At 67.8% G+C, this 51,940-nt stretch carries 45 protein-coding genes, 2 rRNA genes and 1 pseudogene (1 of these 48 only partly in view); 18 read left to right on the top strand and 30 right to left on the bottom strand.

The window, feature by feature from the left end; all coding sequences use genetic code 11:
- From K7G19_RS24475 to K7G19_RS24460, 4 genes are all read right to left on the bottom strand, one after another.
- Positions 1 to 1,365 (bottom strand): PAS domain-containing methyl-accepting chemotaxis protein (locus K7G19_RS24475; RefSeq protein ID WP_226109565.1); only part of this gene is annotated, 1,365 nt, incomplete at its 3' end.
- A 37-nt stretch (positions 1,366 to 1,402) separates the two neighbouring features.
- On the bottom strand, positions 1,403 to 1,885 hold the full coding sequence (locus tag K7G19_RS24470; RefSeq protein WP_149320209.1) for a chemotaxis protein CheW: 483 nt from the start codon (positions 1,883 to 1,885) through the stop codon (positions 1,403 to 1,405).
- Positions 1,886 to 2,094: 209 nt separating this feature from the next.
- Entirely contained in the window at positions 2,095 to 2,490 is a 396-nt protein-coding gene (locus K7G19_RS24465) for a response regulator (RefSeq protein WP_149320208.1), read from the bottom strand.
- Between the two features lie 358 nt (positions 2,491 to 2,848).
- Positions 2,849 to 4,792, bottom strand: a complete 1,944-nt coding sequence (locus K7G19_RS24460; protein ID WP_226109564.1) for a bifunctional diguanylate cyclase/phosphodiesterase — start codon at positions 4,790 to 4,792, stop codon at positions 2,849 to 2,851.
- Between the two features lie 796 nt (positions 4,793 to 5,588).
- Between K7G19_RS24460 and K7G19_RS24455 the strand changes: the two genes are divergently transcribed.
- Positions 5,589 to 5,894 carry an H-NS family nucleoid-associated regulatory protein gene (locus K7G19_RS24455; protein ID WP_149320206.1) on the top strand — a complete coding sequence of 102 codons (306 nt, stop codon included), beginning with the start codon at positions 5,589 to 5,591 and terminating at the stop codon, positions 5,892 to 5,894.
- 210 nt (positions 5,895 to 6,104) lie between these two features.
- On the opposite strand, the gene galE is transcribed toward K7G19_RS24455, so the two are convergent.
- Positions 6,105 to 7,124: a UDP-glucose 4-epimerase GalE gene (gene galE / locus K7G19_RS24450; protein ID WP_149320205.1), complete on the bottom strand. Its 1,020-nt coding sequence runs from the start codon at positions 7,122 to 7,124 to the stop codon at positions 6,105 to 6,107.
- A gap of 56 nt (positions 7,125 to 7,180) precedes the next feature.
- Positions 7,181 to 8,203, bottom strand: a complete 1,023-nt coding sequence (locus K7G19_RS24445) for a tyrosine-type recombinase/integrase (RefSeq protein ID WP_226109562.1) — start codon at positions 8,201 to 8,203, stop codon at positions 7,181 to 7,183.
- A gap of 242 nt (positions 8,204 to 8,445) precedes the next feature.
- Here K7G19_RS24445 and K7G19_RS24440 point away from each other — a divergent pair, with 242 nt between their 5' ends.
- Entirely contained in the window at positions 8,446 to 9,435 is a 990-nt protein-coding gene (locus K7G19_RS24440) for a nitronate monooxygenase family protein (RefSeq protein WP_149320204.1), read from the top strand.
- Positions 9,436 to 9,463: 28 nt separating this feature from the next.
- Here K7G19_RS24440 and K7G19_RS24435 read toward each other — a convergent pair whose 3' ends face one another.
- Complete coding sequence (locus K7G19_RS24435; protein ID WP_149320203.1) at positions 9,464 to 10,006, bottom strand: PadR family transcriptional regulator; 543 nt, start codon at positions 10,004 to 10,006, stop codon at positions 9,464 to 9,466.
- A gap of 220 nt (positions 10,007 to 10,226) precedes the next feature.
- Between K7G19_RS24435 and K7G19_RS24430 the strand changes: the two genes are divergently transcribed.
- Positions 10,227 to 10,451, top strand: coding sequence for a hypothetical protein (locus K7G19_RS24430; protein WP_149320202.1), 225 nt, complete (start codon positions 10,227 to 10,229; stop codon positions 10,449 to 10,451).
- Between the two features lie 318 nt (positions 10,452 to 10,769).
- On the opposite strand, the gene K7G19_RS24425 is transcribed toward K7G19_RS24430, so the two are convergent.
- The 7 genes from K7G19_RS24425 to K7G19_RS24395 form a co-directional block, all read right to left on the bottom strand.
- Positions 10,770 to 11,774 (bottom strand): tripartite tricarboxylate transporter substrate binding protein, encoded by a 1,005-nt coding sequence (locus K7G19_RS24425; protein WP_149320201.1) that lies wholly within the window; start codon positions 11,772 to 11,774, stop codon positions 10,770 to 10,772.
- Positions 11,775 to 11,840: 66 nt separating this feature from the next.
- Entirely contained in the window at positions 11,841 to 12,572 is a 732-nt protein-coding gene (locus tag K7G19_RS24420) for an SDR family NAD(P)-dependent oxidoreductase (protein WP_149320200.1), read from the bottom strand.
- Between the two features lie 4 nt (positions 12,573 to 12,576).
- Positions 12,577 to 12,864: a hypothetical protein gene (locus tag K7G19_RS24415; protein ID WP_150083705.1), complete on the bottom strand. Its 288-nt coding sequence runs from the start codon at positions 12,862 to 12,864 to the stop codon at positions 12,577 to 12,579.
- Between the two features lie 67 nt (positions 12,865 to 12,931).
- Entirely contained in the window at positions 12,932 to 14,134 is a 1,203-nt protein-coding gene (gene pcaF / locus K7G19_RS24410; RefSeq protein WP_149320198.1) for a 3-oxoadipyl-CoA thiolase, read from the bottom strand.
- Positions 14,135 to 14,218: 84 nt separating this feature from the next.
- Positions 14,219 to 14,866, bottom strand: coding sequence for a CoA transferase subunit B (locus K7G19_RS24405; protein ID WP_149320197.1), 648 nt, complete (start codon positions 14,864 to 14,866; stop codon positions 14,219 to 14,221).
- A 37-nt stretch (positions 14,867 to 14,903) separates the two neighbouring features.
- Complete coding sequence (locus K7G19_RS24400) at positions 14,904 to 15,602, bottom strand: 3-oxoacid CoA-transferase subunit A (protein ID WP_150083706.1); 699 nt, start codon at positions 15,600 to 15,602, stop codon at positions 14,904 to 14,906.
- Between the two features lie 510 nt (positions 15,603 to 16,112).
- Positions 16,113 to 16,319 carry a dodecin gene (locus tag K7G19_RS24395; RefSeq protein WP_149320195.1) on the bottom strand — a complete coding sequence of 69 codons (207 nt, stop codon included), beginning with the start codon at positions 16,317 to 16,319 and terminating at the stop codon, positions 16,113 to 16,115.
- A 260-nt stretch (positions 16,320 to 16,579) separates the two neighbouring features.
- Here K7G19_RS24395 and K7G19_RS24390 point away from each other — a divergent pair, with 260 nt between their 5' ends.
- The gene (locus tag K7G19_RS24390) at positions 16,580 to 17,188 is read left to right on the top strand and encodes a phospholipase D family protein (protein ID WP_149320194.1); all 609 of its coding nucleotides are present in this window, start codon (positions 16,580 to 16,582) and stop codon (positions 17,186 to 17,188) included.
- 50 nt (positions 17,189 to 17,238) lie between these two features.
- Here K7G19_RS24390 and K7G19_RS24385 read toward each other — a convergent pair whose 3' ends face one another.
- Complete coding sequence (locus K7G19_RS24385; protein ID WP_226109560.1) at positions 17,239 to 17,586, bottom strand: hypothetical protein; 348 nt, start codon at positions 17,584 to 17,586, stop codon at positions 17,239 to 17,241.
- Positions 17,587 to 17,770: 184 nt separating this feature from the next.
- On the opposite strand from K7G19_RS24385, the gene K7G19_RS24380 reads away from it, so the two are divergent.
- Positions 17,771 to 18,220, top strand: coding sequence for a hypothetical protein (locus K7G19_RS24380; protein WP_226109558.1), 450 nt, complete (start codon positions 17,771 to 17,773; stop codon positions 18,218 to 18,220).
- A gap of 404 nt (positions 18,221 to 18,624) precedes the next feature.
- On the top strand, positions 18,625 to 18,837 hold the full coding sequence (locus K7G19_RS24375) for a hypothetical protein (protein ID WP_226109555.1): 213 nt from the start codon (positions 18,625 to 18,627) through the stop codon (positions 18,835 to 18,837).
- A gap of 129 nt (positions 18,838 to 18,966) precedes the next feature.
- Here K7G19_RS24375 and K7G19_RS24370 read toward each other — a convergent pair whose 3' ends face one another.
- Positions 18,967 to 19,359, bottom strand: coding sequence for an endonuclease (locus tag K7G19_RS24370; protein WP_149320190.1), 393 nt, complete (start codon positions 19,357 to 19,359; stop codon positions 18,967 to 18,969).
- A 729-nt stretch (positions 19,360 to 20,088) separates the two neighbouring features.
- Here K7G19_RS24370 and ligD point away from each other — a divergent pair.
- The 4 genes from ligD to K7G19_RS24350 all read left to right on the top strand — a co-directional run bounded on the left by ligD (position 20,089) and on the right by K7G19_RS24350 (position 27,254).
- Positions 20,089 to 23,100: a DNA ligase D gene (gene ligD, locus K7G19_RS24365; protein ID WP_226109554.1), complete on the top strand. Its 3,012-nt coding sequence runs from the start codon at positions 20,089 to 20,091 to the stop codon at positions 23,098 to 23,100.
- A 172-nt stretch (positions 23,101 to 23,272) separates the two neighbouring features.
- On the top strand, positions 23,273 to 23,623 hold the full coding sequence (locus K7G19_RS24360; protein WP_226109552.1) for a hypothetical protein: 351 nt from the start codon (positions 23,273 to 23,275) through the stop codon (positions 23,621 to 23,623).
- A gap of 175 nt (positions 23,624 to 23,798) precedes the next feature.
- A complete protein-coding gene (locus K7G19_RS24355; RefSeq protein ID WP_370639597.1) occupies positions 23,799 to 26,072 on the top strand; it encodes a response regulator in 2,274 nt (757 codons plus the stop codon).
- A gap of 54 nt (positions 26,073 to 26,126) precedes the next feature.
- Positions 26,127 to 27,254: a Ku protein gene (locus K7G19_RS24350; RefSeq protein ID WP_226109549.1), complete on the top strand. Its 1,128-nt coding sequence runs from the start codon at positions 26,127 to 26,129 to the stop codon at positions 27,252 to 27,254.
- A 13-nt stretch (positions 27,255 to 27,267) separates the two neighbouring features.
- Here K7G19_RS24350 and K7G19_RS24345 read toward each other — a convergent pair whose 3' ends face one another.
- The 5 genes from K7G19_RS24345 to K7G19_RS24325 form a co-directional block, all read right to left on the bottom strand.
- On the bottom strand, positions 27,268 to 27,792 hold the full coding sequence (locus tag K7G19_RS24345; RefSeq protein ID WP_226109547.1) for a PRC-barrel domain-containing protein: 525 nt from the start codon (positions 27,790 to 27,792) through the stop codon (positions 27,268 to 27,270).
- Between the two features lie 125 nt (positions 27,793 to 27,917).
- Entirely contained in the window at positions 27,918 to 28,493 is a 576-nt protein-coding gene (locus K7G19_RS24340; RefSeq protein ID WP_226109544.1) for a hypothetical protein, read from the bottom strand.
- A 104-nt stretch (positions 28,494 to 28,597) separates the two neighbouring features.
- A complete protein-coding gene (locus K7G19_RS24335) occupies positions 28,598 to 29,047 on the bottom strand; it encodes a hypothetical protein (RefSeq protein WP_226109542.1) in 450 nt (149 codons plus the stop codon).
- Positions 29,048 to 29,248: 201 nt separating this feature from the next.
- The gene (locus tag K7G19_RS24330) at positions 29,249 to 30,169 is read right to left on the bottom strand and encodes a sensor histidine kinase KdpD (protein ID WP_226109540.1); all 921 of its coding nucleotides are present in this window, start codon (positions 30,167 to 30,169) and stop codon (positions 29,249 to 29,251) included.
- A 109-nt stretch (positions 30,170 to 30,278) separates the two neighbouring features.
- Positions 30,279 to 31,721 (bottom strand): sigma-54 dependent transcriptional regulator, encoded by a 1,443-nt coding sequence (locus K7G19_RS24325; RefSeq protein ID WP_149320184.1) that lies wholly within the window; start codon positions 31,719 to 31,721, stop codon positions 30,279 to 30,281.
- Positions 31,722 to 32,092: 371 nt separating this feature from the next.
- Between K7G19_RS24325 and K7G19_RS24320 the strand changes: the two genes are divergently transcribed.
- The gene (locus tag K7G19_RS24320) at positions 32,093 to 33,139 is read left to right on the top strand and encodes a sigma-54-dependent Fis family transcriptional regulator (RefSeq protein ID WP_149320183.1); all 1,047 of its coding nucleotides are present in this window, start codon (positions 32,093 to 32,095) and stop codon (positions 33,137 to 33,139) included.
- On the opposite strand, the gene K7G19_RS24315 is transcribed toward K7G19_RS24320, so the two are convergent.
- Together K7G19_RS24315 and K7G19_RS24310 are read right to left on the bottom strand one after the other, a co-directional pair.
- The gene (locus tag K7G19_RS24315; RefSeq protein ID WP_150083713.1) at positions 33,124 to 33,993 is read right to left on the bottom strand and encodes an endonuclease/exonuclease/phosphatase family protein; all 870 of its coding nucleotides are present in this window, start codon (positions 33,991 to 33,993) and stop codon (positions 33,124 to 33,126) included. The two genes, K7G19_RS24320 and K7G19_RS24315, sit on opposite strands and share 16 nt — an antisense overlap.
- The gene (locus K7G19_RS24310; protein ID WP_226109538.1) at positions 33,990 to 36,413 is read right to left on the bottom strand and encodes a VTT domain-containing protein; all 2,424 of its coding nucleotides are present in this window, start codon (positions 36,411 to 36,413) and stop codon (positions 33,990 to 33,992) included. Before K7G19_RS24310 ends, K7G19_RS24315 begins: the two co-directional genes overlap by 4 nt.
- A gap of 234 nt (positions 36,414 to 36,647) precedes the next feature.
- Here K7G19_RS24310 and K7G19_RS24305 point away from each other — a divergent pair, with 234 nt between their 5' ends.
- Positions 36,648 to 37,424 carry a dienelactone hydrolase family protein gene (locus K7G19_RS24305; RefSeq protein ID WP_149320180.1) on the top strand — a complete coding sequence of 259 codons (777 nt, stop codon included), beginning with the start codon at positions 36,648 to 36,650 and terminating at the stop codon, positions 37,422 to 37,424.
- Between the two features lie 97 nt (positions 37,425 to 37,521).
- Here K7G19_RS24305 and K7G19_RS24300 read toward each other — a convergent pair whose 3' ends face one another.
- Entirely contained in the window at positions 37,522 to 37,974 is a 453-nt protein-coding gene (locus tag K7G19_RS24300; protein WP_226109537.1) for a MarR family winged helix-turn-helix transcriptional regulator, read from the bottom strand.
- 204 nt (positions 37,975 to 38,178) lie between these two features.
- Here K7G19_RS24300 and K7G19_RS24295 point away from each other — a divergent pair, with 204 nt between their 5' ends.
- From K7G19_RS24295 to K7G19_RS24280, 4 genes are all read left to right on the top strand, one after another.
- On the top strand, positions 38,179 to 38,748 hold the full coding sequence (locus tag K7G19_RS24295; protein WP_149320178.1) for a YggT family protein: 570 nt from the start codon (positions 38,179 to 38,181) through the stop codon (positions 38,746 to 38,748).
- A gap of 250 nt (positions 38,749 to 38,998) precedes the next feature.
- Entirely contained in the window at positions 38,999 to 39,277 is a 279-nt protein-coding gene (locus tag K7G19_RS24290) for a hypothetical protein (RefSeq protein ID WP_149320177.1), read from the top strand.
- A gap of 291 nt (positions 39,278 to 39,568) precedes the next feature.
- Positions 39,569 to 41,146: an MFS transporter gene (locus K7G19_RS24285; protein ID WP_223819435.1), complete on the top strand. Its 1,578-nt coding sequence runs from the start codon at positions 39,569 to 39,571 to the stop codon at positions 41,144 to 41,146.
- Between the two features lie 350 nt (positions 41,147 to 41,496).
- Entirely contained in the window at positions 41,497 to 42,360 is an 864-nt protein-coding gene (locus K7G19_RS24280) for an IclR family transcriptional regulator (protein ID WP_226109536.1), read from the top strand.
- 195 nt (positions 42,361 to 42,555) lie between these two features.
- Here K7G19_RS24280 and K7G19_RS24275 read toward each other — a convergent pair whose 3' ends face one another.
- A complete protein-coding gene (locus K7G19_RS24275) occupies positions 42,556 to 43,407 on the bottom strand; it encodes a phytanoyl-CoA dioxygenase family protein (protein WP_149320175.1) in 852 nt (283 codons plus the stop codon).
- A 271-nt stretch (positions 43,408 to 43,678) separates the two neighbouring features.
- Between K7G19_RS24275 and K7G19_RS24270 the strand changes: the two genes are divergently transcribed.
- Positions 43,679 to 44,167 carry a MarR family winged helix-turn-helix transcriptional regulator gene (locus K7G19_RS24270; RefSeq protein WP_149320174.1) on the top strand — a complete coding sequence of 163 codons (489 nt, stop codon included), beginning with the start codon at positions 43,679 to 43,681 and terminating at the stop codon, positions 44,165 to 44,167.
- Positions 44,168 to 44,379: 212 nt separating this feature from the next.
- Entirely contained in the window at positions 44,380 to 45,870 is a 1,491-nt protein-coding gene (locus K7G19_RS24265; RefSeq protein WP_226109567.1) for an MFS transporter, read from the top strand.
- A 69-nt stretch (positions 45,871 to 45,939) separates the two neighbouring features.
- Here K7G19_RS24265 and K7G19_RS24260 read toward each other — a convergent pair whose 3' ends face one another.
- From K7G19_RS24260 to K7G19_RS24240, 5 genes and pseudogenes are all read right to left on the bottom strand, one after another.
- The gene (locus tag K7G19_RS24260) at positions 45,940 to 46,257 is read right to left on the bottom strand and encodes a hypothetical protein (protein ID WP_149320172.1); all 318 of its coding nucleotides are present in this window, start codon (positions 46,255 to 46,257) and stop codon (positions 45,940 to 45,942) included.
- A 402-nt stretch (positions 46,258 to 46,659) separates the two neighbouring features.
- Entirely contained in the window at positions 46,660 to 48,135 is a 1,476-nt protein-coding gene (locus K7G19_RS24255) for a DegQ family serine endoprotease (RefSeq protein ID WP_226109535.1), read from the bottom strand.
- 206 nt (positions 48,136 to 48,341) lie between these two features.
- Positions 48,342 to 48,671 (bottom strand): annotated as a pseudogene (locus K7G19_RS24250) (GIY-YIG nuclease family protein); the annotation flags it as partial.
- Positions 48,672 to 48,925: 254 nt separating this feature from the next.
- Positions 48,926 to 49,039 (bottom strand): 5S ribosomal RNA (gene rrf / locus K7G19_RS24245).
- A gap of 114 nt (positions 49,040 to 49,153) precedes the next feature.
- Positions 49,154 to 51,940: ribosomal RNA gene (locus tag K7G19_RS24240) — 23S ribosomal RNA — on the bottom strand (it continues 94 nt past the right edge of the window).

The raw sequence follows: 51,940 nt of genomic DNA, 5'->3' as shown, positions 1-51,940 counted from the left end.
CGCCTGCACGATCTCGCCCATCGTCTGCCCGGCCTGGCCCACCAGCGCCGAGCCGTTGTCCACCCGCGCCACCGTATCGCCGATCAGACCCTTGATCTCCTTGGCCGCATTGGCACTGCGCTGCGCCAGGCTGCGCACCTCGCCGGCCACCACCGCGAAGCCGCGGCCCTGCTCGCCGGCTCGCGCCGCTTCCACCGCCGCGTTCAGCGCCAGGATGTTGGTCTGGAACGCGATGCCCTCGATCACGCCGATGATGTCGACGATCTTCTTCGAGGCGCCGTTGATCTCGTCCATGGTCTGCACCACGCGGCCCACCACCTCGCCGCCCTTGACCGCGGTCTCGGAGGCATTGGCCGCCAGCCCGCTGGCCTGGCGTGCGTTGTCGGCGTTCTGGCGCACCGTGCCGGTCAGCTCTTCCATGCTCGACGCCGTCTCTTCCAGCGAGGCCGCCTGCTGCTCGGTGCGCTGCGACAGGTCGTTGTTGCCCGCGGCTACCTGGCGTGTCGCCGTGGCGATCGCGCTCATGCCTTCCTGGATTTCATGAACGACGGACAGCAGGCTGCGCTGCATGGTCTGCATCGCCCTGGCGAGCGCGCCGATCTCGTCGTTGCTGGAGAACTCGTAGCGGGTGGCCAGGTCGCCTGCGCCCAGGCGCAGCGCGAAGTCCAGCATCTCGCGCATCGGCCGATGCACCATGGCCAGCAGCGCCCCGCCGGTGGCCATCGCCGACAGGCCGGCCAGCACGAAGCCGCCCCACAGCCACGGCCGCAGTGCCGCGCACGTCTGCGGTTCGGCCAGCAGTTCGAAGGCGACCAGCGCGGCGAGGAACCATGCCAGGCCCACGCCCTGCGACAGCATGATGCGGCCGCGCAAACCCAGCCGGCGCAGGCCGTCGATCCAGCCCAGCGGCCCGCGGCGGACCACCATGCCCTCGCGGATGCGGATGCCGCCGGCGTTGCCCGAGCGGATGCGCGCATACGCGGCCTGCGCCGCCTCGATCTGCTCGGCGCTCGCCATCGACCGCACCGAGGTATAGCCGACGGTCTGGCCGTCGACGCGGGTCGGCGTCACCGTCGCGCTGACCCAGTAGTAGTCGCCGTTCTTGCGGCGGTTCTTGACCAGCCCGACCCACGAGCGGCCCGCCTGCAGCGTGCGCCACAGATCCTCGAAGGCCTCGGGCGGCATGTCGGGATGGCGCACCAGGTTGTGCGGCGCGCCGAGCAGTTCCTCGGCGGTGAAACCGCTGACCTCGATGAACGCGCGGTTGGCGAAGGTGATGCGGCCCTTCAGGTCGGTGCGCGAGATCAGGTAATCGTTCGGCGCGAGCTTGTATTCGCGCGCGGTGACAGGCTGGTTGTTTCTCATGACGTGGTGCTGCTGGAATTCGTTCGGGGCGCGCGCCTCAGGCCGCCGCGGCGGCTTCGATCGCGGCCAGTTCCTCGGTCGCCAGCAGCTTCTCGATATCGACCAGGATCAGCATGCGGTCCTCGATGGAGCCCAGGCCGCGGATGTATTCGGTGTCGAGGTTGCCGGAGAACTGCGGCGTGGGCTTGATCTGGGCGGGGGTCAGCGTCAGCACGTCGGAGACGCCGTCGACGACGATGCCGGTGGTCCGATGGTTCAGGTCGACGATGATGACGACCGTGTACTGGTCGTAGCTGATCTTCTGCTGCTGGAATTTGATGCGCAGGTCGACGATCGGCACGATGATGCCGCGCAGGTTGATCACGCCCTTCAGATAGGCCGGCGCGTTGGCGATCTGCGTGACCGCCTCGTAGCCGCGGATTTCCTGCACCTTGAGGATGTCGACGCCGTATTCCTCGCGACCCAGCGTAAAGGCGAGAAACTCCTCGCCGCTTCCTTCGGTCTTGCTGCTGAGATTCATCTTGCGCTCCCGCTCCCCGGTTGTGGCCGTCGTTGCACGCTGGCGGAGTGCACCCCAACCGGCCCGACTGCCTTTTTTGGCGACTGCAACTGCATGGCGATGGCGCCGCGATGGCGCGGCCACTGGCCGCGCCCGCGAACGGCGCGCCTCGCCCCTTGCTGGTTATCGGCAGTTCCGATGCGCGGCTGAAGGGTCGGAAGCAGCCGGCATTACCCCTCTTCGGAGGGGGATAGCAGCGCGGCGACCGACTGCATCAGCTGGTCGGGATCGAAGGGCTTGGGCAGGAAGCCGCTGGCGCCGGCCTCGCGGGCCTGGGCGCGGATCTGGCCGTCGGCCTCGGTCGTCAGCATCAGGATCGGCATCGCGGCATAGCGCGGCGTGGCGCGCAGCCGGCGGATCAGCGTCAGGCCGTCCATGCCGGGCATCACCTGGTCGGTGACCAGCATGCCGAACGGCTGCGCCTGCGGTGCGGCCTCGGCCGCCGCGTGCGCCTCGTCGCCGTCGGCTGCCTCGGCGACGTCGTAGCCGCCGGCGCGCAGGCAGGCGGCGATCATGCGACGCAGGGAAGGCGAATCGTCGACGACAAGAATGCGTTGAGCTGGCATGGCGGCTACCTCGAAACGGCGGCGGATCGGCCGGCAGGCGGCGTGGGGCGATCCGTGTTCTGTGCTGGTCGGCGCCGGCCCCTGCCGGCGCATCGCTGCGGCGCGTGCCGCCATATCGGACCGGAATCGGTCCCATACCGCGACGCTGTGCGCCAATCAGGCTTATCGGCGGGCGGGCGTGCTTCCTTTAGCGGGTGTGTTGCGGGGGCGGGGCGATCTTGGCGCGCAGCGTTGAACGGCGCGGCGGGCAATCGACGCGGGCGCTCAGCGGGGCGGAGCGTTGTCGGCGCGGGCTCAGCGGGGCGCAGCGTTGTCGGCGCGGACGTTCAGCGGGGCGGAGGGTTGTCGGCGCTGGCGGTCAGCGGCGGGGGCTGGACAGCAGGTCGGCGAAGCCGCTCGCTTCCATCGGACGGGCCAGCAGATAACCCTGGACTTCGTCGCAGCCCATGCGCGCCAGGATGTCGAGCTGGGCCTGCGATTCGACGCCTTCGGCCACCACGCGCATGCGCAGCTCGTGCGCCAGCGCCACCATCGAACCGACGATGGCGCGGCCCTGCGGGTCCGACTCCAGGCCGCCGATCAGCGTACGGTCGATCTTCAGTGTGCCGACCCGCAGCCGTTTCAGATAGCCCAGGCTGGAATAGCCGCTGCCGAAGTCGTCCAGCGCGACGTGGATGCCGAGCGCCTGCAGTTCGGCCAGCGTCTCCAGCGATTGCGCGATGTCCTTCATCGCCGCCGTCTCGGTGATCTCGAGCGTGACGGCCGACGGCGGAATGTCGTGCTGGTGGATCTGCTCGAGCAGGTACTGCGGGAAATCGCGGCTGGCAAAACGCAGCCCGGACACGTTGATGGCGACCGGCACCACCGGCAGGCCGGCGTCCTGCCACTCGCGCACCTGGCGGCAGACACTGGCGATGACCCAGTCGTCGAGCTTGTCGATCTGCCCGGACTGCTCGGCCACCATGATGAATTCGGCCGGATTGACCGCGCCGAGCGTCGGATGGCGCCAGCGGCAGAGCGCCTCGGCGCCCACCACCGTGCGCGCGTCGACGTCGAACTTGGGCTGGTATTCGAGCGACAGGCCGTCGTCCTGGATCGCCAGCCACAGATCGCGGCGGATCACGCGCATGCGGCGCGCGCGCTCGCCCGCCGCGGAATTGAAGGTGCGCACCTGGTTCGAGCCGGACTCGCGCGCCTCGGACAGGCTGACGCGCGCGGCCTGCATCAGCGCCTCCGAGCTCTGCGCGTCGCGCGGATAGACCGCGATGCCGATATTGACGCCGATCTGCATCTGCAGGCCGCGCGCGGTGACGAACTCGGAGATCGAAGCCAGCACGCGCGAGCCGAGCTCGTGCGCGCGATTGGAGTTCAGCAGCGCCGGTACGCCGACCGCGAACTCGTCGCGGGCCAGCCGGGCCAGGAAGTCGTGCGGTTCGAGCGCGGCCTGGGCCAGCACGCTGGCGTCCTGCGCCAGGATGTCGTCGGCGCGCACCTCGAATACCTCGTCGACCTCGCGGAAGTCGGCAATATGGATCAGCAGCACGGCGCAACTGGTCTCGGCCAGGCGCGCATGCGCGATCGACTGGTCGAGCCAGCGCGCGAACGCGGCGCGATCGGGCACGTCGGTGGCCACGCTGTATTCGCCGACCGTCGCCTGGCCGCGCCCCACCGGGCGGACCGTCAGCCGGCCGGGGATGCGGCCATTGAGCCGGCGCACGATCCGCGCCGGCAATCCCGGCGGCGCGCTGCTGCGCTCGCCGTCGGGCTCGCCGGACTCGTTCAGCAGGACGTCGCGCTCGCGCTGCGGCGCCTGGCGGCGCTCCGACAGCCACAACAGAGCGAATGCCGCCGTGCCGAGCACGGCCAGGCCGAGGCCGAACCACGCCGGATGCAGCAGATTCATCGCCTCGATGCAGGCGGTGCGCGAGCTGGAACCGCCGCACTGGTGACCGAGCCCGATCCCGGCCGCGGCGATCACGCCGGCGCCGGCGAGCGTCGCCAGCATCGCGGCACCGCGCCAATACGCCAGCGCGCGGTGCAGCCATTGCGCCAGCACCGTCGTGGCGATACCGCCGACCAGTGCGGCCAGCGCCTGCGACCACTCCGCCGATCCCCGCACCGAACCGGACAGCAGCACGACCCAGGCCGGCAGGCCGACCGACGCCTGCGACATCAGTCCCGCGGTCAGGGCCATCATGCGGCCGGGCCATCCCGCTCCATCGCGGCCGCGGCCGGTAGCGCGAAGGCCGAGGCCGACGGCGATGCCGAGCAGGATGGCGAGCAGCAGAACGCTAAAACTCATATCGAAGGGGGCGCTGCGGAATGCGTGTGGGTGGTGCCGTCAGGCTCCGGCCGGGAGGCCGGTGACGGAAACCCCGTGGTATTGCGGAACCGCGTGAAGCGCGGCAAATCTTGGTGCGGGACCCGGGCGCACGGCCGGCGCGCCGGCTGCGATCGGCGGTCGGCTCGACACCGCCCGGGACGTTAGCACAGCCGCCGCGCGTAGTGCACGCAGCGTCACCTTATTGCAACGAGAGCCGCCTCGCGGAGTCGCCCGAAGCCCGGCTTCGCCGGCGCTGGCGGCAGGCCGCGCGGAGGCAATCGACGACGAAGACAAGACAAAGCGGCACAAGGACATGGGACGACTCGGATCGATCAGTAGCGGCGGACAGCCCGCCAACACGCCGGGCGACAGCCCATGCTGAGGGGATATCGACCGCTGGCGGGGATTACTTGAATCGGGGAATGGCCGTGGCGGCACCCGCAGGGATGCGGCACGCGACGCGCCAGGGCATGGAAACCCAACCACCACAACATCGCATCCGTTTTACCGCGCCATATTGCTCAAAACGAAAGCGGCAAGCGAAAGACCCGAAGCAAACGCCTCCACCAAGGCGGGCCAGCCACGCGGCAAACATGCGGAAATACGATCAAGACGGCTGGCGGTGACAGAGTGACCTCGAAAAAGTTCACCTTGAAAGGTTTCGTGATCGATTTTGTCAAAAATCGGTTTCAACCTGCGCCGGCATTTGCATCGCTAACGCAGGCCGTTATAATTCATGCCGTTCATCTCGCCCACCGTAATCAGAGGTCTCAAAATGGCAACCTATCAGGAAATCGTTCAGAAAATCAACGAATTGCAGAAGCAAGCCGAAGAGATCAAGGCACGAGAGCAAGCTGCGGTAATCGACGATATCCGCAAGAAAATCGAAGAATATGGCTTGACCGCAGAAGATCTGGGTTTTGGCAGCAAGGCGGTACCCAGCAAGAAAACCGCGCGCAAGGTGCCGGTCCGTTACCGCGACAGCGCCGGCAATACCTGGACCGGCCGCGGCAAGCGCCCGGGCTGGCTGACCCAGGCGCTGGCCTCCGGTAAATCGATCGACGACTTCCTGGTGCGATAAACGCAGCGCCTGCCGGGCGCCTCTCGGCGTCGCCGCGCCAGAGCGGAAGTCCTCACCGGGTTTCCCGGCAGCCGTGCGCAATAAAAAACCGGGCCCCTTCCCTTGGGGCCCGGTTTTTTTATGGTCACGACAATCCGCCAATCGCGGCGCGCCGGGCGAACGTCGGTGTCCGTGGCCACCGTCGCCGCCATCGACCATCGCGATCGTGAATCAGGACGCAAACCCCAACGGATTCATCGACTGCCAGCGCCACGAATCCGCGCACATCCGGTCCAGGTCATGGCGTGCCTGCCAGCCGAGCAGGCGCTGCGCCAATGCCGGATCCGCGTAGCACGAGGCAATATCGCCGGGGCGGCGCGCGACGATTTCATAGGGAATCGGTTTGCCGCTCGCGCGCCGATACGCCTCCACCACCTCCAGCACGCTATAACCGCGGCCGGTTCCCAGATTGACCGTCATCCCCTCGCCGCGCTCGTTCAAATAACGCAGCGCCGCCAGATGGCCGTCGGCCAGGTCGCAGACGTGAATGTAGTCGCGCACGCCGGTGCCATCCGCGGTCGGATAGTCGCCGCCGAACACCATCAGGCGCTCCCGGCGGCCGGCCGCCACCTGAGCCACATAGGGCATCAGATTGTTCGGCACGCCGCCCGGATCCTCGCCGATCAGGCCGCTTTCGTGTGCGCCGACCGGATTGAAATAGCGCAGATAGGCAATTCGCCAGTGCGGATCGGCGCGCTCGAGGTCGCGCAGGATCTGCTCGCCCATCAGCTTGGTCTGCCCGTAGGGATTGGTCGCCGACAGCGGAAATTCCTCGCGGATCGGCACCGTATGCGGATTGCCGTAGACAGTGGCCGAGGAACTGAATACCAGCGTCTTGACGTCGGCCGCCTGCATCGCCGCGCACAGCGTCAGCAGGCCATTCAGGTTGTTGTCGTAGTAGGCGAGCGGCTGCGCCACCGATTCGCCGACCGCCTTGAGCGCGGCGAAATGGATCGCGCCGCCGATCTTGCGCTCGGCGAACAGCCGGTCCAGCAGCGCGCGATCGCGCACGTCGCCCTCGACGAACTCCGGCGTCTTGCCGGAAATGGTGGCGATCCGTTCGACCACCGCGCGATTGCTGTTCGACAGGTTGTCCAGGCCGACCACGTCGTAGCCGGCCGCGAGCAGTGCAACCCAGGTATGCGAAGCGATATAGCCGGTGGCACCGGTCAGCAGCAGAGTGTCTGGCATCGTGAACTTGATCGATTGAGAAGGCGGACGGCGCCGGGCCGCCACGGTCAGGGGCGTTATGGTAACCCGGCCGGCGATTCGGCCCCGGCAGCGGCGGCGAGCTGGCCGCTGCGGGCCTGCCAGGCGGTGTAGGCGGCGTGCAGCCGCCAGCCGGACTCCAGATCGCGCATGCCCAGATACTGGGCGACTGCCGCCGGCTCGGCGCCGGCCTCGAAATGCAGCGCGCCATAGGTATTGCGCAGCGTCTGCGGCGAGGCGCGCTCGGTGCGCCCGGCCAGCACGCCGGCCTCGTCCAGCAGCTGCTCGACCCGGCGATATAACGAGGCCGCGTGCAACGGCCGCCCGGCCGGCAGTGCGGGGAACACCAGCGTGCCCAGCGTGCCGGCCAACGCGCGTACCGCGAGCCAGGCCAGCAGCGGCCGGCGGGCGAAGTCGAACACGGGGGCGCGATAGGTACGGCCGTTGTCGGTCCGGGTCAGGCGCAGTTCGCTGGCGTCGGCCGCGATGCTGTCGAGCCGCAGCGCGCGCACCTCACCGACCTTGAGGCCGGCGCCCAGCATCGCGGCGACCACGGCGATGTCGCGCGCGCGTTTCCAGGCGGTCGGGCTTGGCGTGGCATCGCGGTCCGGCAGCGTGACCGGTTCCAGTACCCGCGCCACCAGGGCATCGCATTCGGCGGGCAGCAGGAAGGGCGTCGGATCGTTGTCGCCGTCGGCCAGATGGGCGCGCACCGCCTGGCTGCCGGGGTTATGCAGGCCCGCCTGCTGCAGCGACAGGTAATGAAAGACGCGCTCGATCAGCCGCGTATAGCGATAGCGATGGCGCTTGTGCAGCCCTTCCGCATCGAGAAAGGCGCCGATCTGCCCCGCCGACCACGACAGCGGCGCGACGCCATGCTCGCGCGACCAGCGCAGCAGCTTGCCCCACATCGCGCGATAGACCACCGCGGTGCCATGGCCGAAGCCATGGACCGCCAGCCAGCCGTCGAAGGCGCGCTCGGGATCGGCATGCCAGTCCGCCAGATTGCCTTCGAACAGATCGCGGCCCGTTCCGGCGGCCGGTCGAGGATCGTCGCTCACCTGCACTCCTGCTGATTCATTGGGCACATTGTAGACAAGGCGCCACCGCGCCCCCATCGCGCGGATGCGGGGCACCGTACGGTAATCGCCCGGCGGAAGCGTCACAGCGTGAGGTCGGAACCGGAACTGCTATTGAAAGCGCGCGAAGGCCATGCTAACTTTCGGCTCACTATGCAACTGGTTGCATAAACACCCGCATATCCATCCGCCGTTTCAACCCACTCATTCGAACCGAGGCCGCCATGTCCCTTCCTCCGCTCCTGCAACGCCTGCGCCTGCCGGTGGTGTGCTCGCCGCTGTTCATCATCTCCAACCCCGATCTGGTGATCGCACAGTGCAAGGCCGGCGTGGTCGGCTCCTTCCCGGCGCTGAACGCGCGGCCGGCCTCGCTGCTGGAGGAATGGCTGGACCGCATCACCACGGAGCTGGCCGAGCACGACGCGAAGCATCCGGACCGCCCGTCGGCGCCGTTCGCCGTCAACCAGATCGTCCACAAGTCGAACGACCGGCTCGAGCACGACCTGGAACTGTGCGTGCGCTACAAGGTGCCGATCGTGATCACCTCGCTGGGCGCGCGCGTCGAGGTCAACCAGGCGGTGCACTCGTACGGCGGCATCGTGCTGCACGACATCATCAACAACACGTTTGCCCACAAGGCGATCGACAAGGGCGCCGACGGACTGATCGCCGTGGCAGCGGGCGCCGGCGGCCATGCCGGCACGCAGTCGCCGTTCGCCCTGCTGCATGAGATCCGGGAGTGGTTCGACGGCCCGCTGCTGCTGTCGGGCGCGATCGCCAGCGGCAACGGCATCCTGGCGGCCCAGGCCGCCGGCGCCGACCTGGCATATATCGGCTCGGCGTTTATCGCGACCGAGGAAGCCAACGCGCAGCCAGCCTACAAGCAGATGATCGTGGACAGCACCGCCGGCGATATCGTCTATTCGAACCTGTTCACCGGCGTGCACGGCAACTATCTGCGCCAGAGCATCGTCAACGCCGGTCTCGATCCGGAAGCCCTGCCCGCCTCCGATCCGACCGCGATGAACTTCGGCTCGAACCGCGTCAAGCCGTGGAAGGACATCTGGGGCGCCGGCCAGGGTGTCGGCGCGATCAAGCGCGTGGTACCCGCCGCCGACCTGGTGGACCGCTTCGCCGAGGAATACGCGCTGGCCCGCCGCCGGCTCGGGCTGGCGGAGGCCGGCGCTGCGGCGAGCGTGCGGGACCTGGTGTAACGAAGAAACGAAGCGCCGCCGGGGCGGGCTACCGTCCGCCCTCCGGCTCCAGCAGCGGCAGCACCGCCGTGCCCCACGCCACCCAATCCTCCTCGTAGCGGATCCCGCGCCGCAGCAGCGCATGCCGCAGCTGTTGCGCGCGATCCGGTCGCGGGTCGGCGAAGTCGCGCTGCTCGATCGCGCGGTAGGTCGCCAGGCGCTCCTCGTGCAGCGCGATCATGCGCCGCATCTCGTCGCCCAGGCCGAGCGGGCCGGCCACCGCATCGGCGCGCAGCTTGACCAGGATCTCGTCGCGCTGGTCCAGCCCGGCCGTCGGCGACAACACCCAGCGCACCAGTTCCTCCCGCCCTGCCGGCAGCACGCGATAGACCTTCTTGCGGCTGCGCGCATCCCCTTCGTCATCCTGCGCGGCGATCCAGCCGCGTTCGGCCATGCGGCCCAGCTCGCGATAGATCTGCTGGTGAGTGGCATGCCAGAAATAGCCGATCGACTTGTCGAAGCGCCGCGCCAGTTCGTAGCCTGACGAGGGCTTCTCCATCAACGAGGTCAGAAGGGCGTGCTGGATCGACATGCGGGCGACGGGGCGGGAGGCACGCCGGGGAGGCGCGCAAAGCACCAATGGTAGCGCAATGAGGCGGCGTGCAAGCCATCGGCTGGGCCTTGCACCCTATTGCTCGCAATATGACAAATCGAGCCGGTGGCTAGGCCAGAATTAAAAAAGGCGAAATAGCTATTCAGCGGGCGCTGCAATACATTGGAAACAAAGTCGCATTCGATCAGGAACAGCCGCCATGCCCGGACCGTACGATCTCGCCGAGGAGCGCGATATCCCATGGGAAGGCGACGGACCCTCCGCAGTGGAAGGCCGGTCCGCCGGCGCCCAGTCCAGCGCCATTTACTACCGCCTGCCGGACACCCCGGTGGGCCATCACATCAAGGAGTATCCCAGCGGGCTACGCCAGTTGGTCCGCTTTGTCGGCGTCGAGGAGCAGGTGGTCAAGGTCAGCCTGAACTGAGGCGCGGACCCGTTCCCAGACCCTCCGCATACTCGATGCCCCGCGCCGAGGCAGCCGCTGCCGCGGCGCCCCACGATGTCTCCTCCTGCCCGGGTGGGCCGGAACTGAGCTCGCTGCCAGTCGCGAGCTCTTTTTTTGCCGGCGCCGTGCACCGGTAGTCAGCGCCGCACTCGGCGCCGCATTCAGTGCCGCATTCCCGGAAGTGTGCCCTGCTGACATTGATCCAGAACGCCTTGCCGGCCATGAAAAAAGCCGGCCCGAAGGCCGGCTCTTCCGTCGTTGCGCCTCGCGCGCGTGGCGCGCGACGCCCGACTACCATCAGTCCACGGTCGCGCCCGAGGCCTTGACGACCTTCGCCCACTTGGCGGCTTCGGTCTTCATGAAGGCCGCCAGTTGCTCCGGCTTCTCGGGGTTGGGCTCGGCACCCTGACCCGCCATCTGCTTCTGCACGTCCGGCATGGCCAGGATCTTGACCACTTCGGCGTTCAGGCGATCGATGATGGGCTTGGGCGTGCCGCCGGTGGCATACAGCGCGAACCACGAGGTCGCTTCATAGCCCGGCACGCCGGCTTCGGCGACGGTCGGCACGTCCGGCAGCGCCGGCGAGCGCTTGGCCGAGGTCACGGCCAGCGGACGCAGCTTGCCGGCCTTCACGTGCTGGTACGACGACGGCAGGTTGTCGAACATCAGGCCGATCTGGTTGCCCAGCAGATCGTTGACCGCCGGGGCGCTGCCCTTGTACGGCACGTGCTGGATGTTCAGGCCGGTCATCGAATTGAACAGTTCACCCGACAGATGCATCGACGAGCCGTTGCCCGACGAGCCGTAGCTGATCTTGTTCGGATTGGCCTTCACGTAGGCGATCAGTTCCTTGATGCTCTTGGCGGGCACGTTGGGGTTGACCACCACCAGGTTCGGCACCATCGCGACACGGGTGATCGGCGCGAAGTCCTTGACCGGGTCGTACGGCAGCTTCGAGTACAGCGACTGGTTGATCGCGTGGGTGCCGATGGTGCCCATGAACAGCGTGTAGCCGTCGCCCTGCGCCTTGGCGGCGAGCGAGGCGCCGATATTGCCGCCCGCGCCCGGACGGTTTTCGATGACCACCGGCTGGCCGAGCGCCTTGCCCAGCTGCAGGCCGACGATGCGGGCCAGGATGTCGGTGGTACCGCCGGCCGAGAACGGCACGATCATCGTGATCGGCTTGGTCGGGTAGGTGTCCGCGAAGGCAGCGCCGGAGACGCCGGCGAACGTGGTGGCCAGCGCGACGCCGGCAGTCAGCAGGCGGCGACGCGCCTGCGACGGTTGCGACTTGAACTTCATCGTATGCTCCAGGGAGTTTCCTCGGTGGCCGTCCATGCGGGCCACGACTTGTAATAGGGGCCGCGCCTAGACCGGTGCGACGCCCAGCGTGGTACCGCCACAGACGTACAGCACCTGTCCGGTGACGAAACCGTTTTCGGGAGAGAGAAAGAACAGCGTGGCGCGCGCCACGTCTTCGGGCGTGCCCATGCGCTTGACCGCGATGCTGGCCAGGATGCGCTTCGTTTGTTCGCTGCCCTCGGGATTGCTGCGGCGGAACAGTTCGGTGGCGATCGGACCGGGCGCGACCGCGTTGACGGTGATGCCGTCGCCGCCGAGCTCCATCGCCAGCGTGCGCGTCATGCCGACCATGCCGGCCTTGGTGGCGGAGTACACCACGCGCTCGGGCTTGCCCAGCGCCGCGCGCGACGCCATGTTGACGATGCGGCCGAAGCCCGCGGCGCGCATCGCCGGCAGGCAGGCCTGCGTCAGCAGCAGGCTGGCCTGCAGATGCAGGCCGACCACGTAGTCGAGATCCTCGACGGTCGCGGTATCGGCGGTGCCGGGACGCGTCGCGCCGGCATTGTTGACCAGGCGCGTGATGGCGAATCGCGACGTCACCTCGGCGGCCGCCGCGCGCGTTGCCGCCGCGTCGGTCAGGTCCGCCTGGAAAAACGTCATGTTGGGATGCGACCAGCCCGGGGCGGCATAGTCGACATTGACGACGCGGGTCACGCCGTCGGCCAGCAGCATTTCGCTGATGGCGCGGCCGATGCCGGAACTGGCGCCGGTGACGAGCGTGGCTACGGGAAGAGACATCCGATTACTCCATGCCGGTACGGAACCGGTACTGCGAAGGTTCAGCAGAAATGCCGCGGAAGTTCAGCGGGAATGCAGCGGGGCATTCGGCGGTGAAGCTGGCGGTGCGTTTGCCGGTGAAGCCGGCCATGAAGCCGGCGACGAATTCACCGAACACCGCGGCGCTGGAACTGCCGCGCAAATTCGGGCGCAAAGAAAGCGTGCGGCGGACCGGCGAGCCAGTCGGCCCGGCCGCACCAACTGCGTTGGGAAATCTGTCGCAGCGCTGAGGGTCGGCGCCTGCCTTGGTCAACGGCAGGCGCCCCGCAAAACTTGAGCAGCGCGATCTCCCGCTCGGCGCTGGCTGACGCGGGCGCCGCTCAGACGCGCTCGATCACCATCGCGATGCCCTGGCCCACGCCGATGCACATCGTGCACAGCGCGAAGCGGCCGCCGGTGCGATGCAGCTGGTACATCGCGGTGGTGACCAGGCGCGCGCCGCTCATGCCGAGCGGGTGGCCCAGCGCGATCGCGCCGCCGTTCGGGTTGACGCGCGCATCGTCGTCGGCGACGCCGAGCTCGCGCAGCACCGCCAGGCCTTGCGCGGCGAACGCTTCGTTCAGCTCGATCACGTCGATCTGGTCCATCGTCATGCCCAGTTGCTTGAGCAGCTTCTGCGTGGCCGGCGCCGGGCCGATGCCCATCACGCGCGGCGCCACGCCGGCGGTGGCCATGCCGACGATGCGCGCCTTCGGCGTCAGGCCGTGCTGGCGCGCGGCGGCTTCGCTGGCGAGCAGCAGCGCGCAGGCGCCGTCATTGACGCCCGAGGCGTTGCCGGCCGTCACGGTGCCGTCCGGGCGCACCACGCCCTTGAGTTTGGCCAGCGCTTCCATGCTGGTCGCGCGCGGGTGCTCGTCGCGCTCGACGACGATCGGATCGCCCTTCTTCTGCGGAATCGTGACCGCGGTGATTTCCTGCGCCAGCGTGCCGTCGGCCTGCGCGCGCGAGGCCTTTTCCTGGCTGCGCAGCGCCATCAGGTCCTGGTCCTCGCGGCTGATCTTGTAGTCGGTGGCGACGTTTTCGGCGGTCTCGGGCATCGAGTCCACGCCGTACGCCGCACGCATCGCCGGGTTGATGAAGCGCCAGCCGATGGTGGTGTCGAAGATCTGCGCATCGCGCGAGAACGCGCTGGTGGCCTTGCCCATCACGAACGGGGCGCGGCTCATGCTCTCGACGCCGCCGGCAATCATCAGGCCCGCTTCGCCGGCGCGGATCGCACGCGCGGCCGTGCCGGTCGCGTCCATGCCCGAGCCGCACAGGCGGTTGATGGTGGCGCCCGGCACGCTCTGCGGCAGGCCTGCGAGCAGCAGCGACATGCGCGCGACGTTGCGGTTGTCTTCGCCCGCCTGGTTGGCGTTGCCGTAGATCACGTCGTCGATGGCGCTCCAGTCCAGGTTCGGATTGCGCGCCATCAGCGCCTTCAGCGGTACCGCGCCCAGGTCGTCCGCGCGCACCGCGGACAGGCTGCCGCCGTAGCGGCCGATGGGGGTGCGGATCGCGTCGCAGATAAAGGCTTCGGTCATGGTTGTCTCGTCCTTGGTTTCAGTGGTGGCGGCGGCGGTATCGGCAAGTGCGGGAAGTGCGATCCGTCGCCATCGGGGTCGGCGTCAGGCGGGCTGCGCCTGCTTCAGCGGCACGCCGGTCAGGCGCTGCAGTTCGTCGAACGACAGGCCTTCGACCAGGTCGCGGGCGACCAGGCCGTCGGGCGTCACGTCGATGGTGGCCAGATCGGTGTAGATGCGCGTCACGCAGCCGATGCCGGTCAGAGGATACGTGCATTCGGGCACGATCTTGCTCTCGCCCTGCTTGGTCAGGTGCTCCATCATGACGAACACCTGCTTGGCGCCGATCGCCAGGTCCATCGCGCCGCCCACGGCCGGGATCGCGCCCGGCGCGCCGGTGTGCCAGTTGGCCAGGTCGCCGGTCGCCGACACCTGGAAGGCGCCCAGCACGCAGTAGTCCAGATGGCCGCCGCGCATCATCGCGAACGAATCGGCGTGATGGAAATACGAGGCGCCGGGCTTGATGGTGACCGGCTGCTTGCCGGCATTGATCAGGTCGCCGTCTTCCTCGCCGGGCGCGGGGGCAGGCCCCATGCCCAGCAGGCCGTTCTCGCTGTGCAGCAGGATCTCGCGGTCGGCCGGCAGGTGGTTGCCGACCAGGGTGGGCAGGCCGATGCCGAGGTTGACCACGGCACCGTCGGGAATGTCTCGGGCCACGCGGGCGGCCATCTGATCGCGGGTCAGGCGTTGCATATCGCTTCTCTCTTCGATGCGGGTTGGCGTGCGCGGGTCAGGCGGCGTTGGTGGCGGCGTTGGCGACGGCATTCGCGTCGACCTTGACGACGCGCTTGACGAACAGGCTCGGCGTCACGATGTGCTCCGGGTCCAGCTCGCCCAGTTCCACCACATGGCTGACCTGCACGATCGCGCATTTGGCGGCCATCGCCATGATCGGGCCGAAGTTGCGCGCGGTCTTGCGATAGGTCAGGTTGCCCCAGCGGTCGGCGGTATCGGCCTTGATCAGCGCGAAGTCGGCGTGGATCGGCGTCTCGAACACATAGCCCTTGCCGTCGATGATGCGGGTTTCCTTGCCCTCGGCCAGCGGCGTGCCGTAGGCGGTGCGGGTGAAGAAGCCGCCGATGCCGGCGCCCGCCGCGCGGATGCGCTCGGCGAGGTTGCCCTGCGGCACCAGCTCCAGCTCGATCTGGCCTGCGTGGTACAGCGAATCGAACACGTAGGAATCGACCTGGCGCGGGAACGAGCAAATGATCTTGCGCACGCGCCTGGCCTTGAGCAGCGCGGCCAGGCCCGTTTCGCCGTTGCCGGCGTTGTTGTTGACGATGGTCAGGTCGCGCGCGCCCTGGGCGATCAGCGCATCGATGAGTTGCGCCGGCATGCCGGCCAGGCCAAAGCCGCCGATCATGATGGTCGCGCCGTCATGGATGTCGGCCACCGCCGATTCCACCGAGTCGAAGAGCTTGTTGATCAATTGCGTTCCAGTCGAGAAGGCCTGGCCGGACCGGCCGGAGCCCGCCGCCCGATGGTGTCGGGGGGCCGCTGGAAGCGTCGTCTCCGGAGGTTCTGCCTGGCGTGGTTCCGGGCGCGCCGTGGCGGCGCCCATAAAGGCCCTAGCAGTCAAACGATGGTCCGTCTTGCGGACTCTTGTTCTTGGGTGCCGATGTTCGCTCTACGAACTTCGATTCGCAGAATGAACATCGAATGCAGAGGTTACACCGGTGCTGTTGCGGGGTCAAGGCAGGGTCAAGGCAGGGTCAAGGCGGGGCCAAGGTAGGGCCTGTGGGGTCCGGGCCGAGCCATGGCCGGTCAGGTGAGACCAGCAGCGCCGGCGGCAGCGGGATGGGCGGGGGCGCGGCGCGCCTCTACGGCGGTCCGGCCGCAGCGATGACAACGAGAGGAACAACAAAAGGAACAACGAGAGACAGGGAGCAACCAGGGGGGCTGCCGCCGCGGCATGCGCGGCGCCAACCGTGCAACACGCTCACTCGACGCGGAAGCCGATCTTCAGCGTGACCTGGTAATGCGCGACCTGGCCATTGAGGATATGGCCTCGCATCTCGGCCACCTCGAACCAGTCCATGTTCTTGATAGTCTCCGACGCCTTGGCGAGCGCGCTGCGGATCGCGGCATCGGTGCCGTCGGGCGAGGTGCCGACGATTTCGACGAGCTTGTAGGTGTGATTCGACATCGCTTGCCTCCAGGGTTGGGCGCCAGCTTGTTCTGGCACCCGGGGGTGGGATCACCGGGCGTCGACGCATGCAACGCGCATCCGAGACGACGCGAGTTTCATCATAGGCAGCCGTGCTGCGCCGTTCCAGCCGCCTTGCCTTTGCTGGCTCCGGCTGCTAACTTCCCCGCCTTCGCAACGTTTCCATTTCGATTCGTTATCCGATTGGCTACTGTTTGCCGCGAGCGGCGCGCTCCGCGGCAACGCATTCACGCTGTCTCATGCCCTTTGTGTTTCGCGCGCCCGCCATCGTCGCCGGCGCCCTGTTGTCCGTTCTGCTTTCCTCTTCGATCCTGGCGCCCGCCGCTTCCGCACGCAGCCTGCCGCGCAGCGGCGAAGCGCCGATGGCCCTTGCCGACGGCGCGCGCAGCTTCGCCGACGGCGCCAATTACGCGCTGTGCTTCACGCCCGATGGGGAGAGCTGCCAGGCCATGCTGGTCGACGCGATCCGCAACGCGCGGCGCAGCGTGCTGGTGCAGGCCTACTCGTTCACCAGCAAGCCGATCGCCGAAGCGCTGATGCAGGCGCGCAAGCGCGGCGTCGACGTACGCGTGATCCTCGACAAGAGCCAGGTGTCCGAGCGCTATACCAGCGCCACCTTCCTGAAGCACCAGGGCATCGAGGTGGTGATCGACTCGCGCCCAGCCATCGCGCACAACAAGGTGATGATCTTCGATGGCGAGGCGGTCTTCACCGGCTCGTTCAACTTCACCAAATCGGCCGAGGAGCGCAACACCGAGAACGGCATCCTGATTCGCGGCGACGCGCGTCTGGTCAAGCGCTACGTCGACAACTGGCAGAGCCGGCATCGGCTGTCGCTGCCGTACTGAGCGGTCAGCGAGGCGAACGACGGCTACGGCAACGGAAGCCGCTGCCGCCGTCAATCGTTGTCCTCCGCCGCAGTGCCGCCGCGGCGTCCGCGCGAGCCGTACAGATCGGTTTCCTCGAGTCCGCGCTCGATATCTCGCGCGGCCTGCCGTCCCACCGGCCGGCTGCCGGTGTGCTGGCTCTGATGCGATTCGTCGCGCTCGTGCGGCAGTCGCGGCATCGGTTCGCCGCCGCCCTTCTGCGGCAGCGTCCCGGGGTCCGGCCGCGACTGGTCGGCCAGCGGTCCGGGACCCTCGCTGGTGCCCTGGGCGGTACGTTCGCGAGTCGTCTCGCCCTGCGGCCGTCCGGCTATCTGGCCCTGCCGCGGTTCGCGTTCCGGATGCGTGGGTTGCTTGGTCATACGGCCCTCCCCGTGATGATGGCGCGCCATGCCGGCGCGCGAATGTTGACCTTCGACGACATGCAAACGCCATACCTGCGTTGCGCGGCGCTCCCACCACCGGGGTGATGTCATGTTGCGGCGCGGTGGCACGCCCATTGCACGACACCAAGGCGCGGCATTTCGCCGCTGATGGAGACCAGCAATGAAACAGCAACAGCAACCGCAGGCGCAGCAAGGCGGCACCGAAAAGGGTGGCATGGGCCAGGGTGGCCAATCGTCTCAGCAGCATCAGCAGAGCGGCAGCCAGACCGGCCAGCAGGGCGGCATGGGCAACCAAAGCGGCCAGGGCGGTCAGCAACAGCAAGGCGGTCGCCAGAGCGGTCAGCAAGGCGGCATGGGCCAGAGCGAAGGCGGCATGGGTGGCATGGGCGGCCAGTCGCAGCAAAGCGGCGGTCAGGGCGGCCAAGCCGGCCAGGCTGGTCAAGGTGGCCAGCAGCAGCAAGGCGGCAGGCAGAGCGGCCAGCAGAGCGGCGGCATGGGCGGCCAGAGCGGCGGTCAGCAGCAACAGCAGTCCGGCACCAGCGGCCAGCCTGGCCAGCAGTCGTCGCAGGGCGGCCAGTCGGGCCAGTCGGGCCAAAATCGCGAGCGGTAAATGCCGAACATCGGCTGACACGCCGGTCATTCCGCGAACGCGGGAATCCAGCGTCGTTTGAACGCCGCTGGGTCTGCAGACGCGGGGACGACCGGCTCTGCTGACCAAGGGGCGCATGGGCGCCCCTTTTTTTTGCCCTCCACTTTTTTGCCGTCTTTTGTCGCTTGCCTTCCCTCCCCTTCTTACGACGCGTGAAAAATCGCCACGTCGTCGCTGTCGTCATTCGCTGACAACGCAATCCGTCGAACGCCGAGGCCGCGCTGCGCGCCAAGCCGACGCGTGGGCGCCGCCGTCGCTTCTACGCTGGTAAGCAGGAACGAATCAAGAACGCAGGAACGCGCGATCGGGCGCCTCGCCGCACGCCACAAGCCCGGCATCGCGTTCCAACTTCAGGGGAGCATGCGATGCAAGGCAAGACGACATCCCTGCGCGAGGCCGCGCAGAAATGGCTGCCACTGTCGGCCAGCCATCCCTGCCGGGTCACGCGTTTCGGACATACCGGCCGCCGCCGCGTGCCCTATGCGTGCATCGGCTTCGAGCGCGCGGGAAAACGGCTGTCGATCGTGTTCTTCCGTCATCGCGACGGCTCGTGGTACGTGTTTCCGCCGCTGCATTAGCGAAGACGCCGAAGCAGCGCCCTGTGGGACCCGCGGGGTCCTGATTGAAAACTGAAAACGACAGGAGCGCGACGGGCCTGCCCGCCGCGCTCCTTGCTGTCCCCGGTACGTACTCAATGCAGCCTTCGATCAGTTTCCGTCAAGGAACTGGCTGCGCTTGCCGACGCGCGATCCCAGCGTCGACAGGTCGTGATAATGCGTGTCGTGGTTCTCCATGCGGCCGTCGTAGCTGCCGCTCATCGGCATCGGCTGCGTGCCCGCCGGCGCCAGGTACTGCTGCGTGGGCTGATTGGTGCCCTGCGTGTACGGATCGAACTTGTCGCCGACGCGCGCGCCGCTGCTGTACGGATCGCGCGTGCCCGTCGCGGCGGGGTTGGCCGGATCGTATTGGCCTGCTGGCGCCATACCCGGCGAAGTGCCCGTGGCAGCGCCGCGGTCGCCCGGCACCTGCGCCAGTGCCACGCAGGAACCGGTCATCGCCAGCGCGGCGAGGGCGGTACGTACGAGGTGGTGTTTCGTCATGTTATTCACTCCTGAGACTGGCCCATGCATGCCGCGATGGCGCCCGCGATGGGCGGGGCGCCGGCGGCGACGCCAGGCGGGTTCGTGAACAGGCCCTGCTGCGCATCGCATCGCGGCGCTCGACAAGCGCCGGCACGACGATGCCCTGCCAGGACCCGGCCTACGCCGCCAATCACGCGAAACGCATGCCAGAAAGCCCGGGGCTTGCGCGGCTTGCGGGCAGGTCCGCCGGCGCGCCACGGCGGCACAAGGGCCGGCGGCATCGGCCCGCCACAGCTCTGCTGCCGGACCCGGCTACACCGTGAAGCGCCGCCGCGCCATGCGTCTCGCTCGTACTTTTTACTCGGCCATGCAGGATGTGCACGGCGCCGTCTGTGCGGCACCGCGCATAACGCGACAAGCCTGCCGCCATCGTCGGATGTGAACCGGATCGCCATTCCCATCGCGGCATGTCGTAGATTCTTGCGGACCGCTTCGCACCGCTGTCCGATGTAGGACGGTGGCCGATGGATCGCCGCATTCCGATTGCCTATAAGCGAAGTGACAGAGCAAGGTGACAGAGCGAAGTGACAGCGCAAAGTGACAGCGCGAGGTGACAACGCGAAGCGCCGAGCGAAATCACAGCGCGCAGTAACAGCGAGCGAAGCGACAGCCAACGACGGCGCCGCGCTTCGCGCGCAGGACCGAAGGCCACGCAATTTCGCGTGTCCCGATCGAGGAGCGGCCGCAATGGCAACCAAGCGAGCAGCAGCGAAGCAGCCGGCCAAGGCGGCAACGAAGCAAACGGGCAAGGACAACGCGACGGCCGCGGCGACAGGCTCGACCGCGCGCTCGTCCACGCGGTCGGCCCCACGCGCCGCGACGCGTCCGAGCGCGCCGCGCGCCGCGCGTGGCGCAAGCCCCGACCCGCTGCAGCGCTATCGCACCATGCGCGACTTCGGCACGACGGCGGAACCGGCCGGCCGTGCGCTGGCCAGGCGCGCCGCGCCAAAAGCGAGCGAGGGACTGTCCTTCGTCGTGCAGAAGCACGCGGCGCGCCGCCTGCACTACGACTTCCGTCTGGAGCTCGACGGCACGCTCAAGAGCTGGGCCATTCCCAAGGGTCCGAGCCTGGATCCGGCCGACAAACGGATGAGCGTCCATGTCGAGGACCACCCGCTCGAATATGCGAACTTCGAGGGCGTGATCCCCGAAAAGCAGTACGGCGCCGGCACCGTGATCGTCTGGGACCGCGGCACCTGGATACCGATCGGCGATCCGCATCAGGGCTATCGCGACGGCAAGCTCAAGTTCGAGCTGCAGGGCGAGAAGCTGCATGGGGCCTGGACGCTGGTGCGCATGCGCGGCCGGGACGAGCGGCAGGAACCGTGGCTGCTGATCAAGGAGCGCGACGACGCGGCGCGGCCGGCCGCGGAGTTCGATATCACCGAGGCGATGCCGGACAGCGTGCTGGGCGGCGGCGCGCTGGAGCCGGACGGCAAGATCGCGCGCGAGGCGTCGACAAAGGCGGCGTCGAAGACCGCGACGAAGACCGCAACCAGGACGGCAACCAGGACGGCGACGAAATCCGCCGCCGGCGCATCGACGAAAGCCGCGAAGAAAACAGCCTCGGGCAAATCGGCGGCCGACAGCAAGACCGCCGGCAACAAGCGGTCCGCGACCGGCGCCATCCAGCTTCCACCGGGCGCGCGCCGCGCCGCGCTGCCGCTGACGCTCGCACCGCAACTGGCGACGCTGGTGCAAGGACCGCCCGCCGATGCGCAGAACTGGGTCTACGAGGTCAAGTTCGATGGCTATCGCGTGCTGGCCCGCATCGACGGCGCCGACGTCAAGCTGTTCACGCGCAACGGCCACGACTGGACGTCGAAGCTCAAGACACTGGCGCGCGAGCTCGGCACGCTGAATCTGCCGTCGGCCTGGCTCGACGGCGAGATCGTCATCGTCGACAAGGACGGCAGCACCGACTTCCAGGCGCTGCAGAACGCCTTCGACAGCGACCGCACCGACGCCATCCAGTTCTTCGTGTTCGACGTCCCCTACTATGCCGGCCACGATCTGCGGCAGGTGGCGCTGGTCGAGCGCCGCGACCTGTTGCGGCGGGTGTTCGAGGAGCACAACGTCTCGGCGCATCTGCGCTTCAGCGAGAGCTTCGAGGCCGGCCCCGAGGAAATCCTCAGCGCGGCCTGCCGGCTGCGGCTCGAGGGGCTGATCGGCAAGCGCGTCGATGCGCCCTATGTCTCGGCGCGCTCGCCAAACTGGATCAAGCTCAAATGCAGCGAGCGGCAGGAGTTCGTGATCGGCGGCTTTACCGAGCCCAAGGGCACCCGCAATGGCCTTGGGGCCCTGCTGCTGGGCATTCACGACGAGGCGGGACGGCTGGTCTATGCCGGCAAGGTCGGCACCGGCTTCGATGTGCGGACGCTCGATACGATCCGGGCCAAGCTCGACGCCCTGCGCACCGATGCCTCGCCGTTCGACAGGATGCCGGCGATCGCCAAGGGGGTGAAGGGCATCTGGGTTCGGCCCAAGGCGGTCGCCGAGGTGTCGTTCGGCTCGTGGACGCGCGATGGCCTGATCCGCCATGCGGTGTTCCATGGCCTGCGGTCCGACAAGAGCGCCAGCGCGATCGGCAAGGAGAAGGCGATGCCCGCACCGGGCAAGACAGTGGACAAAAGCGAGGGCCGGGAGAAATCGGCGGGGTCGAGGGGCAAGGCGGAGGACAGGGCCGAACGCAAGGCCGAAGACAAGCCGGCGAAGGCCAGAGGAAAGGCTGCCAAGGCCGCCCAGGCCGAGACAGCGGATGCCACGCCACCGGCCAAACCCGCCCGGACGAAGGCCTCCTCCGGCCGCGAACAGATCGGCAACGTTCGCGTCAGCCATGCCGACCGCGTCATCGATCCGTCGACCGGCGCGACCAAGGGCGATCTGGTGCGCTACTACGAAGCGGTGGCGCCGCGCATGCTGCCGGAATTGCGCGGCCGCCCGCTGGCGGTGCTGCGCGGCCCGTCGGGGGTCGGCGGCGAGCTGTTCTTCCAGAAGCATGCCGAGACCTTCAATATCGCCGGCGTCAACCGGCTCGATCCGTCGCTATGGCCGGGCCACCCGCCGATGATCGAGATCGCCAGCGAGACCGGCATCGTCGCCGCGGCGCAGCTCAACGTGATCGAGTTCCACACCTGGAACGCCGACAAGCGCCAGATCGAGAAGCCCGATCGCGTGATCTTCGACCTCGACCCCGGCGAGGGCGTGCCGTGGAAGCATGTGGTCGAGGCCGCCGCGCTGACCAAGGGCATGCTCGACGAACTCGAGCTGACAGCCTTCCTGAAGACCAGCGGCGGCAAGGGCCTGCACGTGGTGGTGCCGATCGCCCGGCGGCTCGGCTGGGACGAGGTCAAGGACTTTGCCCAGCAGTTGGTCGTGCATATGGCAAGGACCATCCCGCAGCGCTTCGTCTCCAAGAGCGGGCCGCGCAACCGCGTCGGCAAAATTTTCATTGACTACCTGCGCAACGGGCGCGGCGCCACCACGGTCGCCGCCTTCTCGGCGCGCGCCCGGCCCGGCCTGGGCGTGTCGATCCCGTGCAGCTGGGACGAACTGCCCTCGCTGCGCTCCGGCGCCCAGTGGACCATCGCCAACGCCCTGGCGCGCATCGAGGAGACCGAGCACGCCGATCCCTGGGCGGACTACGGCAGCACGCGGCAGACGCTGACCGCGGCAATCCGGCGCCTGGGCAACGGCTGAACGCGGTGGACCGGCCCGCCCGCCGCCTTGCTGCCCCCCGCAGTGCATCATGCGGCCACTCCGTGTCGGACAAAGGAGGGCATGGTTCTTGCCACTTCGGACACATGCGTCCGCGCATTGCCGCGGCGGGCGCGTGACGGAACGACGACGCAAGCACGAACCGGGAGCCACCATGACAACCCCTCGGACCACGATCCGCATTGCCCACTATGCCGCCCTGGCGCTGATGACGGCGCTCGCCTGGGCGCCCGCGCAGGCCCGCCTGCCGGCCCCCAGCGCCGAACAGCAGCGCGCCGCCGACGAACGCAAGGCCAAGGAGGCTGAAGTGGCCAAACAGCAGGCCGACGCGCTGGCGCGCGTGCAGGACCAGATCGCCGCCCGCTTCGGCAAGGGCGCGCAGCCGTCCGGCACCACGCAGCCAGGCGACGTCTCGCAGAAGGCCGCCGAGGTCCGGCCCAGCGGCCCGCACGGCGGCACCGCGCCGAGCGCGGAGGCCCACTCCGGCGAAGTGCAGCGTCGCTGAAGCCGCTTCCACGGGATCGCTTCCGGTCCTGGAAGTGGCTTTGCATCAACTACAAGCGTTGGAGAGCTAGATTGGTAATTATTACAAACCGCCTCGGCCTCGGGGTCGCGCCGAACGCAAAAACCGACCTGCCGACCTTTTGCCACCCCGCATGCCTGCCCAAGGCGAGGACAGCATGAGTTCGATCGAAACCAGAACGTCGTCCGATTCCCGCGACAACCGGCCGCTGGTGCTGGTGGTCGACGACAACGAGGGCTCGCGCTACATCAAGAGCCGCATCCTGCGCCGCGCGGACTACGCGGTGCTCGAAGCCTCGACCGGCGAGTCGGCGCTGTCGCTGGTGCGCCGCTATGCGCCGGACCTGGTGCTGCTGGACATGAAGCTGCCGGACATCGACGGCCTGGACGTCTGCCGCATCATCAAGGACGATCCGCAAAGCTGCCGCACGCTGATCCTGCATACGTCCGGTTCGGCCAGCGATCCGCGCTACCGCGTCGAGGCGCTGGACCATGGCGCCGACAGCTATCTGGTGGAGCCGGTCGAGCCGGAGGAACTGGTGTCCAGCGTCAAGGCGCTGCTGCGGCTGCGGCGGGCGGAGGAGGCCTACCACCGTACCTCGCAGGCGCTGCGCGACAACGAATTCCTGTTCCGCCAGCTGGCCGACAACCTGTCCGATGTGCTGTGGATCTTCGATCCGCAGGAGCGCAAGTTCCTGTTCGTCGGCCCGGCCTTCGTCACGCTGACCGGCCGTCCGGTGGAAGACCTGCATCAGCACGGCAACGCCTGCTTCGGCTGGGTCGCGGAGTCCGACCGGGAACGCGTGCAGGCGGCCTGCGAGGCGATGCTGCGCGACGGCCATATGGATCTGGAATTCGCGCTGATCCATGCCGACGGCCAGACGCGCGACGTCCGCGCGCGCGCCTTCCCGGTCAACAACGCCAGCGGCGAGTTCTACCGCGTGGTCGGCGTGTGCGAGGACATCACGCAGCAGAAGCGTGCCGAGAAGATGCTGCGCGAAGAAGAACGCCGCAAGGACGATTTCCTCGCGATGCTGGTGCACGAGCTGCGCAACCCGCTCGCGCCGATGCGCAGCGCCGCCGATCTGCTGATGCACTGCGCGCCGTCGCGCGAGGACAGCTTCAAGGCGCGCGACATCATCGCCCGCCAGCTCTATCACCTGACCCGGCTGGTCGACGATCTGCTCGACATCTCGCGCTTCACGCGCGGCACCATCACGCTGCGCGACGACCTGGTCGAGCTGCGTTCCGCGCTGAACACCGCGGTCGAGACGGTCCGGCCGCTGATCGAGTCGCGCAACCATCAGCTGCGCCTGTCGGTGCCCGAGGGGCCGATGCCCGTGCGCGGCGACCTGGTGCGCCTGACCCAGATCTTCGGCAACCTGCTGAACAACGCGGCCAAGTACACGCCGCCCGATGGCCTGCTGTCGATCGAGGCGCAGGCGGATCAGGGCATGGTCACCATCCGGATCACCGACAACGGCACCGGGCTGTCGCCCGAACGGCTGCAGGGCCTGCGCGAGACCTTCGAGCGCGACGGCGCCAACGGCAATATCGCCGTGGCCGGCGGCAATGGCCCCGGCATCGGCCTGTCGCTGGTCCATCGGCTGGTCAGCATGCATGGCGGCCAGCTGTCGGTGCAGAGCAACGGGCCCGGTCATGGCAGCAGCTTCATCGTGCAGCTGCCGATGCAGCCGTGGCGCAGCTGGCAGCCGACGCTGGGCGGACGGCAGGCGCCGGCCGGCAAGCCGCGCACCGTGATGGTGGTGGACGACAACGTCGACGCCCTCGAGGCGATGGCGATGACGCTGGAAGCGCTGGGCCATACCGTGATCACTGCGCTCGACGGCGCCGCTGCGATCGTGCGCGCGGTCAAGTACAAGCCCGAGCTGGTGCTGCTGGATCTGGGCATGCCGGGCATGGACGGCTTCGAGATCGCGCAGCGGCTGCGTGCGATACCGGAGCTGCAGGCGATGAAGGTGGTGGCGCTGACTGGCTACGGCCAGCCCGGCGACAAGCTGCGCACGCAGGCGGCCGGCTTCGACGACCACCTGACCAAGCCGGTCGATCTGGAGGTGCTGTCGCGCCTGCTCGAAGAATGCCGCTCCGATGGCCGGACGGACGGCCGCACGGATGGCCGCAGCGAGGGGCGTACCGATGCGCGTACCGTGGCCAATACCGCCGCCGGCACGCCGCCGCCCCTGCATTCGCCATTGGGGCATCCGGCCGACGGCAGCACGGGCACCGGTCCGGCCTCCTCCGGGCCGACCTCTTCGATGGAGAAACGCATGCATACCACGCCAGAACCGGATCAAACCCCGGACCAGCCGCCGACCACGCCCGAACCCGAGGTGCCGCCGATCGATCCGCATGAGCCGGTCATCGACCCGCCCCCCGGCGACGTGCCGCCGCCCCCGCCCCAGCGCGCCTGAGGGCACGCGTCCGCCCTCGCCTGCGGTCGAAGAACCAAGATCCGGAGTTTCCCTGTGCCCCGCATCATCTGGAAAGGCGCCATTTCCTTTGGCCTGGTCAACATCCCGGTCGTGCTGAAGGCGGCCGCGCGCGACAACGCGCTCGACTTCGACTGGCTCGACGAGCGCGACATGGCGCCGGTCGGCTATCAGCGCATCAACAAGAAGACCGGCAAGCCGGTCGACAAGGACCATATCGTCAAGGGCTACCAGTACGAGAAAGGTGAATACGTGCTGCTGTCGCCGGAGGACTTCCGCCAGGCCAACGTCGAGGCGACGCAGACCGTCGATATCGTCAGCTTCGTGCAGGCCGACCAAATCCCGCCGTACTACTTCGAGACGCCCTACTATCTCGAGCCGGACCGGCGCGGCGAGAAGGGCTACGCGTTGCTGCGCGAGACCCTGCGCCGCACCGGACGCGCGGCGCTGGCCCTGGTGGTGATCCACAACCGCCAGCATCTGGCGGCGGTGCTGGTGCTGGGCGATGCGCTGGTGCTCAACACCATGCGCTGGGCCGAGGAGGTCCTGCCGATGGACGAGCTGAAGCTGCCCAAGAGCAGTGGCAAGCAGCAGGGCGTCAGCCCGCGCGAGATCGAGATGGCGACCCGGCTGGTCGAGGACATGCAGGAGGACTGGAACCCCGAGGCCTATCGCGATACCTATCGCGACGACCTGATGGAGCGCATCGAAGGGAAGATCGCCGAAGGCAAGACGCACCTGCTGACGCCGGCCGAGCCGGACAGCGGGGAGCCGCGCAAGTCGGCCGAGGTGATCGACATGATGGCGCTGCTCAAGGAAAGCATCAAACGCCGTGGCGGCCGCGGCGGTACGCGCGCGGAAGCGGGCGAGGACACGCAGGGCGAGGAAGCGGACCAGCGGGAAGACGACGACGCGCCGCGCGAGGCGCCGCGCAAGCGCGCCACGGGCGCTCGCAAGACCGCCCGCAAATCCACCTCCCGCGCTCGAGCCGAGGCCAAGGACGGCAAAGGATCCAGGCAGGAAGCCAAGCCGGCAAGCAGCCGCAAGAGCGCGGCCAAGTCCGGCAAGGCGCCGGCTTCAACGAAGAAATCCGCCGCCAGGCGGGCCAGTACGGCCAGCACCGACAGCGGATCACGCAGCAGCCCGCAGCGCAAGCGGGCATAGCACTACAACGCCATCACGCCCACGGATCGTACGAGTCCTCCTTCCAGTACGGCGAGGTCCCGTAGTACTGGTGAATGCTGGTGGCCCATTGCGGGTCCGCCATCGCCGGCCAGTGGTCCTTGTCGAAGCCGGGCGCGGCTTTCAGCTTGTCCTTGTCGACGCCCAGCACGAAACACTTGCGCCGGGTATCGAGCGTCAGCGCCGACCATGGCACCGCGAACAGCTTCTCGCCGATGCCGAGGAAGCCGCCGAACGACAGCACCGCATAGGCGACGCGGCCGCCCTGCACGTCCAGCATGATGTGGTCGATGGTGCCGAGATCCTCGCCGGCGGGCCCGATCACGCTGTTGCCTTCGAGCGTATCGGCCGCCATCACGAAGGGGCCGGGCCCGCTCGCATTGGTGTCGACATCGCCGACGATGGTCGCGCCCGCGGGCGCGCGCGCCGCCGTCGGATCGCGCAGGTCACGCGGATCGCGGGGATCGCGAGGGTCCCGGATGTCTCGCGGATCGCGCGGGTCTCTGTCCAGTGGGTTCATTGGCGACTCCTGCTTCGGTTGTCGGTTGACACAATGGCGCCCTCGCGCCCCTTCATCGTCGCGGCCGGATCGTCATGATCGTGCGGCAGCGGCATGGATCGGCATGGCACACGGCATGACACACGTTACGGACGACTGGCGGGCACCGGCGGCGCGAGCGGGTCGAAATCGACCCAGCGGCCTTCGCTCCAGCGCCCGTAGGCGCGTTCGACGTCCTTGGCGCCGGCCTGGCGCAATACCTCGGCGGCCGTCTCGCGCGTATCGGGATTGACGTGCACGGCCAGCAGCACGCCGGCATCGCGCTCGGTCTTGACCTGGCGATCGGGATCGGGCGCGTTCGATACCCGGTCGGGATCGCGCGTCATCGACAGCGCGCCGACCAGCGAACCCAGATAGGCGCCCAGGCCCGTGGCCAGCGCCAGCACCAGCACGGAGGCCTGCATCAGCGCCAGCGCCACCGCGCCGATCACGGCACCGGCGATGGCGCCGAACACGATGCCGCGGCCCGCGCCGGTCCCCGCCTTGCGGGTACCCGCGTCGACCGCCACGTCGCCGCCGAGCGGGAAACGTCCATGTTGTCCCGGGGGATTGACGAAGAACAGGGTCACGTCGTCCTCGGCGAAACCGCGGGCAAACAACTGGCCCGCCGCCGCCTCGGCCTGGGCGAACGTATCAAATCGTCCGGCGATGATCAGGGACATGGTGGCTCCTTCGAATCGGTTGGCAGACACCCGCCTGGCGAGCGATGGATCGGCAATCGGATTCGGCATGGCGTTCGACGGTCGCGACGCCAGCCCGGCTGGCATCAGGACTTGCCCTTGGACCTGGCGGTGGCGCCGGTCTTCGTTCCAGCGGCTTTACCGCTCGCGCCCTTGTCGGCCTTTTCGCTTTTTTCGTCCTTGTCGCCCGAAGCCTTCGCGCCTTCCTTGCCCGCTGCGCCCTTGCGCTCCGCCGCGGGACGTGCGCCCTCCGGCTGATGCGCGCTGCCCGGTTCGATCTCCCAGTCGGTGTCGTCCACGTCGGTGCTGGTCTCCTTCTCTGCATGCATGGCGGCGCTCGGCGAAATCGGATCGCTGGCCGGGAAGGTCATCTCCACCGATTCGTCGACGGCCTGCTGATAGGTGCACGCGCTGCTCTGCTTTTCGTCGTCCTGCTGCGCGGCGGTCTTCTGCTTGCTCGGCTTCGCCGCGCTGGCGGAAGCAGACTTGGCGGCGGTTCCATGGGCGGAGGGGGTCGCGGTCTTGGCCTTCTGCATCATCGGCTCCTGCTCGATTGGAATAGCGAAACAGATGCAAGCGACGGGCCAGAAGGCGAGATGGCGGGACGTGCGCGCAAGCGGCGCATACGACAGCACCGAGCGTTGCACAAAGTGCATCGCACGTAAAAAGTACTTGCGCCGCAAACGCCCGGCGGGCGGGGGTGAAAGGGAGTGAAAAGAAGATCGGTAAACGCGGGATCAGGCGCCGTCGGAAGGCCCCGAAGGTGGCAGGGAAGGCGGTACGGAAGGCGCCTCGAGGCCCGCCGCAGCGGCCGCCGGCGGCACGCGCGGGAAGGTGACCGCGATGCAGGCGCTCTCGCCGTCCTGCTCGCATTGCGTCGACGGCTCGGCGCCGAGCGTGGCGCCATGCAGCTCCGCCATGCGGCGCGCCAGCAGCAGCGCGGAACTCTGCCGCGCCGGCGCGGCGCCGTCGTTGCCGACATCGCGCCGGAAGAACTCGGACAGCACCGACAGGCGTTCCTTGATGCGATCGGCCGTCGTGCGGCTTTCGGTGAGGCGCAGCTTCACATGGTCGTCCGCCGGTTCGAGATGCGCATCGATGGTGTCGCCATTGCGTGCCTGCTTCAGGCAATGCAGCACCAGATGGCGCAGCATCGGCTCCAGCCGGCGCGGGTCCGCCTGCACGAAAGCGTCGCCGCGGCTGCCCTCGCCGTCGTGCACCAGCACGTCGGCCAAGGTGACGCGGCGCGATTCGGCGGCCGGCTTGACCGCGTCCATCGCCTGCGCCATCGCGGCGGCAAGATCGATCGCCTCCCATTGCGGCTCGGTCTCGTCGGCCAGCAGCCGCACCGCCTCTTCCATATGCTGGATCAGCATGACCTGCTGCTGCATGGCGGTACGCAACCCCGCCAGCGCGCGTTGCACCGGCGCGGTGGGCGCGTCCAGCGAGTGGTCCAGCACATAAGCCCAGCTCTGGACGCCGTTCAGCGCCGAGCGCAGGTCGTGCGATACCTGGTCGATCAGCGTCGTCATCTCGGAAGTCGCATCGACAGTCGCCGGCACCCAGTGCTCGGTGCCCGCCCCGCCGGATTGGCCACCGTTTTCCGCATCGGCGCGGCTGGAGGGGAGAGGTCGCTTGGACATGAATGTTTGGGTCATCTCAGGGTCGCCGCGCCGTTGCGGCGGGCCGGATTTCCGAGCCGAAGCATAGCTCGGGCCAGCTCGAGGCTTCGGCGGTGGTGGGCGGGCGGGATGGGTTCCTGTCGCTTCAGCTGGTGGCGGGCGGACGGTCGTGCGCGCCGCTGTTGGCGCCGCTGCCGGCTCCATTGTTGGCGCCATTGCCGGACGTCTTGAACGACTCCGGCAGCTTGCCGCCGGCCGCATATTCCTCGAGCCGGTTGTACAGGGTCTTCAGGCTGATGCCCAGGATTTCAGCGGCGTGTTTCTTGACGCCGGCACACTGCTCCAGCGTGGCGAAGATCAGCTCGCGGTCGGCGTCGGCCAGCGACATGCCGACCGGCACCGTGACGATCGCGGTGGCGGGCACCTGCGAGGCCGCGGCCTGCAGCGGCACCGGCGATTCGGCAATGACGTCGTCCTCCGCCATGATGAAGGCGCGCTGCACGAAGTTGCGCAGCTCCCGCACATTGCCGGGCCACGAATGCAGCCGCAGATTGGCCAGCACCTCGGGACCGAAGCGGCGCTGCGTGCCGTGCTCCGCGTTGAGCTGATCGAGGAAGGCCCCGGCCAGCTGCGCCACGTCGTCGCCGCGCGTGCGCAGCGGCGGCAGTTCGATCGGGAATACGTTGAGGCGGTGATACAGGTCCGCCCGCAACTTGCCTTCGGCAACCGCCTCCTCCGGATTGCGGTTGGTCGCCGCGACCACGCGCACATCGGCGCGCAGCTCGCGGTTGGTGCCCACGCGCATGAAGGTGCCGGCCTCGAGCACGCGCAGCAGCTTGACCTGCAGCTCGATCGGCATCTCGGTGATTTCGTCGAGGAACAGCGTGCCGCCGGCCGCGCGCTCGAAATAGCCCTTGTGCTGGCGCTCGGCCCCGGTGAAGCTGCCGCGCTCGTGGCCAAACATCTCGGACTCGATCAGGTTCGGCGAGATCGCGCCGCAGTTGACGGCGAGGAAGGGCTGGCGCCGGCGCGGCGACAGCTCGTGCACGGTCTGCGCCGCGAGCTCCTTGCCGGTGCCGCTCTCGCCGACCAGCAGCACGGTGGCCTCGGTGGGCGCGACCTTGCTGATCTGGTCATAGACCGCCTGCATCGCCTCCGAGCTGCCCAGCAGCCTGCCGAAGCGCCCGTAACGGCGCAGTTCGCCGCGCAGCGAGCGCACCTCGGCCTTCAGGTCGCCGGTGGTCGCGATGCGCTTGAGCACCGTCTGCAGGCGCGCGACATTGATCGGCTTGACCAGATAGTCGGTGGCGCCCAGGCGAAGCGCCTCGACCGCGCTCTCGACGCTGGCGTAGCCGGTCATCAGGATGATGTCGACGCCGGCCGAGCCGACTTCGTTGAACAGGTCCTTGCCGTCGCCGTCGGGCAGCTTCAGGTCGGCCAGCACCGCATCGGGCATCTGCCAGCCGATCTGCAGGCACGCTTCGCGCAGGTCGCCCGCGGTGGCCGCGGTGAAGCCCTCTGCCGCGGCGATCTCGGCCAGCGCTGCACAGGTGTTCTCGTCGTCGTCGACGATCAGGATGTGAGGCATAGGCTTGACTGATGCCGGCCGCTGAAACCCTTGACCGGAATGGTGGAAATGAGACAGGCGCCGTGGCGGTTGCCGCCGCGGCGGGCGTTGCTGCCCTGAATAGACCCCATTCTATGCAAGCGGCAAGCGCCGCCATACCGGTGTTAGTCTGACATCGTCCGACATCGGCCGCCGGCCGCGCCGGACCGGCTTGTCGGACAAACGGCAATGGTGGCCGGCCCGATCGCAGGCTAGCATGGCATTACGCGAGCCGCGATGCGGCTCTCGCGAAGGCGTGGACCCGCTGCCAGCACCCCGTCCACCGCCCGCCGGCCGCCCGTCTTGACTTTCATCACTACTGTCGTCTCTATTTCCGCTCCGCCTTTCGCTACATGTCGACCAGCACCTCGAACGATCTGCCGGACACGACGCGCTCCCGTCATCGGGAACCCGCGCGGGACCACCCACGCGAGGATGGCGGCCACGGGCCGGCGCGCGACGACTTTGCGCTGCTATGGCGCAGCACCTCGCCGGCGATGCGCCGGCTGCTCGAACAGATTCCCCGCGTCGCGGCCACCGACGTGCCGATGCTGGCCGTCGGCGAAAGCGGCACCGGCAAGGAACTGGTGGCCCGCGCGATACATGAGCGCAGCAACCGGCGCGGCAAGCCCTTCGTCGCCGTCAACTGCGGCGCGATCGCCCCGACCCTGATCGAATCGGAACTGTTCGGCCACGAAAAGGGCGGTTTCACCGGCGCGATGCAGCAGAAGGCCGGCTATTTCGAGCAGGCGCACGGCGGCACGCTGTTTCTGGACGAGGTCACCGAAATGGCGCCCGACATGCAGATCAAGCTGCTGCGGGTGCTGGAGACGCGCACCTTCCATCGCGTCGGCGGCGACGCCCAGGTGGTCTGCGACGTGCGCATCGTCTCGGCGACCAACCGCGATCCGCTCGAGGCCGTGCGCAGCGGCGTGCTGCGCGAGGACCTGCTGTACCGGCTCGCCGTGGTGCCGCTGCATATCCCGCCGCTGCGCGAACGGCGCGAGGACATCGTGCCGCTGGCCAAGCATTTCCTGGCCGAGCTGAACGCCGCCGAGGGCGCCGACAAGGTGTTCTCGGCCAGCGCGCTGGAGCGTCTGTGCCAGTACGGCTGGCCGGGCAACGTGCGCGAGCTGCGCAACACGGTCTATCGCGCCTTCATCCTGGCCGACCGCGTGATCGAACTGCCGAACCCGAACATCGCCTCGCAACCGCCGCTGCCCACCGCCGCCGACGGCGTGCTGAACGTGCGGATCGGCACCACGCTGGCCGATGCGCAGCGCGGCCTGATCCTGGCCACGCTGGCCCGCTTCGACGGCGACAAGCGCCGCGCCGCGCAGGCGCTTGGCATCAGCCTGAAAACGCTGTACAACCGCCTGGACGCCTACCGCGACGGCTGATCGGCCTGCCTGGCCAGATCGGCCTCCTCGTCGGCCACAGCGGCGGACGACATGGCCGCCGGCACGGCCTGCCGCGCATGCAGCCGCGCCAGCAGCGGCAGATGGTCCGAGGCGATCCGCGCCAGCGGGCTGCGATGGCTCGACACCGAGGCCAGCACCGAGCGCGGACAGCACCACAGGCGGTCCAGCGCCAGCACCGGCATCCGTGACGGGAAGGTGGGCACGTGCGGCGCCCCGTCGAAGTACGCATGTAGCCAGCGCAGCGGCCGGCCCCACAGGAACCATTCGTTGACGTCGCCCAGCAGCACGGTGGGCACGCCCGGCTGTTCGGCCAGCGACGTCAGCAGCCGGCGCACCTGCATGCGGCGCTCACCCGGCCACAGCCCCAGATGGGTGGCGATCACCCGCAGCGGGGCGGCATGCACGCCATCGGGACAGCTCAGCGTCGCGTCGATCGCGCCGCGCGGTTCGTGGCGGCCCACGCTCAGGTCGATCTGACGGACCCGGCTCGGCGGAAAGCGCGTCAGCAGCGCGTTGCCATATTCGCCGTCATGCCGGATCAGCGTCGGCCCGGGAATCGCGTGATAGCCGGTTTCGTCGCGCAGATAGGCCAGCATGTCGAAGCCGGTGCTGCGCGATTCGACTTCCTGCAGCGCGACGATGTCCGCCTGCAGTTCCGACAGCACGCCGGCGATCCGCTTCGGCAGGAAGCGCCCGTCCACGCCGATGCCGCCGTGAATGTTGTAGCTGGCCACCAGGAACTGCGCCGGCGCCGCGGCGGCGGCCGCTTCCCGCGGGGTCTGCGGGACCGGCTGCGCGAGGTCGCCGGCGCGAAATGGATAGATCCGACTCATGCATGCCCTCCATGGCGGGGTTCGCCGATGGCGGCGCGGTGCACCGCCTGGGCGGTCTGCGCGGGCTGCATCGCCTGCGCGACCTGGGCCTCCCTGGCGGCCTGGGCCGCCTCCGCTGCCTCCGCTGCCTCCGCTGCCTGCGCGGCCTGCGCGGCATCCGCACGCCGGCGCCGGCGCAGCAGCCAAAGCACGCTCAACGGGATCAGCAGCACCAGCAGCAGCAGCGCCACCGTCAGCGGGTTCGGATTGCGCGCCACCGCGGCGATGCGGTCGACCAGCGAGGCGGAGATCACGATGCCGGGCGTCATGCCGATCAGCGTGCCGAGCAGGCAGTCGCGAAAGCGGATGCGCGAGGCCCCCACCACCAGGTTGACCAGCGTGAACGGCGCGACCGGCACCAGCCGCAGCACCACCATCGCGAGCAGGCCGTGCTGGCCGACCTGCTGACTCAGCGCGTTCAGCCGCTTGCCGCCATAGCGCCGTACCGCGTCGCGGCCGACGAAGCGGCCGATGCCGTAGCCGGTGGCGGCGCTGAGCACCACGCCGCCGAGCGCGCACAGCGCGCCCTTGACCGGGCCGAACACGATCACCGTGACCACGATCAGCAGCGTCACCGGCACCATCACCAGCCCGGCGGCCACATAGGCGCCGAGCATCGCCAGCGGCGCCATCGGCATGTCGCGGATCCGCTCGACCACATCGAGCACGCGGCGGAAGTCCGCCCATTCGCGCAGCGGCGTATAGCGCCACGCAAATGCCAGGCCTGCGAGGACCACCAGCAGCAGGATCGCCATGCCCAGGCGTCCGATCACGCGCGGACGCGCCTCGTGCGTCAGGAATTCATCGACGAGGCCGTCCGGATCGATCGGCTCGATCGGGTCGAGCAGCCGCTCGTCGGGCACCACCGCGTCCACCTCGGGCACCAGCGGCGGATCGAAGGCCTGCAGGGTTCGCTCGCCGGGCCGATGGCAACGGGCGATGGTCTCGTGCAGCGGCTCGCCGCGCGCATGGGCGGCGGCCAGTTCGCCGGCATCGCACGCCAGGTGCTCGGCCACCAGCCGCGCGCGCATCGAGCGGATCGCGGCGGCGATGCGGGCATCCCCGCCGGCCTCGATCACCAGATTGCATTCGGTGTCGAGACCCATCGAGCGATTGTTCAGATTGGCCGAGCCGATCGTCAGCAAGGTGTCGTCGACGACCATGACCTTGCTGTGCACGTTGATGCCGGGCAGCGGCTCGCCATCGGGCCCCGGTTCGCCCTCGCCCGGCAGATGCGGGTAATAGAGCCGATAGCGATGGCCCGCATCGACGCTGCGCAGCTTGCGATGCGCGCGGGCGCGCAGCACGCCCATGCTGTGCTCCTCGAGCCAGCCGCTTTCGCTGCGGCGCGAGACCAGCACCACCTCGGGGCCGTCGGGTTCGGCCAGCCGCGCGGCCAGCGCGTCGGCCAGCACGCCGGAGCTGAAATACTGGTTCTCCAGATACAGGGTCCGGCGCGCGGCGGCGATCGCGTCCAGATGCAGGGCGCGGATTTCGCCGACGCCGGGCTCGCCGGCGAAGGCAGGCGCGGTGCGGGCGATCGCCACCGGCACATCGGTCAGCAGCGGGGCGACGCCATCGGGCCACAGGCGCCGGCCGTGGCCATCGGCGCCCGGGTCGGCCGCGCGCGGCTCGCGCCGGGTGCCGCGGCGCCAGCGCTCGGCCGCCATCTCGCCGAGCGCGCGGGCGACGTCGCCCTCGACCACCGCCTGCACATCGTGGAACGGGCCATAGGGCTTGCCGTCGGGATCGACCCGCCGGGGCTCCTGCAGCGCATGCGAGGGCGTATCCCAGCGGCAGCGCGTCAAATCCAGCCCGCCGACGAAGGCGAGGCTGTGATCGATCACCACGACCTTCTGATGATGCGAGGCGCCCACCGGATGGCGGGCGTCGAGCCGGAACGACAGCCGGCGATGGGTCTGCCAGTCGAGCTTGACCGCCGGCAGCCACTCGCGCTCCATCGCGTAGACCATCGCGAAATCCCAGCTCAGCACGTAGATGCGCAGCCGGCGGCGGCGCCGCACCAGCGCGTCGAGGAAATCGCGCAGCCCGCGCGGAAAGCCGTCGTCGGCGCCGCCGGGCACCAGCTCGAAGCGGCTGTCGATGTCCCAGCCGAGGATGAATACCGTGTGTTCGGCCTGGATCAGCGCCGAGCGCAGCGCACGGAAGTACTCCTCGCCATCGACCAGCATGGCGAAGCGCGATGCGCGTTCGATGCGCCAGCAATTGCGGCCAGGCTGCAGCAGCCCGGTTTGCCGCGGCCCCGCGGCGGGTGCCGGCGCACGATCTCCCGCGGCGGCACGCGGGGCGCCATCGCGGCTCTCCGTCTGCGCTACGCCGGCTGCAAGCTGCCGGTCTTCAGGCGCGTCTTCAGCGGTCATCGACATCCCTGCGGAAACGAAGGAGGCGCAGCGGGACCAGGATGTCCGCGGACCTCCGCCAGCAGTATGGCAAGCCCTGCACGGAACCGCCGTCCTCCGCCGGCCCCGGCGCTTGTCGGAATCCGCCTACATGGGTGGCGGGACAACGTCCGGGCGGCGCGCGGGCCGGACTGGCGCGCTTGGCAAGCCCGCGCGGCTTGCCTTACCCTGTCCGCCCACCGATGGAGAAAACCCATGGCCGCTACTCAATCTGCCTCCGGCGCTGCAGCCGGTACTGCCACCGGCGCCGCAGCCGACGCGCGTCGGCGCTGGATCCGCGTCGGCACTGACGCCCACGCCTTCGATGCCTACCTGAGCCTGCCGCCCGGCGGCACGCGCCCGGGCACGCCGGGCATCGTGCTGATCCAGGAGATCTTCGGCGTCAACGAACATATCCGCGCGGTGGCCGACCAGTACGCGCTGGACGGCTACGTGGTGATGGCGCCGGACCTGTTCTGGCGCGAGGCGCCGCGCGTCGAACTGGGCTATGCCGGCGCCGACATGGAGCGCGCGCTGGCGCTGCGCCAGGCCACTGATCCGAATCTCGCGCTCGACGATATCGCGCTGACCGCGCAGGCGCTGCGCGCGCAGCTCGGGCCGAACGGCAAGATCGCCGCGGTCGGGTACTGCTTTGGCGGGCTGCTGGCGTACCTGAGCGCGGCGCGCGGGCTGGTCGACGCGGCGGTGCCCTACTACGGCGGCGGGATCCAGCGCGCGCTGGACCAGGCCAGCGCGGTGCGCGTACCGATCCAGTTCCACTATGGCGAACGCGATGCCCATATCCCGCCCGAGGCGGTCGAACAGGTCCGTGCGGCGATGGCCGGCAATCCCCGCGCCGAGATCCATGTGTATCCGGGCGCGGACCACGGCTTCAACTGCTGGGCACGTGGCTCGTATCACCAGCCCTCGGCCGTGCTGGCCCATGGCCGGGCGCTCACCTTCCTCGCGCAGGCGCTGGCGCAGCCGGCCTGACGTTTTGGCAAGACGCGCCGGCGAGTTGCGCCGGCGGGTTGCCTCGCCTGCGAGCCCGCCCCTAGCGCGGCTATGGCCCGGCCTGAAACGGCGAATCCTAACCGCGCGCCACGCCGTCGTCGTTGAAGGCTGTCAGGCGCGAGATGCGGAAGGTGTGGCGCAGCGATTCGAGTTCGCTCCGGTGCAGCAGCGCCAGCCGGTTCAGGCAACGCTCGCCCTTGGGCTGCAGGTGGACCTGCACCACGCGGCGGTCGGCCGCATTGGTCTTGCGCTTGACCAGCCCGGCCGCCTCGCAGCGATTGACCAGCGCGACCACGCCGTGCTGCTTGGCCTGCAGCCGCTCGGCCAGTTCGCCGATCGAGGCCCAGTCGCGCCCGGGGAAGCCGCGGATATGCAGCAGCAGCAGATACTGCTGCACGGTCAGGCCCTCCTCGCGCACGGCGTCTTCGGAAAACCGCATGAAGCGCCGCAACTGGTAGCGGAAGTCGGACAGCGCCTCGAAGTCCTGCTTGGCAAGCTCGGTGGCGCTCGATGAACGGGGCTGGGTCATGGCGTGCGATGGCGCGGCCGGCGTGGCAGCGCGGCCGCAATCTGGAGTCGGCCGTCATTATAGGTGCGCGGCAAGGCGGTCAGGCAGCGTGCGGCGCACCGGCATGCGTCCGTGGCCGCGGCCACCGTTGCGCTACGCGGGGCATCCCGGGTATGGCAGAATCTGTGCGTCCGCAGACACCTGCGCCACGACCACGGAATTCCGATGCTCTCGCAAATCGCCATCTTTCTGCTCGATACCGTTTTCACGCTCTTCGGCATGGCGCTGCTGCTGCGGCTGTGGATGCAACTGACGCGCTTGCCGGCGCGCAATCCGATCTCGCACGCCGTGTTCCAGGTCACGGACTGGCTGGTGCGGCCGCTGCGGCGAATCATTCCGGGCGTCGGCGGCATCGACTGGGCCACCGTGGTCGCGGCCTGGCTGACCGCCGTGGTGTTCCTGCTCGCGGTGATCGGCCTGACCGCCGGCAACCCGCTCGGCCTGCTGCCCGCCGTGCTCGGCATCGCGGTGCTCAACGTGCTCAAGTGGGGCATCAGCCTGGTGATGTGGGTCACGCTGCTGATGGCGATCCTGTCCTGGGTCAACCCGCACTCGCCGATCACCCCGGTGATCCAGCAGTTGACCGATCCGCTGCTCGATCCGATCCGCCGCGTGATCCCGCGCCTGGGCGGCTTCGATATCTCGCCGCTGGTGCTGTTCATCCTTGCCCAGGTGCTGCTGATGGTGATCGCCGGCCTGAGCGTCAATCTGTTCGGCCTGCGGCATCTGCTTTGAGCCAGGATGCTCCAGCGCTGCCGGACCGGTGTAGCCCTGCCGTTGGTTACCCGCCGTTGGTTCCCTGCGGGTGGTTCCCTGCGGGTGGTTCCCTGTAGGTAGTCCTGCCAATGGTTCCCCGCCATTGTGCGCCTGCCTGAACAGTGTGTTGCTGCAAGGCCTCTTTTTCCACGCAATCGACGGGCGTAGATTCTGGCGGTGTGGTCGGCTTGATGCCGGCCACGCGGCTTTGATCAAAGGAAAAAGAACCATGAAGACTCTTGCACAACCCCGTCGCCTGGCCTTCGCGCTGCTCTGCGCCGCCGGCCTGTCCCTGTCCGCCACCGCGCTGCACGCCACCACGCTCGATCGCGACGTGCTGCGCCTCGAAGGCGCCTCGATGCACGTCGGCAAGGCCGACCCGTACAGCGACGGCGCCCGCACGGTGGACGCCTACACCGATGGCGCCCGCAGCGTCGACGCGTACACGGACGGCGCCCGCGCCGACCACGTGTCGGACGGTCGCGACCGTTTCGGCCAGGGCGCCTGACGCCTCCGCACGCCAGCGCGCCATCCGGCGTGCCAGCGAAAACCGGCCCGCGGGCCGGTTTTTTCATGGGCGCCGGCGTTGGACGCAGATGCCGGAAGGCCCGCGTTGCCTGCTCGTTTCGCGCGCGCTCCCTGCGCTCGCTGCGCTCATGCGCCTCTACGCGTTCCCTGCGGGCTCCCCGCACGTTCCCTGCGCATTCCATCCGGCCGCGCGCCGATTGTTCCGGCAGCCGGACGAAGTTTCCAGCCCAGGCGGTTTTTCCCGCACGCGCGCGTCGCTAAGCTGGCGCCCATGCCCCACCAACCGCTGCCGGCCGGCCATCCCGCGCCGAATCCTGCCCCGAACCCCGCCCCGCCACCTTCGCTGCGCCTCGCCTCTCACCCCGAGATGGGACCGCTGCGCCTGTCGGCGTTCGGGCTGACGCTGGGACTGGTCACCGGGCTGGACTTCTCGTCGACGCTGATGATGGCGGTGGCGAGCCAGCACATCCAGGGCGGCGTCAACGCGACGCCCAGCGACTACCTGTACGCGGTCAGCGCCTATGCCGCGGCCGCCGTGCTGATGAACATGCTGCTCGACCAGATCGCGCGGCGCATCACCTACAAGCGCTTCACGATGGCGTCGCTGGTGGTGTTCGTGCTCGGCGCGATCCTGTGCGCGGAGGCCGGCTCGCCGACGGGCCTGATCGTCGGCAAGACGGTCGAGGGCCTGGGCGCCGGCGGCCTGTTCGCGGCCTCGCGCATCCTGGTGCAGCTGCTGACGGCGCCCGCCGAGCGCGCCCCGCTGCTGCTGCGTTTCGGCCTGGGTTCGTTCGGGCTGCTGGCGGTGACGCCCTGGCTGACCGGCATCTTCCTCGACGAGATCGGCTGGCGCGCGGTCTTCCTGTTCCAGGCCGTGATCGCGCTGCCGGTGCTGGCGCTGGTGGCGCTGACCTACCCCCGCCGCGGCCCCCGCGACCCGCATCCGCCGGTATCGACGCTGGACTGGCCCGCCGCGCTCAGCGCCGCGGCCGGCGCGCTGGTGCTGCTGCACACGCTGCAGGAGATGCGCTACACGCGCTTCTTCAGCACGCCCCACATGCCGCTGATGGCCGCGGCCGGGCTGGCGCTGCTGCTGTTCTGCGCCTGGCGCCTGCACCGGCATCAGGACCCATGGATCGACCCGTCGCGGCTGCTCGGCCGGCGCTATCTGTATGGCCTGGGCTTCTACACGCTGTACTACCTGCTGTCGGCGATCTGGGCCTATCTGCTGCCGACGCTGACGCAGAGCGGGCTGGGCCTGACCTTTCGCACCACCAGCATGCTGCTGTCGGTCAGCGGCACCGTGTCGGCGATCGGCGCGGTGGTGCTGACCCTGTGCATGGCGATGGTGTTCCGCAAGCGGCGGGTGATCGCGGCCGGCCTGGTGGTCTACGCCTGCGCAGCGATGCTGCTGTCGCAGCGGCTGATGCCGGGCGCGCCCGACTACGCGCTGGTGCCGGTGGTGCTGCTGGAGGGGCTGACGCCGGTGCTGCTGATGATCCAGGTGGCCTCGATGACCTACCTCGATCTGCCGGTCGAGGACTTCGCCCACGCCTACCAGTTCAAGAACGTCTGCAAGCAGATCGCCTCGGCGACGGGCACCGGGCTGGCCAGCATGTGGATGCAGGAAGGCGCGGCCACGCACCGCACCCATCTGGTCGAACACGTGACGCGCTTCGAGCCCGCCCTGCAGCAGGGCGGCGGGCTGTCAGCCCTGGACCTGGCGCAGTTGTCGCAGGAGGTGGACCGCCAGGCCACCTTGCTGGCGGGCATGGACCTGCTGCACGGCTTCGCGCTGGTCTGCGTGCTGATCGCGGCGTTCGTGCTGGTGCAGAAGAGCTTCCGCTGAGGGTTCTCATTCGGGGTGCCCGGTCGCCGGTTCGCCGGTTCGCCGGTTCGCCGGTTCGCCGGTTCGCCGGGTCTCCGGTTCCCTGGGTCTCTGGGTCTCTGGGTCTCTGGGTCTCTGGGTCTCTGGGTCTCTGGGTCTCTGGGTCTCTGGGGCTCCGGGTCTCTGGGTCTCTGGGTCTCTGGGTCTCTGGGGCTCCGGGGCTCCGGGGCTCCCGGGTCCCGGCCGGGCGGTGCCTGCCTCGGGGTCGTCGCGCAACGCGGCATTGCGGCATGCCCCTCTGGCGGTTTGCGGCCTTTTCCACTACTCTTTCGGCCTTTCCGTGCGCATTCGGCATCCAGCCGTATACCTCGATGGCCAGCCACGCCCCGAACGATTCCAAGGATTCCCAGCCGTCCGCCGCCCAGGCCGCCGGAAATGCCGGCAACACCGGCAACACCGGCACCGCCGAGAAGCCCAGCGACAGCTACGTCCAGTCCTTCGCACGCGGGCTGTCGGTGATCCGCGCCTTCAACGCGCAGCGTCCCGCCCAGACCCTGACCGAAATCGCGCAAGCCAGCGGCCTGACGCGTGCCGGCGCGCGGCGCATCCTGCTGACGCTGGTGGGCCTGGGCTACGTCGAGGCCGACGGCCGGCTGTTCCGGCTGACGCCGAAGATTCTCGACCTCGGCTTCGCCTATCTGACGTCGATGCCGTTCTGGAACCTGGCCGAGCCGATCATGGAGGCGCTGTCGCAGCAGGTGCACGAGAGCTGCTCGGTGTCGGTGCTGGACGGGACCGAGATCGTCTACGTGCTGCGCGTGCCCGCGCGCAAGATCATGACGATCAATCTGTCGATCGGCAGCCGGCTGCCCGCCTATTGCTCGTCGATGGGCCGCGTGCTGCTGGCCGGGCTGTCCGACACGGAGCTGGACCGCGTGCTGCACGCCAGCGATCTGCGCAAGCGCACGCAGCGCACGGTCACCGATATCGACGAGCTGAAGGCGATCATCGCGCGCATCCGCGCACAGGGATGGGCGCAGAACGATCAGGAGCTGGAGGAAGGACTGGTGTCGCTGTCGGCGCCGATCCGCAATCGGGCCGGCCAGGTCATTGCCGCGATGAATATCAGCGGCCAGGCCAACCGCACCAGCGCCGAGGAAATGGTGCGCCGTTTCCTGCCGCCGCTGCTGGAAGCGTCCGAGAAGATTACCAACCTGGTCAGCCTGCGCACCTGAGGGTTGCGAATCCGAGGGCTGCGCACCGAGGGCCGCGAATCCGAGGGCTGCGCGCCGAGGGCCACGCACCCGAGGGCCGCGCACCGAGGGCCACGCACCCGAGGGCCGCGCACGTGGTCCTGCGGGCCTGAGGGCTACGCCTTCCCCGGTTTTCTTCCGCGCTTCCGCGCTTTCGCGCTTCCGCGCTTCAGCGCTTCAACTGGCCATCGGGCCCGGCAGCTGGACCATGCCGTGCTGCGCCGACCGCGTGCCGGGCAGCGGCCGGTTGCTCAGGCCCAGGTAGGCGAAGGCGACCGACAGCTTGACCGCGTCGGACAGGTTCTGCCCCGCGCTATGGAACAGCCGGCTGTCGAAGAACAGCACGTCGCCGCGCTGCAATGACAGCGGCGTCGCCCCCGCCAGCAGCGCCGCGCTGGCCGGATGGCTGTCGACCAGAAACTCCGCGGCATCGAGCTGCCCCGGTTCCAGCGCAACGCGATGGGAGCCGGGTATCACGCGCAGCGCGCCGTTGCGCTCGTCCTCGTTGCCCAATGCCAGCCACACCGTCACCAGTTCGGGACTGGCGAACGACCAGTAGCGCGTGTCGCGATGCCAGCCGGTCTGGCTGCCATAGGTCGGATGCTTGGTCATCACGCAGTTGTGGTGGGCCAGCGTCAGCTGCGCCGGCTCGCCGAGCAGCGCGGTGACCAGCGTGGCCACGCGCGGATCGGTCGCCCATTGCTGGAACACCGGGTCGCGGTCATAGGCCTGGCGCAGGCGGCGCACGGTCGCACCGCCCGCAGCGTCACGGCTGCGGGGCGCCCCCGGATAGCCCAGTTCGGCCTCGTATTCGACTGGCTCGACCGCCGCCTCGAGCTGGGCTCGCGCGATGCGCTCCATCGCGTCGCACAGGGCGGGCTCCGCCAGGCCGCGCAACACCACGAAGCCGTCGCGGTGAAACGCCGCGGCGAGCGCTTCGAGTTCTTGTGCGTCGAAGGAGGACGTGGCGGGCGGTGCGGCGGCGTCGCCGGTGGCTTCGGGATCTTGGGGAGCGGCAGGGGTCGTCATGGCGACAGCGGGACGGGCAAGGCGGCGAGGCGATTAGCGTTGCCGCGGGTTCAGCAAGGCGCGAAGGGGACGGTTCGCGCCCCAATAACCGGATGATGCCAGAAGCGGGCGCGGCGTGTGCGGGCGGCCTAGGGATGGAGCATGTCCTGGCTCGCATGCCGGCGCCGGGCTGGAGATCGGCGCCGGGATCGGGGCCGGATCGGCAGCATCAGGGCGAGAATTGATATCGTTCGATATAATTACGTTTGCAACTATATCCCGGGATCGCACTATGTCCTTCGAAGACCGCATCGACCGCTTCTGCGCTGCCCATCCCGAGGCGCCGCGCGACCTGATCATGGCCTCGCGGCTGCTGATGCGCACGGCGCGGCTGCTGCGCGCGCATATCGATCAAGCGCTCGCTCCCTTCGATCTCGACATGTCGCAGTATCTGTGCCTGAGCATGCTGGCCGCTGACGAAGGCCAGCCGAGCATGCCGTCGGAACTGAGCACCACGCTGGATGCGACCCGCACACAGATGACGCGGCTGCTCGACGGACTCGAAGCGCGCGGTCTGCTGCGCCGCCGCGCCTCGACGCAGGACCGGCGCAGCCTCGAGCTGCGGCTGACCGCGGCGGGGCGCAGCCTGGTCGAGCGCGCCGCGCCGGTCGTGCACGCGGCGTACGGGGAAGCATGGGGCCCGTTGGGCGAGACGGGACTGGCAGGCGCGACGCGCGCGCTCGCGAAACTGCACCAGCATCTGGACACGCTGCAATCATGAGCGCGCAGGTCGTATCGCGCGGGTCCACGCGGCTGCGCCGCAGCCGGCTGTGGTGCCGGCTGTGGTGCCGGCTGTGGTGGCGGCTGGGGCTCCAGCTGCGATTACGGGTACTGCTACGGCTGCGGCTGCGGCTGCCGCTGCGATTGGGGCTGGGGCTCGGGCTGCGGCTGCATCCGCAACTGCTCGGCCACCGCCAACGCCAGACGTTGCTGATGCTGCTGCTGGCGCTGGCCACCGCCGTCGAATTCCTCGAGAACATCATGTTCGTCTTCGCCGCCAGCCATATCGTCGGCGGCATCGACGGCGATCCGCGCAGCTTCGCGCTGGTGCAGGCAGCCTACGCGGTCGGCAGCATGCTGACGATCCTGAAGCAGCCGTGGCTGGCGCAGCGCTTCGGCTATCGCCGCTATCTGACCGGCGCGCTGCTGCTGTTCATTGCCGGGGCGCTGGCCGCCGCGGCCAGCCATTCGGTGACGCAGCTCGCCGCCGCGCGCCTGCTGCGGGGGCTCGGCGGCGGTGCGCTGTTTACCAGTTGCCGTATCCTGGTCAATCTGATGTTCTCCCCCGCCGACCGGCCGCGTGCCTTGCGCATCTTCATGCTGGGGATCTTCGGCGCCTCGACGCTGGCCCCGGCCTTTGCCGCCGCGCTGATCGAGCATGGCGTCTGGCAGGACGTGTTCTACGGCGTGGTGCCCTTCGCCGCGCTGGCTGCGATCGCTGCATGGTGGCTGTTGCCCGATGCGGAGCCCTCGCGCGACGCCGCGCAGGCCCCCGCGATCGGCCCGCTGCTGCTGTTCGGCGTCGCCATCGTCGCGCTGCAGGCCGCGTTGAGCGAGGCGCGCTTCGATGTGCTGTCGCACCCGTTGCGGCTCGCCGCGCTCGCCGCGAGCGGCGCCGCGCTGCTGGCGCTGTTCCTTTGGCACCAGTGGCATCACGGCAAGCCGCTGCTGGCGCTGCGCAACCTGCGCCATCCGGTTTACCTGACCGGCCTGGCGATGTATTTCGTCTACTACCTGATCAACAACCTGAGCGGCTACCTGTTTCCGATCTATGCCGAACAGGCGCTGGGGCTGCCGCTGCAGACGACCGGCTGGCTCAACACGTTGTCGGCCGCGGTCAGCCTCGTGGGCATCGCCATCTATCTGAAGAGCGCTTCGCGCCTGCCCCGCAAGAAGCCGCTGATGACCGCGGGCCTGCTGGTGATGGCCGGCGCGGCGTGGTGGTTCTCGCGCTTGCCGCCCGATGCCGATGTCGGCGCGCTCGCGTGGGGCCTGGTCGGCAAGGGCCTGTTCGGCGTGATGGTGATCATCCCGATCGCGGGTCTGACGTTTCGCCCGTTATCGGTCGAGGATTTTGCGCACGGCTATCGCAGCAAGAACCTGATGCGGCAGATCGCCAGCTCGTTCGCTTCCGCGCTCGGCGCGATCCTGCTGCAGAACCGGCAGTTCGCGGTCCACCAGGGCATCGTCGACGCGCTCGGCAATCGGCCGGAGCAGACAGAGCAATGGATGCGCACGATGGAGGGCACGTTGGCCGCGCGCGGGCTCGACGCCGCGCATGCGCATCAGTTCGCGCTGACATGGCTGGCGCGGCTGGTCGATCAACAGGCCAGGCTGATGGCTTGCGAGGATCTGTATCGCTGGATCGCGCTGCTGGCGCTGTGCGCGGCGGCGGCGATGCTGTGGCAGCGTCGGCTCGATTGAGCGCGCCGCGAGGGACCGCAGCAGGGGCTGCGGTCGAGGTGAGGGTGTTGTCCGGCGGCGTTGCCGTCGTCAGAACAGCGGCAGCTGCCGCATGCCGAAGCCCACGGTCTCTTCGACGCGCATGCGCGCGTGCGCCAGCGAGCCTTCGGCACCCGAGTAGTTGCCGGCCGCCCAGCGATAGACCACGGGGACTTCGCCGCGCTCGGACAGATGTACTTCGCCCAGCTTGTCGCCGCGCTCGTTGCGGTAGTAGTGGGAACGATAGCCGCGCTCCCAGTAGGTGACCTCTACCTTCTTGCGACGACGGGGCGACGGCGTCGCGCGCGGCATGCGCCGCGCCCGGTCGTTCGCCGTCACCGTAGATGCACGCGTGAGATCCAACTGCATAGACTTCCTTTTCGATCGAGTCCACAAGACGATGGCACCGATGCCTCGTCATGCATCGCAGTCGTGATGATACGCCGTGATTGCGTTCCTGTGTGGCTATGCAGCCCGGAAAACCGCTCTGGGCAACGTTTTCCGGGTGGGTACGTATACGTATACCTGCCGTATACGTGGGCGCGTATACGGCAGGTATACGGGGTCGTATACGGGGTCGTATACGTGGGCGTATACCTGCCCGTATACCTGCGGTACACCTCGACGTGTACGTCGAGGCGTGAGAGCTGACCGACAAAAAAAGCGTCGCGCCCGGGCCTGTCGATGCCCATTCGCGACGCCTTGCGCGCCTTCGGTCAGCTCAACTTGATCTGCGCGATTTGATCAGCGAGATCGATCGGCGCAATTCGATCAGCCCAATTCGATCGGCACGAACAGCTGCATGTCGTCACGCTGCACCAGCAGTGCGACCTCTTTGCCGGCCTTCGACACCATCGTGCGCAATTGCTCGACCGACTTGATCGGCGTCCCGTTGAAGGCGAGGATCACGTCGCCGGCTTGAATGCCGACGCGTGCCGCGGGACCCGACGCGCCCTCCACCACCAGGCCGCCAGCGATGCCGCTCTCGCGCTGCTCCGCGGGCGACAGCGGGCGCACCGCAAGCCCGAGCTTGCCGCCGGACTCGGCGCCATCGCTCTTCTGCGCGACGGTCTGCTCGTTCGCCGCGCCGACCTTGACGGTCAGCGTGACGGGCTTGCCCTCGCGCACGACCTTCAGCTTCGTTTCGGTACCCGGCTTCAGGTCGGCCACGTGCTCCGGCAGGTCGGTGGAGCGGTCGACCGGGTCGTCGCCGATCTGCACGATCACATCCCCAGGCTTCAGGCCCGCCTTCGCCGCGGGGCCGTCAGGCTCGACCGTATTGACCAGGGCGCCCGCCGGCTTGGGCAAACCGAACGACTGCGCCAGGGCCTGGTTGACCTCCTGCACGCCGATGCCCAGGCGTCCGCGCGTCACCTTGCCGTGCGCGACCAGCTGCTGCTGAACCTTGGTGGCCACGTCGATCGGGATGGCGAACGACAGGCCCTGATAACCGCCGGTCCGGCTGTAGATCTGCGAATTGATGCCGATCACTTCGCCGCGCTGATTGAACAGCGGACCGCCCGAGTTGCCGGGATTGACCGCGACGTCGGTCTGGATGAACGGGACATAGGTGTCGTCCGGCAGCGCGCGCGACTTCGCGCTGACGATGCCGGCGGTCACGGTGTTCTCGAAACCGTACGGCGAACCGATCGCGACCACCGGCTCGCCGACGCGCACCTGCGACGGGTCGCCCAGCTGCACGGTGGGCAGGTCCTTCGCGTCGATCTTGATCACCGCGATGTCGGTCTGCTTGTCGACGCCGAGCACCTTGGCCTTGAACTCGCGGCGATCGGTCAGCTTGACGACGACTTCCTGCGCACCGTCGACAACGTGCGCGTTGGTCAGGATCATGCCGTCCGGACTGACGATAAAGCCGGAGCCCAGGCCACGCGCCAGTTGCGGCTGTTCCGGCTGCGGTCCATACGGGAACGGGATGCCGAAGCGCTTGAAGAACTGGAACATCGGATCGTCCGGATCCATGCCCGGCGGCAGCTGCGCCGCGGTGCGCTGCGCGCGTGCGGTCACGCTGATATTCACCACCGCGGGACCGTAGCGGTCGACGATGCCGGAGAAGTCGGTCGGCGTTGCCATCGCGCGTGCGGGAGCGGCGCCGACCTGCGCGGTCACCGGGGTCGGCGCGGCATAGCTCGATGACACCGCTTCCTTCTGGAGATAGTTGTAGCCGCCTGCCAACACGCCCAGGGCAGCAATGGCAACGGCCGTACGAGCAACAGTTCGGCGAATCATCTGGTTCTCCTCGTTGGTTCGGCGCCCACGGCGGGCGCGACGAGGACATGCTAGGGGGCGAGACTTAAACCAGCCTTAAGGGAAGGAAAGCGATAGCCGGAAACCGATGGCCGGGTCTGCGGGATCGGTGGCCGGTTGTCACCACCGGGACCGTTGACTGCGCCACGCGGCTTCGATTGAGGATTGATTCAGGACTTCGAGGGCAACGCCGCGGCGTCGGATCGGCGACCGCCCTCGCGTAGCCACGCCAGCAAGGCCGGCATCTCGGCTTGGGCCAGCATCTCGCATAGCTCCCGTTTGCGGGCGGCATGCAGGCGCTTGACCAGCGCTTCCAGCCGGGATGCTTCCGCCCGGTCGGCACAGCGCAACTGGGCGGCGATCGCAATGGGTTTACGCGAGCGCGTGTAGCGGGCGCCAGTGCCGGCCTGATGCTGGGCGAAGCGGCGGGCGACATCGGTGGTGATGCCGGTATAGAGGCTGCCATCGGCGCATTCGAGCAGGTACAGGTACCAGGAATGGTCGGATGGCGTGGTCACTTTGGGTTCGAGATTGAGGGCGCGGCCGCGAAGCCGGCATTGTGCCGCAGTTGCGGTGAGGAGGAAAGCGCTCTGAATTGGACTGCAGCGGCGTTATTGGGCCTGTGCCGCTCGGCTACTCGCTGCTCGGCTGCTCGGCTGCTCGGCTGCTCGGCTGCTCGGCTGCTCGGCTGCTGCAATTGTGGTCGCTTTCCGCCGCCGCAAAGCAAAACACCCCAGACCTTGTGAGATCTGGGGTGTCTTGGGGATGGAGAGCCTGGCGATGACCTACTTTCACACGGGTAGTCCGCACTATCATCGGCGCGAAGTCGTTTCACGGTCCTGTTCGGGATGGGAAGGGGTGGTTCCGACTTGCTATGGTCACCAGGCATAAAGGGTTGCCGGACTGGCTTGAGGCCAATCTGGCGTATTGGGATGTAGCGTCGGGTTGTGCTGTATGGCACGTATGCGGCAACACCAGCGGATTGAAACGCACTGGTTATAGGATCAAGCCTTACGGGCAATTAGTACTGGTTAGCTTAACGCATTACTGCGCTTCCACACCCAGCCTATCAACGTCCTGGTCTTGAACGACCCTTCAAGGAGCTCGAGGCTCCAGGGAATCCTCATCTTCAGGCGAGTTTCCCGCTTAGATGCTTTCAGCGGTTATCTCTTCCGTACATAGCTACCCTGCGATGCCTCTGGCGAGACAACAGGTACACCAGCGGTACGTCCACTCCGGTCCTCTCGTACTAGGAGCAGCCCCCGTCAAGATTCCAACGCCCACGGCAGATAGGGACCAAACTGTCTCACGACGTTTTAAACCCAGCTCACGTACCTCTTTAAATGGCGAACAGCCATACCCTTGGGACCGGCTACAGCCCCAGGATGAGATGAGCCGACATCGAGGTGCCAAACACCGCCGTCGATATGAACTCTTGGGCGGTATCAGCCTGTTATCCCCAGAGTACCTTTTATCCGTTGAGCGATGGCCCTTCCATTCAGAACCACCGGATCACTATGTCCTGCTTTCGCACCTGCTCGACTTGTCGGTCTCGCAGTTAAGCACGCTTTTGCCATTGCACTTTAGGTACGATGTCCGACCGTACCAAGCGTACCTTCGAACTCCTCCGTTACACTTTGGGAGGAGACCGCCCCAGTCAAACTGCCTACCATGCACTGTCCCCGACCCGGATTCACGGGCCTAGGTTAGAACCTCAAACAAACCAGGGTGGTATTTCAAGGACGGCTCCACGAGAACTGGCGTCCTCGCTTCAAAGCCTCCCACCTATCCTACACAGATCGGTTCAAAGTCCAATGCAAAGCTGCAGTAAAGGTTCATGGGGTCTTTCCGTCTAGCCGCGGGGAGATTGCATCATCACAAACACTTCAACTTCGCTGAGTCTCGGGAGGAGACAGTGTGGCCATCGTTACGCCATTCGTGCAGGTCGGAACTTACCCGACAAGGAATTTCGCTACCTTAGGACCGTTATAGTTACGGCCGCCGTTTACCGGGACTTCAATCAAGAGCTTGCACCCCATCATTTAATCTTCCGGCACCGGGCAGGCGTCACACCCTATACGTCCACTTTCGTGTTTGCAGAGTGCTGTGTTTTTATTAAACAGTCGCAGCCACCATTTTATTGCAACCCCGTCACCCTTCTGGCGCAGGCCAGTCAAGCTACCAGGGCGTACCTTATCCCGAAGTTACGGTACCAATTTGCCGAGTTCCTTCTCCCGAGTTCTCTCAAGCGCCTTAGAATACTCATCTCGCCCACCTGTGTCGGTTTGCGGTACGGTCTCGTATGACTGAAGCTTAGAGGCTTTTCTTGGGACCCCTTCCGATTGCTTCGCAGCACTAGGCCGCTCGCCCCACATCCTTGAATCCTGCGCCCGGATTTGCCAAAGCGCCTTCTCCAATGCAGGGACCGGGACTTCCAACACCCGGACAACCTTCCGCGATCCGTCCCCCCATCGCATCATACGACGGTGCAGGAATATTAACCTGCTTCCCATCAGCTACGCATCTCTGCCTCGCCTTAGGGGCCGACTCACCCTACGCCGATGAACGTTGCGTAGGAAACCTTGGGCTTACGGCGAGGGGGCCTTTCACCCCCTTTATCGCTACTCATGTCAGCATTCGCACTTCCGATACCTCCAGCATCCTTTACAAGACACCTTCACAGGCTTACGGAACGCTCTCCTACCGCGCACACAAGGTGCGCCCGCAGCTTCGGTGACTGGCTTAGCCCCGTTACATCTTCCGCGCAGGACGACTCGATCAGTGAGCTATTACGCTTTCTTTAAAGGGTGGCTGCTTCTAAGCCAACCTCCTGACTGTTTTAGCCTTCCCACTTCGTTTCCCACTTAGCCAATCTTGGGGACCTTAGCTGGCGGTCTGGGTTGTTTCCCTCTTGACACCGGACGTTAGCACCCGATGTCTGTCTCCCGTGATTGCACTCTTCGGTATTCGGAGTTTGCTATGGCGGGGTAATCAGCAATAGACCCCCCAACCATGACAGTGCTCTACCCCCGAAGGTGAGACACGAGGCACTACCTAAATAGTTTTCGGAGAGAACCAGCTATTTCCAGACTTGTTTAGCCTTTCACCCCTATCCACAGCTCATCCCCTAACTTTTCAACGTTAGTGGGTTCGGTCCTCCAGTACGTGTTACCGCACCTTCAACCTGGCCATGGATAGATCGTCTGGTTTCGGGTCTACACCCAGCGACTCAATCGCCCTATTCGGACTCGCTTTCGCTACGCCTTCCCTAACCGGTTAAGCTTGCCACTGAATGTAAGTCGCTGACCCATTATACAAAAGGTACGCCGTCACCCGTTTCCAGGCTCCGACTGTTTGTATGCATGCGGTTTCAGGATCTATTTCACTCCCCTCCCGGGGTTCTTTTCGCCTTTCCCTCACGGTACTGGTTCACTATCGGTCGATCACGAGTATTTAGCCTTGGAGGATGGTCCCCCCATCTTCAGACAGGATTTCACGTGTCCCGCCCTACTTGTCGTACCCCTAGTTCCACAACGCGGTTTTCGCATACAGGGCTATCACCTGCTATGGCCGGGCTTTCCATCCCGTTTTGCTAACCACACTGCTAAAAGGTACAAGGCTCATCCCATTTCGTTCGCCACTACTTTGGGAATCTCGGTTGATTTCTGTTCCTGCAGCTACTTAGATGTTTCAGTTCGCCGCGTTCGCTTCCCACACCTATGGATTCAGTGTGGGATGACCCATACGGGCCGGGTTTCCCCATTCGGACATCTCCGGATCAAAGCTC

Source organism: Cupriavidus sp. DB3 (genome assembly GCF_020418465.1).
GTDB lineage: Bacteria > Pseudomonadota > Gammaproteobacteria > Burkholderiales > Burkholderiaceae > Cupriavidus > Cupriavidus cauae.
The sequence above is the reverse complement of the archived record's forward strand: the minus strand, read 5'-3'. Positions and strand labels throughout refer to the sequence as shown.

Bases quoted from the DNA above. Each gene is read 5' to 3' on its own strand.
- K7G19_RS24470 (WP_149320209.1), bottom strand. From the start codon at position 1,885: ATGAATCTCAGCAGCAAGACCGAAGGAAGCGGCGAGGAGTTTCTCGCC.
- K7G19_RS24465 (WP_149320208.1), bottom strand. From the start codon at position 2,490: ATGCCAGCTCAACGCATTCTTGTCGTCGACGATTCGCCTTCCCTGCGT.
- K7G19_RS24460 (WP_226109564.1), bottom strand. From the start codon at position 4,792: ATGAGTTTTAGCGTTCTGCTGCTCGCCATCCTGCTCGGCATCGCCGTC.
- K7G19_RS24455 (WP_149320206.1), top strand. From the start codon at position 5,589: ATGGCAACCTATCAGGAAATCGTTCAGAAAATCAACGAATTGCAGAAG.
- galE (WP_149320205.1), bottom strand. From the start codon at position 7,124: ATGCCAGACACTCTGCTGCTGACCGGTGCCACCGGCTATATCGCTTCG.
- K7G19_RS24440 (WP_149320204.1), top strand. From the start codon at position 8,446: ATGTCCCTTCCTCCGCTCCTGCAACGCCTGCGCCTGCCGGTGGTGTGC.
- K7G19_RS24435 (WP_149320203.1), bottom strand. From the start codon at position 10,006: ATGTCGATCCAGCACGCCCTTCTGACCTCGTTGATGGAGAAGCCCTCG.
- K7G19_RS24430 (WP_149320202.1), top strand. From the start codon at position 10,227: ATGCCCGGACCGTACGATCTCGCCGAGGAGCGCGATATCCCATGGGAA.
- K7G19_RS24425 (WP_149320201.1), bottom strand. From the start codon at position 11,774: ATGAAGTTCAAGTCGCAACCGTCGCAGGCGCGTCGCCGCCTGCTGACT.
- K7G19_RS24420 (WP_149320200.1), bottom strand. From the start codon at position 12,572: ATGTCTCTTCCCGTAGCCACGCTCGTCACCGGCGCCAGTTCCGGCATC.
- pcaF (WP_149320198.1), bottom strand. From the start codon at position 14,134: ATGACCGAAGCCTTTATCTGCGACGCGATCCGCACCCCCATCGGCCGC.
- K7G19_RS24405 (WP_149320197.1), bottom strand. From the start codon at position 14,866: ATGCAACGCCTGACCCGCGATCAGATGGCCGCCCGCGTGGCCCGAGAC.
- K7G19_RS24395 (WP_149320195.1), bottom strand. From the start codon at position 16,319: ATGTCGAATCACACCTACAAGCTCGTCGAAATCGTCGGCACCTCGCCC.
- K7G19_RS24390 (WP_149320194.1), top strand. From the start codon at position 16,580: ATGCCCTTTGTGTTTCGCGCGCCCGCCATCGTCGCCGGCGCCCTGTTG.
- K7G19_RS24385 (WP_226109560.1), bottom strand. From the start codon at position 17,586: ATGACCAAGCAACCCACGCATCCGGAACGCGAACCGCGGCAGGGCCAG.
- K7G19_RS24380 (WP_226109558.1), top strand. From the start codon at position 17,771: ATGAAACAGCAACAGCAACCGCAGGCGCAGCAAGGCGGCACCGAAAAG.
- K7G19_RS24375 (WP_226109555.1), top strand. From the start codon at position 18,625: ATGCAAGGCAAGACGACATCCCTGCGCGAGGCCGCGCAGAAATGGCTG.
- K7G19_RS24370 (WP_149320190.1), bottom strand. From the start codon at position 19,359: ATGACGAAACACCACCTCGTACGTACCGCCCTCGCCGCGCTGGCGATG.
- ligD (WP_226109554.1), top strand. From the start codon at position 20,089: ATGGCAACCAAGCGAGCAGCAGCGAAGCAGCCGGCCAAGGCGGCAACG.
- K7G19_RS24360 (WP_226109552.1), top strand. From the start codon at position 23,273: ATGACAACCCCTCGGACCACGATCCGCATTGCCCACTATGCCGCCCTG.
- K7G19_RS24355 (WP_370639597.1), top strand. From the start codon at position 23,799: ATGAGTTCGATCGAAACCAGAACGTCGTCCGATTCCCGCGACAACCGG.
- K7G19_RS24345 (WP_226109547.1), bottom strand. From the start codon at position 27,792: ATGAACCCACTGGACAGAGACCCGCGCGATCCGCGAGACATCCGGGAC.
- K7G19_RS24340 (WP_226109544.1), bottom strand. From the start codon at position 28,493: ATGTCCCTGATCATCGCCGGACGATTTGATACGTTCGCCCAGGCCGAG.
- K7G19_RS24335 (WP_226109542.1), bottom strand. From the start codon at position 29,047: ATGCAGAAGGCCAAGACCGCGACCCCCTCCGCCCATGGAACCGCCGCC.
- K7G19_RS24330 (WP_226109540.1), bottom strand. From the start codon at position 30,169: ATGACCCAAACATTCATGTCCAAGCGACCTCTCCCCTCCAGCCGCGCC.
- K7G19_RS24325 (WP_149320184.1), bottom strand. From the start codon at position 31,721: ATGCCTCACATCCTGATCGTCGACGACGACGAGAACACCTGTGCAGCG.
- K7G19_RS24320 (WP_149320183.1), top strand. From the start codon at position 32,093: ATGTCGACCAGCACCTCGAACGATCTGCCGGACACGACGCGCTCCCGT.
- K7G19_RS24315 (WP_150083713.1), bottom strand. From the start codon at position 33,993: ATGAGTCGGATCTATCCATTTCGCGCCGGCGACCTCGCGCAGCCGGTC.
- K7G19_RS24310 (WP_226109538.1), bottom strand. From the start codon at position 36,413: ATGACCGCTGAAGACGCGCCTGAAGACCGGCAGCTTGCAGCCGGCGTA.
- K7G19_RS24305 (WP_149320180.1), top strand. From the start codon at position 36,648: ATGGCCGCTACTCAATCTGCCTCCGGCGCTGCAGCCGGTACTGCCACC.
- K7G19_RS24300 (WP_226109537.1), bottom strand. From the start codon at position 37,974: ATGACCCAGCCCCGTTCATCGAGCGCCACCGAGCTTGCCAAGCAGGAC.
- K7G19_RS24295 (WP_149320178.1), top strand. From the start codon at position 38,179: ATGCTCTCGCAAATCGCCATCTTTCTGCTCGATACCGTTTTCACGCTC.
- K7G19_RS24290 (WP_149320177.1), top strand. From the start codon at position 38,999: ATGAAGACTCTTGCACAACCCCGTCGCCTGGCCTTCGCGCTGCTCTGC.
- K7G19_RS24285 (WP_223819435.1), top strand. From the start codon at position 39,569: ATGCCCCACCAACCGCTGCCGGCCGGCCATCCCGCGCCGAATCCTGCC.
- K7G19_RS24280 (WP_226109536.1), top strand. From the start codon at position 41,497: ATGGCCAGCCACGCCCCGAACGATTCCAAGGATTCCCAGCCGTCCGCC.
- K7G19_RS24275 (WP_149320175.1), bottom strand. From the start codon at position 43,407: ATGACGACCCCTGCCGCTCCCCAAGATCCCGAAGCCACCGGCGACGCC.
- K7G19_RS24270 (WP_149320174.1), top strand. From the start codon at position 43,679: ATGTCCTTCGAAGACCGCATCGACCGCTTCTGCGCTGCCCATCCCGAG.
- K7G19_RS24265 (WP_226109567.1), top strand. From the start codon at position 44,380: ATGCTGCTGCTGGCGCTGGCCACCGCCGTCGAATTCCTCGAGAACATC.
- K7G19_RS24260 (WP_149320172.1), bottom strand. From the start codon at position 46,257: ATGCAGTTGGATCTCACGCGTGCATCTACGGTGACGGCGAACGACCGG.
- K7G19_RS24255 (WP_226109535.1), bottom strand. From the start codon at position 48,135: ATGATTCGCCGAACTGTTGCTCGTACGGCCGTTGCCATTGCTGCCCTG.